General features: G+C 46.7%; 44 protein-coding genes (2 of these 44 running past the window's edge). 20 read left to right on the forward strand and 24 right to left on the reverse strand.

The window, feature by feature from the left end:
- From RIH33_RS09615 to dnaK, 3 genes are all read right to left on the reverse strand, one after another.
- Nucleotides 1-936 carry the 5' end (the start) of a SusC/RagA family TonB-linked outer membrane protein gene (locus RIH33_RS09615; RefSeq protein ID WP_406650096.1) on the reverse strand. Its footprint begins 2,157 nt before the window's first position, so only the first 936 of its 3,093 coding nucleotides appear in the window; its start codon is at nt 934-936; its stop codon lies beyond the left edge, outside the window.
- A gap of 245 nt (nt 937-1,181) precedes the next feature.
- Nucleotides 1,182-2,750 carry a DUF6377 domain-containing protein gene (locus tag RIH33_RS09620; protein ID WP_406650097.1) on the reverse strand — a complete coding sequence of 523 codons (1,569 nt, stop codon included), beginning with the start codon at nt 2,748-2,750 and terminating at the stop codon, nt 1,182-1,184.
- A gap of 545 nt (nt 2,751-3,295) precedes the next feature.
- Nucleotides 3,296-5,224 (reverse strand): molecular chaperone DnaK, encoded by a 1,929-nt coding sequence (gene dnaK / locus RIH33_RS09625; RefSeq protein ID WP_406650099.1) that lies wholly within the window; start codon nt 5,222-5,224, stop codon nt 3,296-3,298.
- A gap of 265 nt (nt 5,225-5,489) precedes the next feature.
- Between dnaK and RIH33_RS09630 the strand changes: the two genes are divergently transcribed.
- Nucleotides 5,490-6,206, forward strand: a complete 717-nt coding sequence (locus RIH33_RS09630; RefSeq protein ID WP_406650101.1) for a hypothetical protein — start codon at nt 5,490-5,492, stop codon at nt 6,204-6,206.
- 63 nt (nt 6,207-6,269) lie between these two features.
- Here RIH33_RS09630 and RIH33_RS09635 read toward each other — a convergent pair whose 3' ends face one another.
- The 4 genes from RIH33_RS09635 to RIH33_RS09650 form a co-directional block, all read right to left on the reverse strand.
- Nucleotides 6,270-6,455, reverse strand: coding sequence for a hypothetical protein (locus tag RIH33_RS09635; RefSeq protein ID WP_406650102.1), 186 nt, complete (start codon nt 6,453-6,455; stop codon nt 6,270-6,272).
- A 43-nt stretch (nt 6,456-6,498) separates the two neighbouring features.
- Entirely contained in the window at nt 6,499-8,550 is a 2,052-nt protein-coding gene (locus tag RIH33_RS09640) for a beta-N-acetylhexosaminidase (RefSeq protein WP_406650104.1), read from the reverse strand.
- A 340-nt stretch (nt 8,551-8,890) separates the two neighbouring features.
- Nucleotides 8,891-10,444, reverse strand: a complete 1,554-nt coding sequence (locus RIH33_RS09645) for a SusD/RagB family nutrient-binding outer membrane lipoprotein (RefSeq protein WP_406650105.1) — start codon at nt 10,442-10,444, stop codon at nt 8,891-8,893.
- A gap of 18 nt (nt 10,445-10,462) precedes the next feature.
- Nucleotides 10,463-13,507, reverse strand: a complete 3,045-nt coding sequence (locus tag RIH33_RS09650; RefSeq protein ID WP_406650107.1) for a SusC/RagA family TonB-linked outer membrane protein — start codon at nt 13,505-13,507, stop codon at nt 10,463-10,465.
- A gap of 280 nt (nt 13,508-13,787) precedes the next feature.
- Here RIH33_RS09650 and RIH33_RS09655 point away from each other — a divergent pair, with 280 nt between their 5' ends.
- The 7 genes from RIH33_RS09655 to RIH33_RS09685 all read left to right on the forward strand — a co-directional run bounded on the left by RIH33_RS09655 (nt 13,788) and on the right by RIH33_RS09685 (nt 19,963).
- Nucleotides 13,788-14,846, forward strand: coding sequence for a sensor histidine kinase (locus RIH33_RS09655; protein ID WP_406650108.1), 1,059 nt, complete (start codon nt 13,788-13,790; stop codon nt 14,844-14,846).
- A 2-nt stretch (nt 14,847-14,848) separates the two neighbouring features.
- On the forward strand, nt 14,849-15,562 hold the full coding sequence (locus RIH33_RS09660; RefSeq protein ID WP_406650110.1) for a LytR/AlgR family response regulator transcription factor: 714 nt from the start codon (nt 14,849-14,851) through the stop codon (nt 15,560-15,562).
- Between the two features lie 74 nt (nt 15,563-15,636).
- A complete protein-coding gene (locus tag RIH33_RS09665) occupies nt 15,637-17,217 on the forward strand; it encodes a peptide chain release factor 3 (RefSeq protein ID WP_406650111.1) in 1,581 nt (526 codons plus the stop codon).
- An 87-nt stretch (nt 17,218-17,304) separates the two neighbouring features.
- Complete coding sequence (locus RIH33_RS09670; RefSeq protein WP_406650112.1) at nt 17,305-17,988, forward strand: RluA family pseudouridine synthase; 684 nt, start codon at nt 17,305-17,307, stop codon at nt 17,986-17,988.
- Nucleotides 17,975-18,280 carry a DUF6787 family protein gene (locus RIH33_RS09675; protein ID WP_406650114.1) on the forward strand — a complete coding sequence of 102 codons (306 nt, stop codon included), beginning with the start codon at nt 17,975-17,977 and terminating at the stop codon, nt 18,278-18,280. The genes RIH33_RS09670 and RIH33_RS09675 overlap by 14 nt, the downstream gene beginning before the upstream one ends.
- A complete protein-coding gene (locus RIH33_RS09680; RefSeq protein WP_406650115.1) occupies nt 18,273-19,235 on the forward strand; it encodes an aminodeoxychorismate synthase component I in 963 nt (320 codons plus the stop codon). The genes RIH33_RS09675 and RIH33_RS09680 overlap by 8 nt, the downstream gene beginning before the upstream one ends.
- 128 nt (nt 19,236-19,363) lie before the next feature.
- On the forward strand, nt 19,364-19,963 hold the full coding sequence (locus RIH33_RS09685; RefSeq protein WP_406650116.1) for an aminotransferase class IV: 600 nt from the start codon (nt 19,364-19,366) through the stop codon (nt 19,961-19,963).
- A 44-nt stretch (nt 19,964-20,007) separates the two neighbouring features.
- On the opposite strand, the gene RIH33_RS09690 is transcribed toward RIH33_RS09685, so the two are convergent.
- The 3 genes from RIH33_RS09690 to RIH33_RS09700 all read right to left on the reverse strand — a co-directional run bounded on the left by RIH33_RS09690 (nt 20,008) and on the right by RIH33_RS09700 (nt 22,025).
- Nucleotides 20,008-20,514 (reverse strand): SiaC family regulatory phosphoprotein, encoded by a 507-nt coding sequence (locus RIH33_RS09690; RefSeq protein WP_406650118.1) that lies wholly within the window; start codon nt 20,512-20,514, stop codon nt 20,008-20,010.
- 406 nt (nt 20,515-20,920) lie between these two features.
- Nucleotides 20,921-21,355, reverse strand: a complete 435-nt coding sequence (locus RIH33_RS09695; RefSeq protein WP_406650119.1) for a SiaC family regulatory phosphoprotein — start codon at nt 21,353-21,355, stop codon at nt 20,921-20,923.
- A gap of 241 nt (nt 21,356-21,596) precedes the next feature.
- Entirely contained in the window at nt 21,597-22,025 is a 429-nt protein-coding gene (locus tag RIH33_RS09700) for a SiaC family regulatory phosphoprotein (RefSeq protein WP_406650121.1), read from the reverse strand.
- 389 nt (nt 22,026-22,414) lie between these two features.
- Between RIH33_RS09700 and RIH33_RS09705 the strand changes: the two genes are divergently transcribed.
- Nucleotides 22,415-24,874, forward strand: coding sequence for an ABC transporter permease (locus RIH33_RS09705; RefSeq protein WP_406650123.1), 2,460 nt, complete (start codon nt 22,415-22,417; stop codon nt 24,872-24,874).
- 182 nt (nt 24,875-25,056) lie between these two features.
- Here the strand turns inward: RIH33_RS09705 and atpC are convergent, their stop codons facing one another.
- The 3 genes from atpC to RIH33_RS09720 form a co-directional block, all read right to left on the reverse strand.
- Entirely contained in the window at nt 25,057-25,317 is a 261-nt protein-coding gene (atpC, locus tag RIH33_RS09710) for an ATP synthase F1 subunit epsilon (RefSeq protein ID WP_406650124.1), read from the reverse strand.
- 4 nt (nt 25,318-25,321) lie between these two features.
- On the reverse strand, nt 25,322-26,830 hold the full coding sequence (atpD, locus tag RIH33_RS09715) for a F0F1 ATP synthase subunit beta (protein ID WP_406650126.1): 1,509 nt from the start codon (nt 26,828-26,830) through the stop codon (nt 25,322-25,324).
- A 91-nt stretch (nt 26,831-26,921) separates the two neighbouring features.
- On the reverse strand, nt 26,922-28,136 hold the full coding sequence (locus RIH33_RS09720; RefSeq protein WP_406650127.1) for a sensor histidine kinase: 1,215 nt from the start codon (nt 28,134-28,136) through the stop codon (nt 26,922-26,924).
- A gap of 196 nt (nt 28,137-28,332) precedes the next feature.
- Between RIH33_RS09720 and RIH33_RS09725 the strand changes: the two genes are divergently transcribed.
- The 6 genes from RIH33_RS09725 (at nt 28,333) to RIH33_RS09750 (ending at nt 33,184) form a co-directional block, all read left to right on the forward strand.
- The gene (locus RIH33_RS09725) at nt 28,333-29,736 is read left to right on the forward strand and encodes a hypothetical protein (protein ID WP_406650128.1); all 1,404 of its coding nucleotides are present in this window, start codon (nt 28,333-28,335) and stop codon (nt 29,734-29,736) included.
- Nucleotides 29,737-30,254: 518 nt separating this feature from the next.
- Nucleotides 30,255-30,680, forward strand: coding sequence for a hypothetical protein (locus RIH33_RS09730; protein ID WP_406650130.1), 426 nt, complete (start codon nt 30,255-30,257; stop codon nt 30,678-30,680).
- A 166-nt stretch (nt 30,681-30,846) separates the two neighbouring features.
- Nucleotides 30,847-31,323, forward strand: a complete 477-nt coding sequence (locus tag RIH33_RS09735) for a hypothetical protein (protein WP_406650132.1) — start codon at nt 30,847-30,849, stop codon at nt 31,321-31,323.
- Nucleotides 31,324-31,403: 80 nt separating this feature from the next.
- Nucleotides 31,404-31,727 carry a hypothetical protein gene (locus RIH33_RS09740; RefSeq protein ID WP_406650133.1) on the forward strand — a complete coding sequence of 108 codons (324 nt, stop codon included), beginning with the start codon at nt 31,404-31,406 and terminating at the stop codon, nt 31,725-31,727.
- 431 nt (nt 31,728-32,158) lie between these two features.
- Complete coding sequence (locus RIH33_RS09745; protein WP_406650135.1) at nt 32,159-32,659, forward strand: hypothetical protein; 501 nt, start codon at nt 32,159-32,161, stop codon at nt 32,657-32,659.
- Between the two features lie 63 nt (nt 32,660-32,722).
- Nucleotides 32,723-33,184, forward strand: coding sequence for a hypothetical protein (locus RIH33_RS09750; RefSeq protein WP_406650136.1), 462 nt, complete (start codon nt 32,723-32,725; stop codon nt 33,182-33,184).
- Nucleotides 33,185-33,741: 557 nt separating this feature from the next.
- On the opposite strand, the gene RIH33_RS09755 is transcribed toward RIH33_RS09750, so the two are convergent.
- Nucleotides 33,742-35,067 carry an ABC transporter permease gene (locus RIH33_RS09755; protein ID WP_406650138.1) on the reverse strand — a complete coding sequence of 442 codons (1,326 nt, stop codon included), beginning with the start codon at nt 35,065-35,067 and terminating at the stop codon, nt 33,742-33,744.
- The gene (locus RIH33_RS09760) at nt 35,060-35,971 is read right to left on the reverse strand and encodes an ABC transporter ATP-binding protein (protein ID WP_406650139.1); all 912 of its coding nucleotides are present in this window, start codon (nt 35,969-35,971) and stop codon (nt 35,060-35,062) included. Before RIH33_RS09760 ends, RIH33_RS09755 begins: the two co-directional genes overlap by 8 nt.
- Before the next feature lie 101 nt (nt 35,972-36,072).
- Between RIH33_RS09760 and RIH33_RS09765 the strand changes: the two genes are divergently transcribed.
- The 5 genes from RIH33_RS09765 to hutU are packed head-to-tail and all read left to right on the forward strand — an operon-like array spanning nt 36,073 to nt 43,279.
- Nucleotides 36,073-36,825 (forward strand): lysophospholipid acyltransferase family protein, encoded by a 753-nt coding sequence (locus RIH33_RS09765; protein ID WP_406650141.1) that lies wholly within the window; start codon nt 36,073-36,075, stop codon nt 36,823-36,825.
- A gap of 24 nt (nt 36,826-36,849) precedes the next feature.
- Nucleotides 36,850-37,137: an Asp-tRNA(Asn)/Glu-tRNA(Gln) amidotransferase subunit GatC gene (gatC, locus tag RIH33_RS09770; RefSeq protein WP_406650142.1), complete on the forward strand. Its 288-nt coding sequence runs from the start codon at nt 36,850-36,852 to the stop codon at nt 37,135-37,137.
- A 5-nt stretch (nt 37,138-37,142) separates the two neighbouring features.
- Entirely contained in the window at nt 37,143-40,010 is a 2,868-nt protein-coding gene (locus tag RIH33_RS09775; RefSeq protein ID WP_406650144.1) for a hypothetical protein, read from the forward strand.
- Nucleotides 40,011-40,053: 43 nt separating this feature from the next.
- Nucleotides 40,054-41,631, forward strand: coding sequence for a histidine ammonia-lyase (hutH, locus tag RIH33_RS09780; RefSeq protein ID WP_406650145.1), 1,578 nt, complete (start codon nt 40,054-40,056; stop codon nt 41,629-41,631).
- Nucleotides 41,609-43,279, forward strand: a complete 1,671-nt coding sequence (gene hutU / locus RIH33_RS09785; RefSeq protein WP_406650147.1) for a urocanate hydratase — start codon at nt 41,609-41,611, stop codon at nt 43,277-43,279. The genes hutH and hutU overlap by 23 nt, the downstream gene beginning before the upstream one ends.
- Here hutU and RIH33_RS09790 read toward each other — a convergent pair.
- The 9 genes from RIH33_RS09790 to RIH33_RS09830 all read right to left on the reverse strand — a co-directional run.
- Nucleotides 43,272-43,991: a class I SAM-dependent DNA methyltransferase gene (locus tag RIH33_RS09790; protein WP_406650149.1), complete on the reverse strand. Its 720-nt coding sequence runs from the start codon at nt 43,989-43,991 to the stop codon at nt 43,272-43,274. The two genes, hutU and RIH33_RS09790, sit on opposite strands and share 8 nt — an antisense overlap.
- Nucleotides 43,984-45,168 carry a metallophosphoesterase family protein gene (locus RIH33_RS09795; protein ID WP_406650150.1) on the reverse strand — a complete coding sequence of 395 codons (1,185 nt, stop codon included), beginning with the start codon at nt 45,166-45,168 and terminating at the stop codon, nt 43,984-43,986. The genes RIH33_RS09790 and RIH33_RS09795 overlap by 8 nt, the downstream gene beginning before the upstream one ends.
- 72 nt (nt 45,169-45,240) lie before the next feature.
- On the reverse strand, nt 45,241-45,918 hold the full coding sequence (locus tag RIH33_RS09800) for an energy transducer TonB (protein WP_406650152.1): 678 nt from the start codon (nt 45,916-45,918) through the stop codon (nt 45,241-45,243).
- Nucleotides 45,919-45,961: 43 nt separating this feature from the next.
- Nucleotides 45,962-46,300 carry a VanZ family protein gene (locus RIH33_RS09805; protein ID WP_406650153.1) on the reverse strand — a complete coding sequence of 113 codons (339 nt, stop codon included), beginning with the start codon at nt 46,298-46,300 and terminating at the stop codon, nt 45,962-45,964.
- A 55-nt stretch (nt 46,301-46,355) separates the two neighbouring features.
- Entirely contained in the window at nt 46,356-46,730 is a 375-nt protein-coding gene (gene gcvH / locus RIH33_RS09810; protein WP_406650155.1) for a glycine cleavage system protein GcvH, read from the reverse strand.
- Nucleotides 46,731-46,778: 48 nt separating this feature from the next.
- Nucleotides 46,779-53,918 carry a cell surface protein SprA gene (gene sprA / locus RIH33_RS09815; protein ID WP_406650156.1) on the reverse strand — a complete coding sequence of 2,380 codons (7,140 nt, stop codon included), beginning with the start codon at nt 53,916-53,918 and terminating at the stop codon, nt 46,779-46,781.
- Between the two features lie 58 nt (nt 53,919-53,976).
- The gene (gene ruvA, locus RIH33_RS09820; protein ID WP_406650158.1) at nt 53,977-54,570 is read right to left on the reverse strand and encodes a Holliday junction branch migration protein RuvA; all 594 of its coding nucleotides are present in this window, start codon (nt 54,568-54,570) and stop codon (nt 53,977-53,979) included.
- Nucleotides 54,567-56,858 (reverse strand): NADP-dependent malic enzyme, encoded by a 2,292-nt coding sequence (locus RIH33_RS09825; protein ID WP_406650160.1) that lies wholly within the window; start codon nt 56,856-56,858, stop codon nt 54,567-54,569. The genes ruvA and RIH33_RS09825 overlap by 4 nt, the downstream gene beginning before the upstream one ends.
- Nucleotides 56,859-56,892: 34 nt before the next feature.
- Nucleotides 56,893-57,671: the 3' portion of a DUF4837 family protein gene (locus RIH33_RS09830; protein WP_406650161.1), read on the reverse strand. The gene runs 298 nt beyond the window's last position; the window shows 779 of its 1,077 coding nt (coding positions 299-1,077); the start codon falls outside the window, past its right edge — the gene reads right to left on this strand; it ends in the stop codon at nt 56,893-56,895.

Genomic DNA, 57,671 nt, shown 5'->3' on the forward strand with positions numbered 1-57,671 from the left:
TTCAGGGTCAGCAAAATCAGGATTGGGGTCCAAACCTCCATTGGTCAACATCTCATTGCTTAGCTGAGCAAACTCCTTTGCATTCAAAACATCAAGTGTATTGGTAGCTTCAGTGATTCCCGTATAGGCATCAAATGTGACTGATGCTTCCCCCCTCATTCCTCGTTTTGTAGTGATCAACACCACACCATTTGCTCCTCTAGCTCCATAAATGGCTGTTGCCGAAGCGTCTTTCAGCACTTGAACGGACTCTATATCACTCATGTTGATTTGGTTCAGTCCGCCATTTAAAGGCATTCCGTCAACTACAATGAAAGGATCATTGTTATTGATGGTTCCGGTACCTCTTATTCTAAATGTAGGATTATTTCCGGGTTGTCCAGATGTAGTAACGCTAACTCCGGCAGCTCTCCCCTGAATTGCATCACCAATATTGGAGACTGGTTGTTGCCCCAGGTCATCCGGATCAACTATGGATACTGCACCTGTTAGATCTTTGGTTTTGGTTTTTCCATAGCCAATTACAACAACTTCTTCGAGACTGGTGAGGTCTGTAGATAGGGAAGCGTTAATAACAGATTGCCCATTTAGTACAACTTCTTGAGACATATATCCGACAAAGGAGAATACTAGCACCGCATCCTTTGGAACTTCCAACGAGAAGTTTCCCTCAATATCTGTTATTGTACCTAAAGAGGTATTTTTGACTTTGACCGTGGCGCCAGGTAACCCTTCTCCATTTTCATCGGTGACCTTTCCGGTTACAACTATATCATCAATTTGCTGTTCATCGCTTAAAGATAACTCGTGTGAATTTGCTTGAACTGTCAGCATACCACATACTGCCCATATGAACAAGGCAAGTTTGGCTGTTTTCCTCCCAACCTTTTCAATCAGCATGGGGTCGAGAAAACTCATGTGTAAAATTGAACTCATACGCTCTTACGTTTGGTTTAGACTTAAATGAAAACATGATCCTTGTTATGACCACATCGATTAAGCAAACTTGTCGAGCTTAATATGAATTAGAAATTTTTCAGGCTTTTAGGTAAAATATTTTCAATAGTTAAGTCATGTAACTCACTGATATTGAAATATTTTCAAAATCCACCTCAACTATTTGAGGTAAATAAAAAGTAAATGGATTTGGTCAATTTTAGAGGCTAAAAGATTAAAGGCAGTTACTCAAACGTCTTAATTCTCATTAAATGAACATCAAACTCATCACTCGAAAGAACAGACAGTTTTTTCACTTTATTTTTGTAGTTGTAGATAGTGCGTACAGAGTAGCCAAGAATACTGGCAATTTGCTCGTGCTCAGTGATCCCGATTCGAATCAAAGCAAAAATCCGCAACTCAGTAGGTAACGGGTTTTCGTCATCCAGCTTGAACTGATCGTCCGCTTTAAAGAATGAATTGAAATCCGAGATGAAGTTTGGAAAAAGCTTTAGAAATATTTCATCAAATTTTTTATTCAACCTTGCTGTCTCGCTCTCAATATCAAACTGTTTTAGGGTGTATTTCAAATCTTCATATCTCTTTTCAATAAGCTTCTTGTTAATATCCATTTTGAATTTATCAAGCTTATGGAGATATTCAGAATCCTTAGCAAACGAAAAACCAACATACTCCTCCTTGATAGCATTAGACTCGATCAGTTTTTCGTTTAATTCCTTCAGGTTTTCGTAGGCGAGAGACAGGCTTCTCTTGGTTCTGTTTAGCTTTTGGTTTTGTCTGTATATAATGAAAGCGAAAAAAACAATTAGCAGTGAAAGAACGCTGACCAATACCAGATAACCCAAAAGTTTTTTACTCTTATCCCGAGCATTTAGTAGCATAGCACTCTCAATCAGCGGCAACAGGCTTGAAACTTGAATGACTCGTTGTTTAGCTCCGTAAAATTTAGCGTCTCTTGCTGCCTGGTCAATGTAGATTGATGCTGGCTCAATAGCACCTTGCTCGTACATATAGCCAGCGAGTTCCATAGTAGCTACTGTTTCTTTTGTGGCAGACTGAATATCAGCAATGGCTGCACGAATGATCATATCCAAGTACTCCTTTTCGTTGTTTAGCGCCCTGTTAATTTTGCCCAATGAATAAAATGCCATGGCTTTTTGATGTAGGCTAACGTCAAATTGCTCGATGATTTGATGGAAAAGATATAAGGCCTCCCGGTAATTACCACTTGCTTCTGCCTTCAATCCCCTTAAGCGATAGAATTGGAGTGTATTATCTTGAGTTAATGACAATGCTGAATCAAGGTACAAATTGCCGAGTTTACCATAGCGCTCCACAAAATAATCGACATTGTTAAAGGAACTGAGGTCGAAGTAGGTGCGCCCCATGGATTCATAGTATCTGACAGCCAGACTTACTGGCAAAGTGGATGAGTTAATACCTTCCAAAGTCTGATATGCCTCTTTGTACATGCCCGCCGAACGAAAAATAAAAGCAAGATTTAACTTGGCTTCCGCTTGTTTTGGGTAATCAGCCATTTTTTCCGCTAACTCCAACATTCTATTCCCATACTTAAAAGCAGAATCAAACTGAAAGGAACTGTAATCAAGCCAAAGTGAATCACAGACCTGAAAAAGTTCAAATTCTGACATTTCACTACTAAGCCTATTTTTATAATGCAGAATCCGTAGCTGTTTCTGCTCAACATATTGACTCTGATTTGTAATGGTTTGATTTAGTTCCTGCAACAGGCTGTCAGTGTTTGCCCAGCTGGTAAAGGCTAGAGTTATCAATGGGAGGCTAAGCAGAAAGCGCATAAACATGAGAAACCAATATTAAAACTAGTGGAAGGTCAAATCAAAATAAGACTCAAGAGCAACAAAACTAATTAGATAGGCTCTCAAATAGTTAGCTCAAGATAATTAAGTACTTGAGTCAAAGCAAGGCATTTAATAGATAGCCCCTGGATCGTGTAAGTCGGTTCATTGATTAGCTGCCTTAGAGTTCTCAGAATGTCCAGGCACCTTCTTCCTTGTTAACCGAATTGTTAACTGATCATATGAAAAATGATGAATTCCAAGGGACCTTTTTTGACCACAAAATTCGACTATTCTAACCTTCCCCACAGCTTTTCGGATGGATCAAAATGATCCGCAGGTTTAATAAGACTCTCCTCCCTTTCATTTTCACAGGTTAAACCAAAGAAACCCTGGCCTCTTAATAAGACCAGGGTTTTCAATCTATCTCTGTAGGGTGACTACAAGAACACTACTGACACTGCTGTCAGCACGGGCCCGGGTTTCCCCTAAATGGAAGGCCTGAAGTGCGTCCGTTAGGACTACTTCTTCTCTTCGTCTACCTCTTCAAACTCTACATCTGACACGTCAGAGTCGGCATTGCCGGCATCTGCTCCGCCAGTAGGATCAGCACCTTGCGCTGCCTCTGCTCCACCTGCAGCCTGCTGTGCAGCATAGATCTCCTGAGAAGCGGCCTGCCATGCGGCGTTGAGTGCTTCCATACCAGCATCTATCGCTGCTATGTCTCTGGATGCATGTGCTTCTTTCAACTTAGCCAGGGCTCCTTCAATCGCCGTTTTGTTGCCCTCAGAAAGTTTCTCACCATACTCCTTCAACTGACTCTCCGTTTGGAAAATCAACGAATCGGCCTGGTTTACTTTCTCCACTTTTTCCTTCTCAGCCTTATCAGACTCTGCATTGGCCTGAGCTTCCTGCTTCATTTTCTCGATTTCCTCGTCGGTCAAGCCGGAAGAAGCCTCAATTCTGATTTTCTGCTCTTTGTTCGTGCCTTTGTCTTTAGCAGACACTTGCAGGATACCATTGGCATCTATGTCAAATGTCACTTCGATCTGAGGCACTCCTCTTGGTGCTGGTGGGATACCATCCAGGTGGAATCTACCGATGGTTCTGTTGTCCTTCGCCATTGGTCGCTCGCCCTGGAGCACGTGGATTTCCACAGAAGGCTGATTGTCAGCTGCTGTAGAGAACGTCTCAGATTTCTTAGAAGGAATGGTCGTGTTGGACTCGATCAGTTTGGTCATCACACCACCCATGGTCTCAATACCCAAAGAAAGTGGTGTCACATCCAAAAGCAGGACGTCCTTCACCTCTCCGGTCAATACACCACCCTGAATCGCAGCACCTATGGCCACTACTTCGTCAGGGTTTACTCCTTTAGAAGGCTTTCTGCCAAAAAACTTCTCTACTTCTTCCTGAATTCTGGGGATACGTGTAGAACCTCCTACCAAAATCACCTCATCGATTTCCGATGCTGCAAGGCCAGAGTCTGCCAACGCTTTCTTGCAGGGCTCCATTGATCTTCTCACCAGGTCCTCACTCAACTGCTCAAACTTGCTTCTGGAAAGTGATCTTACCAGGTGCTTAGGCACACCGTCTACCGGCATGATATATGGTAGGTTGATCTCCGTAGAAGATGAACTCGACAACTCTATTTTCGCTTTTTCAGCTGCTTCTTTCAATCGCTGAAGAGCCATCGGATCTTTTCTAAGGTCCAGTCCTTCGTCTTTTTTGAATTCCTCCGCCAGCCAGTTGATGATTACACCGTCAAAGTCATCACCACCCAGGTGAACATCACCATTGGTAGATTTTACTTCAAACACACCATCACCCAACTCAAGGATTGAAATATCGAATGTACCACCACCAAGGTCATACACCGCGATTTTCATATCTGCATTTTTCTTATCCAGACCGTAGGCTAATGCCGCCGCTGTGGGCTCATTGATGATCCTTTTCACTTCCAGGCCTGCAATCTGTCCGGCTTCTTTCGTAGCCTGACGCTCCGCGTCGTTGAAATAAGCAGGCACGGTGATTACTGCCTCGGTGACTTCCTGCCCCAAAAAGTCCTCTGCGGTTGACTTCATTTTCTGAAGAATCATGGCAGAAAGCTCCTGAGGAGTATAATTTCTGTCGCCGATTTTCACCCGCACTGTATCATTGGTGCCAGCCTCCAGGCCGTAAGAAACATTCTTTCTTTCTTCTGTCACCTCTGAATACTTCTTGCCCATGAATCTCTTCACTGAGCTAATGGTGTTCTGAGGATTGGTGATGGCCTGACGTTTTGCAGGATCTCCAACTTTTCTCTCTCCGTTACCATTATCCAAAAACGCCACGATAGATGGTGTGGTCCTGCGCCCTTCACTGTTCTGAATCACTACAGGCTCGTTACCCTCCATTACCGCCACGCATGAGTTGGTAGTACCTAAGTCTATGCCGATAATTTTTCCCATTGTTAACTATTTATTTTAAAGTCTTGAAAATTCTTTTTCGTCGTTTATCCTTTTATCAATGGTTGTGCCAACAAGAAAATGACAGCCTATTTATGACAGATTGTCAGAACACTCCCCGCAAACTGACGGTCTAACCGGACAGATTTGTGCAGAGAATTGGCATTTAAACTTATTTATCACAAAATTCGCATGATTCCAGAGCGCTTTTTTTTAACTTAATGCACTAAATCAAAAAAACACTTCCTAGCGTCTTAACTAAACGATCATGAAAAATAAAATTCCTGAATGGCTGGCCAATTTTCCAATGATTGGTTTTGCTTTTTTTGCCATCGCGATATTGATCACCATCACGTATTTTTTCATGCTGGCCACTGCTGGCAAAAGGACCAAAAAATTTATTTTCGCTTCGGCTAAAGAAACGGTTTATTTCGACATTGCCACTCGCTTCGTTGCTTTTGGCCTGGTATTCTTTGCTTTCTATGCCATCATAAACTGGATAGGGAAAGCAGCCATCTACCACATCTTTGGAGCCGGATTTTTCTCCATTATTATCGGTGTGGCGTTCGGCTATGCCTTTTGGGCCATTGTGAAGTATTACTACCCATTCGTACTGGAGAAGCGCCTCGATAAGATTCGATTTAAGCCGATGAAGTCCAAAGCCGGGAATCCTATGAGACTACTCAATGAGGAAGAAGAAGATGAGTATATGACCCCTGCGATGATTGAAGAAGAAGACAATCACATTGCAGACTATGACATCTGGGTAGATGAAAAGACTGGCGAAAAGGTGGTGGAAAAATACGACATGCTCTTTCATGCACTGGTATGTGAGAAGTGTAATTACCGAACCATGAGAGACCTGAAGGAAGAAGTGGTGAAAGAAGCCAGTACCTCTGAAGAGGGGCTGATTGTAAAATATTACAAGTGTACCTACTGCGGACACTCCAAATCTCAGGAGCTGAAGGTGGCGCAGCTGAGCTAACACCTGCTAAAAGACATGAAAACCTGTTGAGTTTGACTCAACAGGTTTTTTTATGGTCAGGCATTAATCTTTCTCCTTTTTACTAATGACATAGCGCACCAGAAACAATAACACCACCACACCAATAATGAGTACCGGGGCCATTTTGTGTACCTCTTCCAGTGATTCGGGATTGTTCTCCCCATCCATAACAAAATAGATGAGCACGCCAATGCCAAAGTACAGCGCATATCTGTAGGGCTTTTTCATCGCGCTAAAATAAGGTCAATTTCTGAAAGGGTTGACCCTCAACTCAAAGTCCTTTCAACTCATCCACGAGCATGGCTATTCCACTAATCATCTGTAGCTCCGTGCGCCCGCCATTCTCCCTGGCCTCTTCCAGCACCTGTTGGCTCCGGCTCACCCATCCGGAGGATGGTTTCCCGCCCGACTCAATAAGCCCGATGGCCTCAAGGCCAATTGCAGCCGCTCTGGAAAGATTTTCCGAAAGTGATTCTATCTCTGAAAGTGCCGGAGATCGTTTGATAATGGGCAGTACTTTTTTGTGATTATTGCTCCACAAATCCAATTGTGTTCGCAGTTGGCTGGCCTCCAGTTTTCCTGATAAATATCGACCTACGTCCTCATTGAAGACCCGGGCCACGGTAGCATCTGCAGTAGCCGCATCCGCCCAGAGCATAAAGGGAGAAAATGTGGTGTACAGTGTGCCGTTGGTGTTTCTGGTGTATCCTTTCATGGGTTCTACCACCTCCACCAGTACCTTTAGGGGCTCTATCTCTCTGCTTTTGGCCAATTTTCTAAGAATGGCATTTCGGGAAGAGATATGCTTCAGTCCGAGCTGTTCCAGCTGGAGGCTTATGATCGACAGGCGCCTGTACATGTCCTGCACATCGCGGATCTCCTCCGGTGACCACAGTCGCTCAGCCACAGCAGCCGCTCTTGGCCAGAGACGGCTATCAATCGTCTCAGGGATAACGAGCTCACTCCACATGCACATCTCGCCGCCCAAAATACGGCTTCTCTCCGCTTCGGTAAGGTCCATCTCTGCTGGCGCCGGATCTACCAGGTAGTGCTGGCTGGCCGGCATCATCAAATCAAGATAATACCCATTGGACAACACGGTCTCATAGCCTGCTCTGGCTGCATCATATAGTGTCTGCTTGGCCACCATACCTTCCCAGTTGCCTCGCCACGAATGGATGATGGCACTCTTGGGCATTTCAGGAGTCATGATCTCATCCCAACCCATGGTGTGTTTGCCATACTTGTTAAGTATTTTTTGAATCCTGATGTTGAAATAGGTCTGTAAATCGTGATTGGTGGCCAGGTTATTGGCCTTCATAAAGGCCTGAATTTCCTCGTTTTCATTCCAATGTCTGCCCAGGTTTTCATCTCCACCAATGTGGAAATAGGGATCAGGAAACACCTCAGCGACCTCAGAAAATAGCTCATCTAAAAAATCATACACTGCATCGTTGGTGGGATCCAACGTGGGGTCAAATATGCCGGAAAAGCGTTCTAGTGTATAGGTAGTATCCTTGCTACCCAACTCGGGGAAGGCCACCAGAATGGCCGTAGCATGTCCTGGTACGTCTATCTCGGGGATCACCCTGATCCCTCGCTGATGTGCATAGGCAATAATTTCATCCAGATCCTCACGGGTATAATATTGACCATCAGTGGAAAGCTCCAGCAACTCCGGGAATGCTTTGGTTGGAAACCTGAAACCCTGATCGTCTACCAGGTGGAGGTGAAGTACATTTAGCTTCACCGCTGCCATGGCATCCAGGGTTCTATACAGGACATCCATGGGCATAAAGTGGCGAGCCACATCCAGCATCAGTCCCCGCCAATGAAAACGCGGCGAGTCATGGATGGTAAGCACAGGGAAAATGTTTTGGCCATTACTGACTCCTACCAACTGAAGAAGGGTCTCCAGCCCTCTGATAGCGCCGATATCGGTCTGCGCTTTTAACTCAATGGACTCCGCATCAATCCGCAACTGATAGCTCTCATCCTCATGTAGTCTGACCTCTCCCGGACGTTCCACACTGATGACGAGCTCAGCCCCGGGCAGTTCCCCACTTACCTTGTGCTGGGTGAAAAACAGGGCGGTTTTCTGATCCAGTCTCCGCAAAAACCTGGTAGCTTCATGAGCCAGTCTCTGGTGATAGTTACCAGTAAGAGAAATGGAAAAATCTTTATTAAGAACAAATTGTCCTTCCCCTATCTCTACCTGCTTTGGTACAGGCATAAGATCTAGCCCGGTCTCCTGAGCACTCAGGTAAGGCCCAAATAGTATACAAACGAAAACCAGCTGGAATTGAAAAGATTTTTTAATCATCCTCCCGCTTTGGGGTAGAAGACCTGATAATATGCCGGATACCTTTAATGTCATTATGACTATAAGTTACAGTTATTTTAAAACTTCCTGCGAGTACAGTCGGAATAAGCTCACTAACCGACCATCATCTGTACTCTAAATAAAGTGCCCAAAGCACCTGAAAAAAATTTATTCGCGGTTTGGATTGTTTTCATCGACAAACAACTCCGGCTTGCCCTTGAATGGTCTCCAAGCGCTTCAGCGCTGAATTCGCACCAGTTTTCTGACTACTCAAGGTGCTTAAAGAAGGAACAAAAAGCCTCCCGGAGGAGGCCTTTCATCTACTTATAAACACAATGTATTATCTGGCGTCCCACCACACTTTGGTCAGGAACGTGTTGGTACCCTGTCTGCTGATGGCTTCTGCATAATTCGCTGAATTGTTAGAAGCCTCATGAGAAGGATAAATCATTCGTCTTGGAATGACCCCTCCTGTAGCATTTCCGGGATAGTTCACCGGTGTCAGTTCCGGGTAACCCGTTCTTCTCCAGTTGGACCATACCTCATACCAGTCCAGGAATGACGCTACCCAGTACTGCGCGCCGATCATTTCCATACCATCGGCCGCCACAAATGGATTGGCTGCCAGGTAGGTAGTGATCTCATCTGCAGGCACCTCCGCTGTAGCGTTGTATTGAGTCAAAAACTCCATAGCGGCAGTCACCCCTGCCGTATAGTGCGACTGAGCGGTACCGCCCACACTATAATTTCTTAACGCCGCTTCAGCAAGTAGTAACTCCACCTGAGCATAGTTAATCACGAAAGTGGGGCCCGACAGGCTGAGGAATATGTCATCACGAATGGTTGAGTAATTGGTAATGTCCCCGGGAAAATCCGGATCCGTACTCACATCAAATGCACCTCCGTTCTGATCCAGTCCATTTGGAAGTCCAATCTGATTGGCAGGGTCTGTATCGCCTGTGGCTTGTACCCTGGCAAAAAGACCGAGTCTCGGATCATTCGTGTCTGAGAGGAAATCCACGAAGGTTTTGCTCAGGAACACTTCACCCGTATTCGTGGCATTCCATTCTCCAGCCAGAATGTTACTGTTTCTGTTCACAGTGGTACGGCCGCCTGCTGCATCATGCAGGATGAAAGCATTGTCTGCATTGGAGGTAAATACCCCTCCACTCACAGCCGTTTCAGCCCATTGTTTGGCCACTGTGGGTGCCACTTCTGTCAGTCGCATAGAGAGTCTGAGCATCATGGAGTACGCCAGTTTTTTCCACTGACCAATGGGGTCTGCTGCTGATCCGTAGATCAAATCTCCTGAGCCCGGCAAGTCGCCACTCGCATCCAAGGCTTCGGCAGCTTCTTTTAGTTCATTCAGCATGTCTGTATAAATAAACTCCTGAGTGTCGTACTTAGGGGCATAAATCCCTTCGTGATAAGCCAGGCCAGCTTCTGAATATGGAATCTCTCCATACAAATCTGTCAGTCTGTGGAAAATGATTACTTTCATGATTCGGGCAATCTGATGCAGGTTAGCATAGAGCGGATCCGTTTCCGTGATATTCAACAGGTCCACGATGTATTTCACCTGATCATTGTAAGCCACATCAAATGACGCATTGGCCCAACCATCATTTTGCATGTACTTATCTCCTGCATACCAGCTCGCATTGGCCAGCTGCTGAGTCATCATACTCGAGTAAATGATGTTGATTCTCCAGGTATCATAGCTGAAATCACTATTCCCGGTATACTCCAGCTGAGCCCTCGAAAGATGGTAAGAAGGCACGTAGCTTTCCTTTGCCACCTTGTTTTTGTCCGTGTTGATGTCTTCAAATTCGGATGTACATCCGGAAAAAGTCACCGCGACAGTCGTAAGAACGATATATAATAGATTCTTCATGTCTCTTTCTTTAGATGATTAAAACTTAATGCCAAGGTTGATTCCGTATGTCTTAGACGTGGGGAGTCCCAGGTACTCAATCCCCTGAGCGTTGCCATTGGTATAATTAGACTCTGGATCAATGTTAGGTGTGCTCTTTTTGATGTAAAAGAGGTTTCTGCCCACCAGTGAAATACTCAGCCCCTTGATATTGCCCAGATTAGGGAAGTTATAGGTAAGACTCAATGAGCGGAATTTGATGAAATCAGCATCATACACCTGCAGCTTGGAAATACCCGCCAAGGCACCATAGTAGTTCTGATCGGTCACCGTAGATGACACAGTATTTCCATCAGCATCCACACCACTCACCGTGATTCCATCCCCACGGCCTTCCAGTGTTGCCTTGTGAAGACCATTGCCATAGGCTATGGCATTGGTACCAGAGTAGATCACTCCACCATATTTGAAGTCGATCAGGAAGGATAACGTAAGGTTCTTAAACCTTACATCATTGCTCCACCCGCCTGTAACCGGATGTACCCCTGTTCCCTGTGAGGTCAGCTCTGAAGCCGCCTGTGGGAGACCTGTTGCTCCTAATATCAGGTTGCCGGCATCATCCCGCATGTAATCATAGGCCATCACCTGCGCGAATGGTTTTCCCACCACATGCTCAATGAACGCTCGCCCGTTTCTCGACTCTCCTACGGTAAGTTTATCCTGACCTTCTGCCAGGCCTATCACCGTGTTTTTGTTATTGGAAATATTAAAAGTAGAAGTCCATGTAAGTGCCTGAGTTTTCACTGGTACACCTCCCAAAAGGAATTCTACACCCGTGTTTTCAATCTCTGCAATGTTCACCACAGCGGTCTGATAACCGGATCCTCTTGAAATACCCACATTCACAATGTCATTGAGGGTTTGCTTTTTATACCAGGCCAGGTCTACAAACAGTCGCTTCTGTAAGAATTCCATCTCCCCACCGATTTCCAACTCGGTCACCTGAAGGGGCTCGATTTGAGGATTTGGCACGTTGTTATCTACATTTCCAAGTGGCACACCATTGATGGCGTTGCCCAAAGTACCATAGTATAGGTTAGTAGCAAATACCGGAGCATCACCACCGACGCGTGCATAACCCGCTCTGATCTTACCCATATTCATCCATGGCATATTCAGCGATTCAGAGAATACATAGGAAAGGTTTACTGAAGGGTAATTGTAGGAGTTATTGCCACTGGGCAAGGTGCTCGACCAGTCGTTTCTATCCGTGATGTTCAAAAACAGCATGTCTCTGAATCCAAGCTCAACAGAACCATATAGTGAGTGTACCTCCTTTTGTGGCTCCGTCACGTTGGCACCTTTGGTGGTGGCAGTGCCCGGGTTATAAAGAAATGGGAAAGCAAAACCGCTGGCATTCACTTCTACAGTCTTCTGCTGCATTTTCAACAAATTACCTCCCAGGGTGACCCCAATAGAGAAGTCTCTGTTCACATCTTTATTGATCCCGACCAGGAAATCAGCGTTGGTTTCATTGTAGTTCACTGTACGCTGCAAGTCCAGACCGCCGGTAGGACGGTAAGCTGTACCTGTAGGTGTGATCTGGGTGGCATTGAAAGCATAGAAGTCATTGGCAATACGTGCCTGCACGTATAACCACTCCAAGGGTGCATAGCGCAGACTAGCCACACTTAACACCCGGTCTTTGGAAGTTTCAGTGATGAACCTGTTGGCTGCAAAGTATGGGTTGGTGGTAAAAGCATCACTACCAAACCGGATTTCGTTTTTCAACTCGTCATATCCGGGAGCGAGGTATTCTGCATCCACGTTGGGTGGCAAAAACATGATCGCATAGTTACCGTTACCAGGTGCGTCGTTCACTTTGGTTCGGCCCGCACCATCTTTGGTATAGTTCACATTCGCACTCCCTGTCAGCTGGGGAGACAGCTTGTACGAGGCATCCAAATTGATTGTTTGTCTCTTATAATCAGCTCCGGGGTAGACTGAGGTATTTCTCAAATCACCCAAAGACAATCTGACAGAGCCAGACTCGCCGCCACCGGAAATCGCCAATGAATTGGTATAAGTGGCACCGGTCTCATAAAAATCGTTCAGGTTGCCCCCGCTCACGGCTGAGTATGGATGTTGCCTGCCATCAAAAAGCGTGACCATGGAGCCATCAAGCGGCGCTCCCCAGGAGGTAAGCCCGGTATTGAGGGCAGAAGTCTGATCCGTAGGAGCAGCACCAAGTGTCCCTTGTCCATACTTTTCCTGAAAATCTCTGAAGTCATTGATCCTGGAGATGGCCACATTGCTGTTAAACTCTACCCCCAGTCCCTGACTGGACTTTCCAGATTTGGTGGTGATCAGGATCACACCATTACGGCCTCTCTGGCCATAAAGGGCAGCGGCTGCACCTCCTTTTAGTACGGTGATGTCTTCTATATCATCCGGGTTGATGCTGGAGATACCATCTCCGAAATCCGCACCATCCCATTTACCCACGCTACCCAGGTTGTCATTGTTCATCTGGATACCGTTGATAACATAAAGTGGCTGGTTGTTAAATGAGAGGGAGGAGTTACCGCGAATGGTCACTCGCGAAGATCCCCCTGGACCTGTGGAAGGCGCACTGCTGTTGAGGCCTGCTACTCTCCCTACCAGGTTGTCCGCCACACTGATCTCTCGCGCTTTGGTAAATTGCTCCCCTTTCACTCTGGACACGGAGTATCCGAGCGTCTTCGAGTCTCTTTCGATCCCCAAAGCCGTTACCACCACTTCACCAAGCTGAGTGATGTCGGCATCCATGGCCACAGTAATAATGGCCCGCGAGCCAACAACTTGCTCCACGGACGCAAAACCGATGGATGAAAAGACAAGTACGTCCGTTTCGTTTTCAATCTGGATTCTGAATTTTCCATCCAGATCCGTAGTAGTCCCTGAGTCCGTCCCTTTGATCAGGACAGTGGCACCAGGTATAGGCTCCCCCGATTGGGCATCACTTACAGTTCCCGAGACAGTTTGCTGTCCGAGTACAACGATGCCCATCAGCATTAACATGCAAAATGGTAGTATTCTCTTCATAGAATTAAACTTTTTGGTTTAGGACTTTTGTGACTGCCTTTTTTCAGTCACGGTACCCAATTAAGGAAGTCAGTATGATCTGAGGAAATTTATTCGCAGTACGACGAGCTTTTATCGCTAGATGACATTTGCGGTGCTATGAATAGCACCTATGCTGTTTATTGGCAAAACAGCGCTGTTGGTATAATTTAAGGTTTGCGCGTTCACTTATTTAGGAAATTTGGCTATCTAGTATATACAGTATCGCCTATATAAGGCCATCAAGAATAAATAACCGGCATTGAAGCAGCTTAGAAAACACCGAACAGTACTCTTCCATATCCTCTTCTGGGTAGGCTATTTCTCTTTCAACAGTGTAAGGTGGGGTCACTACTTTGGCGACTATATCTATTCGATCAAGTCTAATCTGGTAGAGTTCCCAATACATATCATTCTGGTATATCTCAATTTATACTGGCTGGTACCCCGGCTGCTTTCAAAAAAGAAATACCTGTTCTATGTTTTGTCCCTCTTCGGAGCCACGCTGGCCTTCTCGCTCGTCAAGATTCTGCTAACCTATGGCCTGGTGACGACCAACATCTGGCCGGAATCTGCCAAGCCCGAAACGGACCTGTTTGGGTTAAGCTATATCATCACAGTATTCATCGGTGAACTGTACATCATCGGGCTCACTGCCGCCATCAAGCTGACCATTGACCACATCCGGGAGCGCGATGCCCAACGGGAGCTGGAAAAAAACAGCCTCGAGACTGAACTTGCTTACCTGAAGAGTCAGATCCAGCCGCACTTCTTTTTCAATACCCTTAACAGCCTCTATGCCCTCACACTTGAAAAATCCGATTTGGCCCCCAACACCATCCTGAAGCTGTCCAACCTCATGAGTTTTGTCATTTACCGGGCCAAAGCCGATGAGGTGACCCTCATGGAAACGGTGACGCACATGAAGAACTATATTGAACTGGAGAAAATCCGGTTTGGCATCCGACTGCAGGTGCATTTTGAGATCACCGGCAAACTTGACGACAAGAAAATACCACCACTCATCCTGTCGCCTTTTGTAGAAAACAGCATGAAGCATGGTGGAGAGTCGCCTGAGGGCACCTTTGACATTTGGATCAAGCTGGATGTGGAGGGAGATAAACTCCGTTTCCAGGTGCACAACTGGCTGAAGGATTATCAGGATTCCAAAGAAGTACAGCGGCTCAATAAAAGTGAGGGCATAGGTCTTCAAAATACCATTCGAAGGCTTAAGTTGCTCTATCAGAACAAGTACCAGCTGGACATCAGTCAGGATGGTCAAAAACATATGGTTAATTTGGTACTCCCCTTAAATCAATAGATATGCAAGTGAAATGCCTGATCATAGATGACGAGCCTTTGGCCGTAAAAGTGGTGGAGAAATACATCGAAGAAGTAGATGACTTTGAATGCGTAGGGAGCTGCTCCAATGGGCTGGAAGCCATACGGTTTCTGAATGAGCAGGCTGTAGACCTCATTTTTCTGGACATCAATATGCCCAAACTTAGCGGCATGGAGTTTTTGGAAACCCTGAAAAACCCTCCACAGGTGGTGATCACCACGGCCTATCGCGACTATGCCGTAGAAAGCTATAACTATGATGTGGTGGACTACCTGGTGAAACCCATAGAATTTCCCCGTTTTTTCCGGATGGTGCAAAAAGTAATGAACCGACTGAGCATCAGGCCCACAGGCCCGGGGGGTACTGGCGGCGAGGCAGAGAAAATCGACCACCTCTTTCTCAAAGTGGACAAAAAAATGGTGAAGGTATTCCTGAAAGACCTCCTGTATGTGGAGAGCCTCAAGGACTATGTGATGGTGCGCACGACGGCCGAAGACCTCATTGTCCACCATAATCTCCACTCCTTCACCGACCTGCTGCCACAGGAAGATTTTATGCGAATACACCGCAGCTACACCGTTTCTTTAGAGAAAATCAAAGCCATCAATGGCAATCAGGTGGAGATTGGCGGCAAACATCTGCCCATCGGCCGCAACTACCAGTCAGAGGTAAAAAACAGAATATTGAAGGGCTAGACAAAAGCCAAAACGAGGGCTTATGTTCATCCGCCAAAGATCACTAACTTTGCGCCCTGAAATACTCGCAGGGAATGACCTTAGAACAAGAAATACAGAAGCGCCGCACCTTTGGAATTATCGCTCACCCGGATGCCGGAAAAACCACACTCACGGAGAAACTACTCCTGTTTGGTGGGGCCATACAAACGGCTGGTGCCGTAAAATCCAACAAAATAGACGTAGGCACCCGCTCTGACTGGATGGAGATAGAAAAGCAGCGGGGTATTTCGGTGGCCACTTCCGTAATGGGTTTTGACTACAAAGATTTAAAAATCAACATTCTGGACACCCCCGGTCACGAAGACTTTGCAGAAGACACTTACCGCACACTCACTGCCGTGGACAGTGTGATCATGGTGATAGACTGTGTGAAGGGTGTGGAGCGACAGACCGAAAAGCTGATGGAGGTATGCCGGATGCGTAAAACTCCGGTGCTTTGTTTCATCAATAAGCTGGACCGGGAAGGCCGCGATGCCTTTGAGCTGCTGGATGAAATAGAAGAAAAGCTGGGCATCAATGTGCGCCCCATGAGCTGGCCCATAGGCATGGGAAAATCACTGCGAGGCGTTTTCAATATTTTTGAAAATAACCTGAACCTATACGAGCCCAGCAAAACCAAGAAAGTCACCGATGTAGTGGAGATCAAAGGCATCGATGATCCCGAACTGGATAAGCGACTACCTGCATCTGCCGTGAAGACACTTAGAGAAGAAATAGAGCTGGTCAATGGGGTGTATGATCCCCTGGATGTCAGCAAATACCTCAATGGCGAAGTGGCTCCGGTCTTTTTTGGCAGTGCGGTCAATAACTTCGGGGTGCGTGAGCTGCTCGATTGCTTCATACAGATCGCTCCACCGCCTGTGGCCCGTGAAACTGAAGAACGCAAGATTGAACCGAATGAGCGAAAGTTCTCAGGCTTCATCTTTAAGATACATGCCAACATGGACCCCAAGCACCGAAACCGAATCGCTTTTGCGCGAATCTGCTCAGGCACTTTTCATCGGGGCACCAGCTACTACAATGTGCGCCACGACAAGCAATTTCGATTTTCCAATGCCACAGCCTTCATGGCGCAGCAGAAAGAAACCGTGGACGAAGCCTTCCCTGGGGACATTGTAGGACTATACGATACCGGCAACCTGAAGATTGGCGATACCCTCACCGAAGGTGAAAAAGGACTGTACAAAGGAATCCCTTCCTTCTCGCCAGAGCTATTCAGAGAAGTGATCAACCTGGACGCCATGAAGTCCAAGCAGTTGGAAAAAGGACTCAATCAGCTAATGGACGAAGGAGTGGCCCAGCTCTTTACTTTCGAGATGGGAGCCCGAAAAGTGGTGGGCACCGTAGGTGCACTGCAGTTTGAAGTATTGCAGTACCGCCTCCTCAATGAATACAATGCCAAGGCGCGATTTGACCATGTCAACATCTACAAGGCCTGCTGGATCAGCAGTAAAAACGAAGCTAAGCTGGATGCGTTTATCAAGGACAAATACCGTCACATTGCTAAAGACAAAGAAGGAAAACTCGTGTTCATGGCAGAGTCCAAGGCCTGGTTGCAGATGGTACAGGACAACTTCCCGGATGTGGAATTTCACTTTATCAGTGAGTTTTAAAGCCGAGATTTCATCTTGTTTGGGCGCTGTTGCTTCTGCTTTGATCACATTTGGATGAATGGCCCGTGGTAAAAAATATTAACAACCTTGAGTAAACCAATAGTATTATTTGAAGACAATCACCTGCTGATCCTCAGCAAACCAACCGGCTGGCTGGTGCAGGGAGATAAGACCGGTGACAGCACACTGACAGATTGGGGCCGGGACTACATCAAAGAAAAATATCAAAAACCCGGTGACGTTTTCCTACACCCCTGCCACCGGCTGGACAGACCCGTAGGGGGAATCACCGTTTTTGCGCGAACCTCCAAAGCACTGGAGCGCATGAATAAGCTTTTCCGAGAGGATAACATCCAAAAAACTTACCTCGCTGTGGTACAGGGAAAGCCCGAGCGTGAATCCGGAAAACTGATTCACTGGCTGGAGAAGGACGGGGCCAGAAACCTGGTGAAGGCCTACCCCAAAGCGAAGGGCGGAGCCAAAGAAGCGGAGCTGGATTATCAGCTCCTGGCCACGGAGAAAGCACATTCGCTGCTGAAAGTGCTGCCCAAAACCGGACGCCCACACCAGATCCGTGTCCAGCTCTCCAAAATGGGCTGCCCCATCAAAGGAGACTTAAAGTATGGCTACGCCGAGCCAAATGCCGACAAAAGCATTCACTTACACGCCTTTCAGATTAGTTTTGTGCACCCTGTCAAAAAGGAACCCATAACTTTCACTTCATTACCCCATTGGAATGAATTCAAATCCATCATCCATGAGTTGGCTTAACCGATTGCAAACCCGCTGGAACCTCAAAAGCGGCTTTCAGGTGGTCATGGTACTGATCGTCTTTGCCTGCACAGGCTTCACGGTGCTGTTTCTCAAACGGCCGGTTGTTGCTTTCTTCACCGGTGATGGCGAGCAAAACATCTGGTTTTCGGTGGTCTACTACCTCCTTATCCTGCCCATATACAATATCATTCTGCTGTTTTATGGCTTCCTATTTGGCCAGTTTCGCTTCTTCTGGGAGTTTGAAAAGCGCACGTTCAGACGGTTGACCGGCAAAAAAGACAATGCTTGACAGAGAAAAGGCCATAGAGCGGATGAATGAACTGGGTGCCCGGCGCATCCCTTTTTTCTTTTTCACAGACTTTATGGGTAGCCGCTGTCTCATTCAGCCGCTGGGCGAAATCAATCCTTCCGAACTGAGATTTGCCCTCAATCAATCTGGCCCAAAAAACCAGACGGCTCCTTCTTTCCATTTCAAAAAACACCCGCTGACAGAAGAGCAGTTTCACGGACCGTTTCGCTATGTGGTAGATCAGATCAACTATGGCAACTCCTACCTGGTGAACCTCACTTTTAGAACACCTATAGAAACGAACCTCTCCCTGGCCGATATTTACGAGCTCAGCCAGGCTCGCTACAAACTCCTCTACAAGGATCAGTTCGTGGTTTTTTCACCGGAGACTTTTGTGAAAATGGTAGACGGTCACATCTACAGCTACCCCATGAAGGGAACCATAGACGCCTCTGTAGCTGATGCCGAAACACAGATCCTCAACGACCCCAAAGAAACAGCCGAGCATGTAACCATCGTGGACCTGATCAGAAACGACCTCAGCCAGATTGCCAGCGAGGTGAGCGTGTCGCGGTTTAGATTTATCACTGAGGTGAAAACCCACGAAAAAAAGCTCCTACAGGTGAGCTCAGAGATCACCGGAAAGCTCCCTGCCAACTATCACCAATCTCTGGGCAGCATGCTCTTCCGGCTGCTCCCTGCCGGCAGCATCTCTGGTGCCCCGAAGAAAGAGACCATCCACATCATAAAGACTGCTGAGACTTATAACCGGGGATTCTACACGGGAGTCTGTGGGTTGTTTGATGGGCAGGACCTGGACACCGGGGTGATGATTCGGTTTATTGAAAAAGAAGGTGACCAGCTCTACTACAAAAGCGGCGGGGGCATCACCTCCTTCAGCGATGAAGCCCGGGAGTACCAGGAGATCATTGATAAGATCTATTTGCCTTTTTAGGGGTACGCATCAGCGAGCCCTGCTCGTGCAGGGATGAAGCAACAGGAGTTTATGGTGTCATCACATGAGTTTTCCTCCATCTTCCCCTAAATTCACCTCCTCAAACCAATCATGATTTCCTGCACGCAATGAGCCGATTCATTGAAACCATTTGTTTTGAAAAAGGAGCCTATTCCCTGCTGCCGGAGCATCAGCTGCGGGTGAACAGGGCTTTTGAGGCCCACTACCCGGAGGCAGCGCCACACCAACTCACCACGCTGCTGCCCGCACTGTCTTTCGACGAGCGGTATAAGGTGCGGGTGGTGTACGACGCAGAGCTGACGGAAGTAGAGTTTTCTCAATACACCCTGCGCCCCCTCAGGCGCATACAGCTGGTGCGTAATGACTCCATTAGTTACGGTTTTAAGTCTGAAAACCGGAAGGCTCTGACCAGGCTCTTTGCACAGCGTGGATCAGCTGATGAGATATTGATTGTAAAAAAGGGAGCTGTCACAGATGGCTACTACGCCAATGTCGCTTTTTGGGATGGGGCTGCCTGGTGGACACCCAAGACGTATTTGCTCAATGGTGTGCGGAGACAGCACCTGCTCAATACCGGGAAAATCAGGGAAAAGATGATCAGGGAAGACGACCTCAGGTCATTTGAAAAAGTGAGCCTGATCAATGCGATGGTGGATCTGGGAGAAAGTGAACTTCCGGTGAGCGAAATCCATGGGATAAACAGCTGAAGTGACCCCCTTTGGGCCACCCCGCTGTTATCTGTCTACGCTGGTTAAAAATCTGAATCCTTCAGAAACCGGAATTTCAATTCATAGATTTCCGCAAAATCTTTACCTGTTTCTATCATTTCATGGTTGGTCACTTCAGCTCCCCAAATTACCTCTACGTTCGTGCCTCCGGCAGCACGCATTCTCAGGTATTTAAACAAGTCAAAAAGGACTTTAGCGGTACTGGTATTGAGGTCGTAGAAGCACAGGTGAACTTTCAACTGGTTGCTGTTTTTCAATTCAGCTTTGAATCTCTGGAGTGGTGCATGGTAAAACTCATGCATGTCCGGTTTAACGGACTTTCCCTTGATCACGAGCAGGCTCTCAGCACTGCTGTACTTCAAAAAAGGCGTGGTGGCAGTAGGTTCAAGGGTTAGTGCTGCGGGCTTCTTGGGCAGCGCGTGAAAGTGGGCGGTGTTAATGGCGTAGTGAGCAATCATGTGGTCATTTCTTTTAAAATCAACGGAAGTCTGCTTTATCGGGCTTTTCATTTTGTTGATTTTAGTGATCATTCTTTTTTAGTTTTTTAATTACAATACAAAGATGGAAAAGAACCGCCCGTTATATCAGAGGGAAATTCGTATTTTGAAATTTGCGTGATTCGCGGAATGGAATGGGTGATTCCAGCACTCAGGTATATCGTTGCTTAGATTTTCGGAAACGGCCTTGTTTTCAATGACTTAAAGGTATGGGTCAGTTGCAGGCAAATAATGGGGAGTCCATCTGAAATTCAAATTGTATCATTCTGAGATTTCCCGATTGGTCTCCACCTTTTACAGGCGCAGGCTTCAGCACCCAAACCACCTAAACCCTCGTACCTAAAGAGATTTGGGGATAACTGCTAACCAGGTAGCAAAAAAAAGTGGCTCCTGTAGAGGAACCACCTTGCTTGATTGGACTTTTACTGGTTGTTATTCCTTAGGCCGCCATGTAGTGAAAATCCAGGTCATAGATCTCCGCAAAGTCTCTACCCGTCTCCATCATTTCATTATCAGTCTTAGCACTCCAAATCACCTGTATGCGCTTACCTGCAGCACGCATACATCTCAGGTACTTGAAAAAATCAAAGAGTACTTTGGCTGTACTTGTGTTGATGTTTTGAAAGCAAAAACTCACCGTCAGTTGATCAGCTTGTTCCAGGTTGACTTTCACAATTGTCAGTATTTCATGATAGAAATTCTGCATATCCAGATTCGTGGAATTTCCTTTAATCATCAACACTTGATTGTGCTCATCATAGCAAACAAATGGCGTTTTGGTAGTAGGCTCAATCACTGTGGTTCCGAAATGAGACACCATCAGTGAAAGATTGTTGAAGTTGGAAGCCTGGGGGAAATTCTGATTTGCTATCATGACTTTTAAAGTTTAGGAGTGCTTATCAAATAACTATAAAGCAAAGATGCCATACCTTCCATCCTCCTATAAGAGGGAATCAACCATTTGAAAAAATAGGTGTTTTGCGAATAATGACTCTGTGAATCACGCAACCTACGCCCTCGGGGGAGCCGTTCATCAGGATATTTGTCTGAAAGACAAAAAAAGGTGATCCATCCCGAATCACCTTTCACCTGTTGGCCGCCGATTTCCCAACCGCCTAGGCTGCCAAATATCTGAAATTCAAATTGTATAGTTCTGAGAGTTCTCGCCCGGTTTCCATCATTTCAAGGTCGTAAGCATCTGCACCCCAAACCACCTGAACCTTGGTGCCTTCTGCCACTCGTACCCGCAAATATTTGAACAGGTCAAACAAAACCTTTACCGTAGACGTGTTCATCGCCTTGAAGTAGAAGTACACCTTCAGGTTGTTGGAGTCCACCGCATCCCTTTTTACGGCTGAGAAGATAGGATCAAAAAACTCCTGCATATTCGGGTCACTGGCATTCCCTTTGACAATCAGGAACTTCGTTTCCTTATCATAGCTGACAAAAGGAGTAGTACCCGTAGGGTCCAACATGAGGTTTGAAGTCCACTTGGGAGTGAACTTGTGTAAGTAGGTGGTGTCTGTAGCGTAGTGAGTAATCATGTTCTTAATATTAAATTGTGAGTATTGAGACGACTTTACACTTTAACACTTCGGTGAGTCGAACCAAATCATAGCTGTAATTTGATTGTGGGAAGTGTTTCAGGCATTAGCCATCTGTTGGATTTAGGTTTTCATTTCATCAGTTAGTTTTATGACAATACAAAATTGCTCAATAACATCCCGTTATATTAGAGGGAAATCCGTATTTTCAAACTTTGCGTGAAACACGCAACGGTGCGATTCCAGAAATCTCAATGGCCCCATGATCGAACAGAGAGTGTCCGATTTCGATCATTGCAGGGGGATAAGTTCTGTTCAATACACTTGTTTTCAGTAACTTAGGATTTCTGGCAAGCATTTGGCACCAACAGCCGCAAACCGAACAACCTATGATCCGCAACCTCCTTACCATTGCCCTCAGACGTGTAAAAAGACAACGATCCCTCACCGTACTCCATATACTCGGGCTCTCCATCGGCCTGATGTCCTGCATCTTCGTTTGGTTGTATTCCAACGACGAGCTCAGCTTTGATCAGTTTCATGAGAAAGGGGATCGGATTTACAGAATCAATCAGACCTTTATCTGGGGCGACGATGACGCCCTCTTCGGGTCCACCGGCCCGGCGGTGATGGGTGCTCTCTGGCGGGAAGTGCCAGAGTTCGAAAGCCTCACCCGAGTGCACACACCGGGTAATTTTCTCATCTCCAGCAGCAATACCCTCGGTGATCGCCAGGTCTTCGAAGAGGAATATTTATTGGCAGTAGACTCCAATTTCCTCGAAATTTTCACCTTCCCGCTGCTACAGGGTAACCCAAAGACTGCATTGCTCAACCCCAACAGTATCGTGCTGACAGCCAGCATGGCCCAGAAGTATTTTGGCAACGAAAATGCCCTGGGCCGACAGCTGGAGCTGGGTGAGCAGCCCAACCAGCAGTCTTACCTCATCACCGGAGTGGCAGCAGATGTTCCTGACAATTCACACATTCAGTTTGACTTCCTCCTCTCCATGTCGTCTTTCCCCAGGGTAAAAAAATCTGCCGACTCCTGGATGTGGACCGCTTTTGTCACCTTTGGCCTGCTCCGAGCAGATGCGAACCCGGGTATAGTGGCAGAGAAAGTGGGGGCCGTACCGGGTAAATATATGGAGGCCTTCCTCCAAAAATACCGGGGCATCAGCTACGAAGAATTTTTGGCATCAGGCGAGGAATGGAACCTCTACATCCAACCATTTCTGGATACTCACCTGCGATCTACGCATGTGTACTCAAGGCTCAATGAAATCACAGACATCAAAACGTTGTACATACTTTGGTTGATCGCCGGGCTCATCCTCACCCTATCCATGATCAACTTCATTAACCTCTCCACCGCAAAGGCTACGACGAGAGCCAAAGAAGTCGGAATTAGAAAAGTAATTGGCTCAGCACGGAAACAGCTGATTGATCAGTTCATGGTGGAGTCGTTTATTTATGTCTTTGGGGCAGTGATCACCTCTTTATTCCTGGTGGAGTTCCTCCTGCCTGCCTTCAACAGCATCACTGAAAAGAGCATTTCCATCACAGAACTATTCACTCCGGGCTTTCTATTGGCGCTCCTCTTGCTCACCCTGGTGATCGGCCTGCTGAGTGGCCTTTACCCGGCTTTTTACCTGTCTTCTTTCAGACCTGCACTGGTGCTCAAAGGCAAAAATATGCAGGGGCTGGGCGGTACCCGCACAAGAAATGCGCTGGTGACTGCCCAATTTGCCATCTCCATCGCCATGATCACATGCACCCTGATCGTGCGGGATCAGGTCGAGTTCTGGAAAAATGCCGATCTGGGTTTCGATCGGGAAAATAAGATCATCATTGAGCATGCCGAGCGGCTGGGCACCTCAGTGGAAGCGTACGAAAACAAGCTTTTGCAACATCCACTGGTGGAGCGCGTCACACGCTCATCCGATACTCCGCCCATGATTTTTGATTTTGACAATTTTGTGCGGAACGGGGCAGAACAAAGAAATATTTCGGTGAACTACCTCACCACCGATGAGCACTTTCTGGATGTGTATGGACTCAACCTGACCATGGGTAGAAACTTCTCACGTGAGTTCAATGAAACACATCACATTATCGTGAATGAATACCTTACCAGAGCCTTTGGGTTTGACACCCCTGCGGATGCACTGCACCAGCCCATCACATACAATGAGGTGGACTATAAAATCATCGGCATTGTCAAAGACTTCAACAGCAACCTCTCTGATCAGATCTACCCCACGGCCATCTTCGATGTGAAGGCTCCCATCTTCCGGGATCCCTCTAGTGAGCTTACAGTGAGCCTGCTGAGAGACCTCACCGCCGATGAAACCATGGACTTATTATCGGCATTTGAAGCGGACTGGAATGGCATTCAGTCCACCGCACCTTTTGACTATACCTTTATGGATCAGGAGTTTCTTCAGTTTTTCCAGGAGACCATTCGATTCAGCGCCATTCTGAAAGCACTTGCTTCATTGGCCATATTCATTGCCTGCCTGGGCCTGGTAGGTCTGGTAGCGTTTGTGATCGAGAAGCGCAACAAAGAGATAGGAATTCGCAAAGTGCTGGGCGCCTCCGTCACTAACATTTGGCTGCTCCTTTCGGGAAATTTCGGGAAGCTGTTGCTCATTGGTTTTTTAATTGCCACGCCAGTCAGCTGGTACCTGATGTCGCAGTGGCTCGAAAGCTTTCCTATGCGCACCACCATTTCTGCGTTAACCATGCTGGCCTCCGGTGTGCTCATGCTCCTGATCGCGGTAGTCACCATGAGCTTTCAGACCCTCAAGGCTTCCAGGATCAATCCAGTGGATTATCTGAAGGAGGAGTGACACTGACAAGGCTGATCTAATTCCATTTTTTACCACCCAAAACTAACATAGCCAAGCAGGCTCCATGCTATGTCACCATTGGTGTATTGGGCCTCGGACCTGACTCAACAAAGATTGCCCCATAACAGAAAAAGGGAGCATGAGCTCCCTTTTTCTGTTTTCCTATATCTAATGTCTAAGGATTAGTCCTTGATGATCTTCTCAGCCAGTACCGTCACCTTATTGTTGAGTACTTCTACCACACCGCCGCTTACGGCAATGTGTGTTTCCTCATCCTTCTTGTTGACTTCTCTGATGAATTTGATGTCTCCATCACCCAAGGTGGAAATCATAGCAGCATGATCACTCAATACCTGAAATGACCCGTCGCTTCCCGGAAAAGTAGCACTCTCTACTTCCCCTTCAAATACCTTTTCGTCTGGAGTTACTATTTCTAAAAACATGCGCTTATGCGTTAGCTTCTGCTAATAATTTTTCTCCTTTGGCCACAGCATCTTCTATGGTACCTACCAGGTTGAATGCTGCCTCAGGCAGATGATCGTAAGTACCATCCATGATGGCATTGAAACCATTGATGGTGTCTTTGATGTCTACCAGTACTCCTTTGAGACCTGTAAACTGCTCTGCTACGTGGAAAGGCTGAGAAAGGAATCTCTGTACCCTTCTGGCTCTGTGTACCACTTCTTTGTCCTCATCAGAAAGCTCATCCATACCCAGGATGGCAATGATGTCCTGAAGTTCTTTGTATCGCTGCAGAAGCTCTTTCACTCGCTGTGCACAGTCGTAGTGCTCAGCACCGAGAATCTCTGTGCTCAGGATTCGTGAAGTACTATCCAAAGGATCCACGGCAGGGTAGATACCCAGCTCAGCAATCTTACGGGAAAGTACAGTAGTCGCATCCAGGTGAGAGAAAGTAGTCGCCGGAGCAGGGTCAGTCAAGTCATCGGCAGGTACGTATACGGCCTGTACCGAAGTAATAGAGCCATTCTTGGTAGAAGTGATTCGCTCCTGCATGGCACCCATCTCAGTAGCCAGGGTAGGCTGGTAACCCACCGCCGATGGCATACGTCCCAAAAGGGCAGATACCTCAGAACCCGCCTGAGTGAATCGGAAGATGTTATCCACGAAGAAAAGGATATCACGTCCCTGACCAGTGCCATCTCCGTCACGGAAATATTCTGCGATCGTCAGACCAGAAAGCGCTACACGAGCACGTGCCCCCGGAGGCTCATTCATCTGTCCGAAAACGAAAGTTGCTTTAGACTCTTTAAGATCTTCAGGAGTTACTTTAGACAAGTCCCATCCGCCTTCTTCCATAGACTTCTTGAAGTTTTCACCGTAGTTTACGATGCCCGCCTCAATCATCTCTCTCAAAAGGTCGTTACCCTCACGAGTACGCTCACCCACTCCCGCAAATACTGAAAGACCAGAATACGCTTTGGCAATGTTGTTGATCAATTCCTGGATCAATACGGTTTTACCAACACCGGCACCACCGAACAATCCAATCTTACCCCCTTTGGCGTAAGGCTCGATCAGGTCAATTACTTTAATTCCTGTGAAAAGTACCTCCGTAGAGGTAGAAAGGTCTTCATATTTAGGTGCCAATCGGTGAATCGGCAACCCTTTATCGCCCTTAGGCTGTGGAATACCATCAATCGCTGCACCTACCACGTTGAAAAGACGACCTTTGATATCGTCTCCTATGGGCATCTGAATAGGGCTACCCAGGTCCTCTACTTCCATTCCCCTCATCATACCGTCTGTTGCGTCCATCGCGATGGTACGTACGGTATCTTCTCCCAGGTGCTGCTGTACTTCCAAAATTACGTCAGTACCGTCCAGTTTAGTGATTTTCAACGCATCCATGATGTTGGGGAGCTTTGAGCCTTCCGCATCAAAACTTACGTCCACAACTGGACCGATTACTTGGGTGATTTTGCCTTTATTAGCCATTATTCAATTTGATTTAAATAAGCGTATCTCGAATCGAGTGCGAAATTAATCTAAAATTGGTTAAGAGAAAAAGCAGGTAGTCGAAAACTGCTCACGATTTCAGTAATATTCTAAAGGTAGTCCCTTTATTTAACTCAGAGTCCTTCACAAAGATCCTTCCACCATGATAATTCTCTACGATTCGCTTGGTTAATGCCAGACCCAAGCCCCAGCCTCTTTTCTTGGTAGTGTACCCGGGCTTGAACACCTGTGTGAGCCGGTTCTTGGCAATCCCCTTTCCGGTATCGGAAATATCAACGGCCACGCGTCCGTCGCTCACCTTCATGATTTTGATCGTAATGGCACCTTTGCCCACCATGGCGTCCACGGCATTTTTCACAATATTCTCCACCACCCACGCAAAAAGCGGCCGGTTGATACTGCAGGTAATCTCTTCATTGGGAAAGGCCTGTACCGTCATGCTTACCTTAGTAGAGATTCTTTTCTCCAGGTATTTCACCACCTCAGACACCAGGTCAAAAACCCGCTCCGGGCGCAGCTGTGGCACACTGCCGATATTGGAAAAACGCTCGGTGATCATTTCCAGGCGGTCCACATCCTTTTGCAGCTCCAGAAACACGTCTTTCTGATCAGGGAAGGTCTCCTTGAAATACTCCACCCAGGCGATCAGTGAAGACAAAGGAGTACCCAACTGATGAGCGGTTTCTTTGGCCAGCCCCACCCACACCCGATTTTGCTCTGCGGTGCGGGAGTAGTTAAACACCGCGAAGATGATGAGTCCGAAGATCGCAATGATCGACAGCTGTACATACGGGTAGTACTTTAGCTGGGTGAGCAGGAAGGAGTTGCGGTAGTAGATGTTCTTATACCCATAGATCTGGTTGTTGTCATCGGTGAGGGTGACCATGATGGGCTCCCGTTCGGTCATCATGTCCTTGATTTCATTGAGGAGAAATCGCTTCCGAACCCGATCATTTTCTATTTTGTCTGCTGCCGGGATGTTGCGGTAGTGCTCCGGCTTGCCAAATTCATCGGTGAGGATCACCGGGATGGTGTTATTGGCCTGGATGATTTCCTCCATCACAAAGATGAGGTTGGGGGCATCATTTTCATTGGCCAAATACTCCAGTGTACTGGCATAGAGGTCGATCTGCTTTCGCTCCCGGTCGCGGATTTGCTTCACCAGTTCATTGGTGTAGACGATGGATCCGGCACTGATGATCAGCGCCACACCCAGCACCACCCACTTGAAGCTGGAGCGGTTGGAGTAAAGACTGATGGTAGGTTCTTCCCGGTATGCACTCACTGAGGAAACGAGGTTTGTTCCATTCGGTAATTTAGCAGAAAATCAAATTCAGTGAGAAAAGAAAGTGGTTTTTGAAAAGAAGTGTGTGAAATACACACAAAAGCGTTAGGTTAAAAAATAGGGCAAAGCTTTGGTTTTACCCCCTCCATTTTTAAGTTGCCACTTTTTTTCACCGACCTAACTAATTTTTCAAGCCATGAAAAGATTAATAACGCTTTCCCTAATTACCTTTTTGGGTATAATGATCGCCTGTGATACCGAAGAACCAGTCAGCCCGGATCATCAATCAGGATTACAAGTGGAAACAATAAATCCGTATACTGACCCTCAACTAATGAACATTCTCAATGCATTTGGATCAGGTAAGGGCAGGATCGCATCCGCATTTGGAGAAATCAATATGGACAGCGTGATCAAACTTGCCAATTATGACTTGGGAATTACGAACTATACGTTTGGAATCACAGACGCTGAAGCCAGGGAGGTGTATTTTGACAATTTGATTGTAAAATCTAGTGAAACTGAAAATCAGGCATTTGTTATTAGAATAAAGCCAGAAATAAATGTGGCAAACACGGGGAACATTCTCGATGAGAGATACACCGGAAAGATGGAAATACTTGACCTAACCGGAAACAGTATTGGACAAGTCTCATTTGAAAATGGTGAAAAAATCAACTCAGAGAACACCAGCGGACGAATTAAAGAATATATGAGTGACTGCTATATCAAGATAGTCTACATTGGTGGTAACCTTCACAGTATCGGACTGGCTGGGGAAAATTGTGACCTTGGTGGAGGCGGTGGCATCTACGATGACTGGGATGGAAGCGACTATACTGGTGGAAATGAAGGAGATTCTGGTGGAGGTGGCTCTGGTTACAGTGGTGGCGGTGGTGGTGGTAGCATCTCCGATGGCTCTTCTGGAACGACAGATTCCGGAACCACAGGCGTTGATCAGATAGCCATTAAACCTATCTCAGTAGATGATTATATAGCCAAGCAGGCATCTCTTTGGCAAATGATGAGCATTACCCTTTCGAATGCGTTCAAGAATGATCCGTGCGCTATGTCAGTATTTGACGCACTTAATGAAAATCAGTCTGCATGGAGAATGTTGGCTGGTTTTTTGGGTGAAAGACCTACCGGGTCTTTGTCGTTCAGGTTAAATTCAAGTTTTCCGAATCCAGCTCGAACGATAAAAAATTCCAATGAGGTTTATATTGAAATGAATCCTCTATACTTCAATGCAGAATCATCCCTATCGATAATGCAAGCTATGCTTCATGAGTATTTGCATGCTGAGCTATTTAGTCGGCAAATTAGTAATGATCCAAACATAGATTTAATGTTGGAACAGTTTGCTGATTCTAAGGATTCTCCATACCACAACATAATGATTGATTATGTTGAATTAATGGGAATAATTCTCTACAGCCTTGACGGAGGAACTTTTGATCTGGAATACTACGAAGCTTTGGCTTATAGAGGACTTGAACAAACTGATTATTATAACACTGAAATCAGGGGAAGTGCTGAGGAGACAATCATCAAGTCTTTTCAGCAACAATTACTTAGCGGTCGAGATAGTTGTAAATAGTTTCTGTATGAAAAAATTTCAAGCTTTATTTCTTTTTTCCCTAATCGTACATTCAATTCAGGCTCAGATAAAACCTGACTCTGTTTTCATTCATTTTAACCCTGAAAGCCGCCTTAATCAAGTACAGAACCCTGATTCGTATACTATTGATGGTCAAGAGGTCCAAGTCTACTATTTCATTATTAAAATGGGGATGGGAATAGACCTGTGTTTCGGGAACAGCATATCCGAAGGCAATTCATATCGAAAATTGATTCCATTGGAGGAGTTGACATCCTTAGATATTAAGAATTATAAATGGATCCATAACAATTACTATTTATACGATAACCCAGGTAGTGACTCAGAATACATGAAACTATATGAAAACTTGTTAAATGTAGATTCTACAGAGTTCTTTCTGGTTATTCCGGACAGTGTCAGCAGAACAGCAGAAATCCTACATGTTTTTAATTGCAACTACATAGAGTATTGACAAATAAATGATTTCATCCCTATTGCTTTAACCGACGTGCCTAATGCCAGTAAAACTTTTAATTCTATTGGCCATTTATAGCGCCAGCGCTTGTCAGAGCAATGATTTGTACATCATCGTTGACACCAGCAACCAAATTAAGCAGTCCTACCCCAAAGTATATCAGGGAAACTATAAGGATCAATACACAACGTGGGCCTGCTTTTTATCAGATGAAGTGGAATTATTTAGCCCATATTGCTTCACTTCACATGATGAGAAAGCTGAAAAAATTGGAAATCTGTCTGGCCTGAAGGGTGAAGCTTGGAATCAAAATGAGTTTGATCAATTTTTGGCCCGTTCATTTTTATCTGGTGGCAAAGATACTCAGTTGGTCAATCCGGCTAATGAAACCTTAGCTTCTTGCACAGGCCTACTGGATGGCTACAACAAAGTGTTCATGTTAATAAAAAAAAGAGAACCATTATGAACAATATGAAGTAGCCGGTTGCACTTGTTTTGAGGAATAATGAGTTCTTTGCGGGTGCATCAGATTGAGACTACTAACAATTATGAATAGGACGTCATTGTGTTTAAGAAATACATCTATTCTATTAATGACTTTATTATGCTCTTGTAATCCAAACTCCAATAGATTGGATAAGTCAGCACTCAATGGCTCATGGTCATTTTGTGCCGAAAACGGATATGCAGAATGGCACGCATCCAATGCGGAGGCCTATGTTTCATTTCCAAACCGCGGCATACTGACTCATTTTTATTTTGAAGTGTATGGTGACACACTCTATACCACGCTGGAAAATCCCAAAAACAGGGAAAACCAGGTTTTCCATCTCACCAGGGTATCGGCAGACCACATCCAACTCAAGTATCAAAGCGAGCCCGATCGGGCGGATCGCTTGACATTTGATTTAAAAAGAATTGAAGCAGCAATTAATCCAATTGATCAAAAGTGGAACAACTCCCTGGGGAAATTCTATCAGATAATATCCAGGAAAAGACAGAGAGAAAGCGATTGCCCAGACACACCCATTGATTCAACGAATTTATTAGATATCCAGTGGGAAGAATTCTCCCTACTTCTGGATTCATTGGAAAGCGGTCAAAAATGATGGGTTTTGCGGTCATCACAAAGGGAAATGTAACTAGACCTCTTTTTGTATTCTTAGTTACAATATACTTCGCACCTGCTATGAGCCAAGATCTCAATCAGGGATTCTTTAAATATGGCAACTGCCAATCCGCAAGGGATTCTGCCTACATGGACATCCAAAACCGCTCAATGAAGTTCTATGTGCAAGATGAAGGAACTATGAATAAGTTAGAAAAACAGGTCATGGACTCACTTGCTCAAATCTACGGCATAGAGTTAATTACCATGCAGGGGTGGTCTACAGACTGCTACAATACAGCAATTAGAAATCACCTGACTAAGGTTGATGCTCTTCAGCAAGATTTCTGGGTGCACTTTTGCTTTCAGCTAGATTCACTCAAAAAGGCCAAAGGGATTGATTAGGTATGAAAAATTACATACTCGTATTCATTCTTATTCTATCAATGTGCCTAGTGTCAGAATCTGTAAACGGGCAACGCAAAGGGTATGCTTATGGGAACTGTAGTGATGCCTTAGATTCTGCAATGATACACTTCGCTAATGGTCAACCTCGGTATCATATCCATTCCGGAGGAAGCTGGAGTCCAGGAAAAAAGTCATTGCTGGATTCCCTGGCTTCAAGCATATATGGGGTCAACATCATTACCTTATATGACCCCACCACAGACTGCTACAATCATAAAATAAGGTCTCTGTGGATTTCTGAAAATGGTGTCGATTTCTGGCCCGAATTATATTCAACCTTCCAGAACGAATGCATTAAGAGAGAGCTCGATTAACCGATGACCTTGAACAGAATTTATGGCTTACTTTGTATGCTTTAACTAACGAGGATGCAACTAATATTTTTGTTACTAATAGCCTTGTGGCAAGACTGTATTCATGAAGAAATCATTAACACCCGCCTTCAGAATTTGAGTGAACAGCAACTGGTATATCTTCATACTATTCCAACCGATTCCATTGATCCGCACTATCAAGAAATTCTCTTAAAAGACTCCCTCGTGAGCAGGTGGGTTAGCTTGCCGGGCTTTTCCAGCGATTGGATTCATCGTTTTTCACAAGACCAAATATTCTCCAATGAGCGCACAAAAACAATGGCTCTGGATGGGTTTATTCCTGAAGAGCAGATTGTAAAATCGCGATGTTCATCATACTCCAACCAAATGATCCTGGAACTGGGCACTCCAATTATTTCACTTTCCCGGGAATTTGCCGTGCTATATGAACAGTCATATTCATGCGATGGGCGCAGTGGCAGTTCTCAAATCAACGTGTACTACAAAACGAATCAATGGGAGTTGGTGGCCATCGTCCCTCTTTCGGTGCATTAGCAATCCAACTTGCCCAAAACAAGTGCTTACCACAAGAATGAATACTCTGTAACCAACGCACATATGCCAGTAAAACTTTTAATTCTATTAGCCATGTATAGCGCCAGCGCTTGTCAGAGCAATGATCTGTACCTCATCGCTGATGAAAATACTCTTGAAGATTCGTCTTACCCTAAACAAACGAGTGTTGAGTATGAGGAGCGAAACATTACCTATATATGTTTCACTTCAAGAAAGGTGAACTTATTCGGCCCATATTGCTTCACCTCGCATGATGAAAGAGCTGAAAAAATTGGAGATTTGTCTGGACTGGAGGGGGAAATTTGGGATCAGCATAACCTCGATGAGTTCTTGTTTGAGTATCTACTGGATAATGGCCAGGAAAATAAGCTGGTCGACCCCACTGTGAATTCTTCAACATGTGCAGGTTTACTGAATCAATACCAAAATGTCTTCCTATTGGTAAAAGCCGAAGAGTATTATTATAAATATCAAGTGGTCAGTTGCACATCTGTTCAGGAATAATGATCTTAAAACATTACGATTCACTCAAAAAGGCCAGGGGATTGATTAGTAAAAACCCAATCCAACGAGGAATTCAAATGCAAGTGCAATGAACAGAGTCATTTTAATATTATTTGTTCTGGTATCTTTTGAATCAATATGTCAAACACCCGCGCACATTAAGTACCCTACATGCGCTATAGCACGGGAATTGGCGAAAGAAGAATTAAAAGGAGATACAATAAATTATTTCCATTTTGGTGATTTTCGCAATAACAGTCAGTTTCACATTAAGATTGACTCACTGGCCCGGAGCATGGGCATAAGGTTAGCACACGCAAGCCATCAAAGTTCGTTGGATTGTTACAATGAAGTCGTAAAAACCCACTTCAGTGACAAAAAAGGCATTGATAACATCTGGGTTTATCTTAATACAAAGACAGATTCGCTGCTCAATTTGGATCGGTGAGGGCGTGGATTAGCAAAACACAAGACGATTCACTCAAAAAGGCCAAAGGATTGATTAGCTAAAAAACACCCGCCATGACAAGTCACAGCGGGTGGGCTTTCTATTTCAATCAATTCTTCATCATGATCCACTTGGCCAGCACCTTGTAATTCACCTTGGTGCCATGCATCAGAATCCCAATGCGATAAATCCTGCTGGCAAACCAGATGGTGAACACAAACCCGCCAATCATCAGCACCATGGAAAGCGCCAGCTCCCATACCGGTACCCCAAAAGGCACGCGCATCATCATCACCACCGGTGAAGTGAACGGAATCATGGACATCCAAAACGCCAGGGACCCATTGGGGTCGTTCAGCACGGCACTGAGCATGACGATGGCCAGAATCAGTGGCATGGTGACAGGAAACATAAACTGCTGGGCATCTGCATCGCTATCTACAGCCGAACCGATGGCCGCAAAAAGGGCTCCATATAATAGGTAGCCCGTCAGGAAGAAAAACAAGAAAGCCACGATGACCATGGGCATGTTGATAGACTCTACGGCCGAGCTAATGCTGCCGAGCAGGCTTTCCTCCATCTGCTGTGCTGCTTCATCCTGTGGTAAGTTCATAGCCTCCATCTGCTCAGTCTGTTGCCTTTTCGCATCCATGGCCTGACTGGCGAAGATCCCCCCTACAGCCGTGCTGATGGTGGTAGTGAGCACGATCCACAGGATAAACTGTGACAAGCCCACACCTGCAATACCAATCACTTTGCCCATCATCAACTCAAAAGGCTTCACGGAGGCGATAATCACCTCCACAATCCGGCTGGTTTTTTCCTCCACCACACCACGCATACACTGAGTGCCGTAGACAAAGATGAAAATGTAAATCAGGAATGACGCCACGTAACCCACTACGGTCGCTCCTATGGAGCTGCTTTCCTTTTCTCCCCCCGAGCCTGAGAGGTTGATCGTGCTGATGTCTACATTGGCCTTAAGACTTTCGAGTACTTCTTTTTGAATCCCCGACTGACGCAGTTTGATGTTTTCGATCTCTCCCTCCAACTTCCTGCTCAGGTCGTGCACCATGGAGACACTCGGGTTACTGGGTGAGTAAAACACCACACCGGCAGGTGCTGCCACATCCATTTCCGGAATATACAGCAACCCGTCAAAGTCCCCTTTCAGCACATCTTCTTTGGCTTCATCCAATGGCTTGTCGGAATAGCTGAAAACCATTTGGCTGTCATCGATGAATATTTCACTGAACATCCCGCTCTTATCCACCACCTGGATGGTCTTGGTGTCCACATCCTTGGTGGCTGTCCAGGCAATGAAGAAAAAGAAACCACCGAAAAGCAGAGGTGCCAGTAGCGTCATCACAATGAACGACTTCTTCTTAACTCGGGACAAATACTCTCTGGCTATGATCAATCCTATATTATGCATGGCTGTCTCCTTTCACTTTACTGATGAATATTTCATTGATAGAAGGAATCTTTTCGATAAATGAATGAATCTCCACAGCCCCAATCAACACCTTCAGCAGGTTATTGGGGCCACCTTCTGTTTTATCTTTAAGAATCGACTCGGTAAGGCCGCCCTCAGTCACTCCCGTGCTTAGCAGATCAAAATGATCTGTAGATGTAAGCTGGCCTTCATGAGTGACTATGTATGTGCCATCCTTGTGGTCATTCTTAATGTCCAGTTTGAGTCCATCGAGGATTTTCTCCGACTTATTGATGAGAGCTATATGATCGCACAGCTCCTCCACAGACTCCATTCGGTGGGTGGAGAAAATCACTGTAGCGCCAGCTTCCCTCAGTCTGAAAATCTCGTCTTTGATCAGGTTGGCATTCACCGGGTCAAACCCTGAAAAAGGCTCATCCAGAATGATCAGTTCCGGCTCGTGCATCACCGTGGCGATAAACTGTACCTTTTGCGCCATGCCCTTAGACAGGTCCTCTATGGTCTTGCCACTCCATCCGGTCAGCTCCAGCCTTTTCAGCCAGTCCTTAATTTTGGCCGTTGCATCGGCTTTGGAGAGGCCTTTCAGTCGGGCCAGGTAGAGCAACTGCTCACCCACCTTCATTTTTTTATAAAGCCCTCGTTCCTCTGGCAAATAGCCAATTTTACGCACCAGCTCCGGGGTGATCTTCTCCCCACCGAGGTACGCCTCGCCGCTGTCCTGCTCTATGATTCTGGTGATAATCCTGATCAGTGTGGTTTTTCCTGCTCCATTGGGGCCCAGAAGTCCGAAAATACTTCCTTTGGGGATAGAAATGCTGACATTGCTTAGGGCCTGGTGACTGCTGTAGGATTTACTGATGTTTTCGACACGTAGTAGTTCCAATATACTTTACTTTTTAGTTTACGGTGATTTAGTCTTAATTAACCTGAATTTATTACACTTGATCAGAAGTTTCTGTCCCGGATTATAAATATTCTATTCTATTGAAGCAATCGCCTCTCCCTTATACGCTATACGCCCTTTTCATTTTTCTGATGACAAGCATGGTGTTTGTTCCGCTTATTGCCATGCTTTCGCCTTACAAAAAATACCATCGGCTAGCCCTGAAGCTCCATTGGTACTGGGCGTGGAGTTTTTGCCGAATGGCTTTCATCAGGGTGATCATAGAAGGCAAAGAACACCTCAAATCCGATGAACAATATATTTTTTGCTGTAATCATTTCTCCTTCTTTGACATTCCGGCCTTCTGCCTGCTCTATGCTGCCAAATTCATTGGTAAAAGTTCACTGGCCAAAATCCCTCTATTCGGGTTTTTCTTTCGAAAAATGCACATCCCCGTAAACCGATCCAGCATGAGGAGCCGTGCCGAGAGCCTGAAGATGTCTAAAGAGGCCATCGACGATGGCTTTAACCTTTGCTTCTTCCCGGAAGGAGGCGTATTTGTGAAAGAACAAAACCTCCCCTATATGATGCCCTTCAAAGATGGAGCTTTCAAGCTGTCCATCGAAAAAGGAATTCCCATCATCCCCGTCACTATGCCCTACAATTTCATCCTTTTGCCAGACAAAACGCCCGTCAGATTTCATCATCACCTATGCAAAATCATTGTGCACCCACCCATCTTGCCTCAGGCTAATGATGATGAGGAAGTGAAAAGAATGAAAGCAGAAACGTTTGACCTTATCCAGGCCGAACTTCTGGCGCATCACCCCGATAAAGTCCGAACGGTTGGCTAATATTGCTTTGAACAAAGTATTTCAATGAAAATAGATCATCAAACGCTTGAGAAAATCGCTCATCTGGCTCGCCTGGAGATCAAACCCGAAAAAGCAGATGGGTATATCAAAGACATGGAGGAGATCCTTACCTGGGTAGAAAAACTCAATGAACTGGACACCGAGGGAGTGGAGCCACTCACCAACATGTCCTTCGAAGAGAATGCGCTACGCGAAGACATCAAAGAGGCGCCACTCGATCATCAGCGCGCTTTGAAAAATGCCCCCAAAAAGGATGATGATTATTTCAGGGTTCCTAAAGTGCTTGATTGATTCCTATGGATCGCCTCAGTCAGTATTTCCCAAAAGTGCTCGTGGCACTCTTCATAGCCGTAGTGCTTGCTTTTATTTTCTTCTATTTTCAGGGCTACAGCTCCAGCATAGGGTGGAATGTGACCACCACTGCTGAATCAGAAGCATTCTATACCCTCCCATTCAAAAAGGGCCCATTCCAGTTTAGTTTTCAGGGAGAGAAATATACACTCGCTGAAAATTTCTCGGCCGGACCCATCGAGCGGCACTTCACTACCGATGCGGTGATTCTTAGTGTCATTCTGCTGGGCCTGTGCCTGATGCTCACCGTGACCACTTATCTGTCCAGAATGTGGTTCATAGGCATCATGGGCTTGTTCATTTTTTTTATCATGAACCTGCACCTGCCGGAAGTACGACTCTTTGGGTTTGGGGAGCGCTCCTCTGTAGCAGTGGTGATTATACTGGTTATCTACTTGCTTCCTGCTTATCTTTTCCATGCTTTTATTAAGGGCGTTGACTTTGGATGGCGTCTGCTGTCTTTTGTGCTACTCTCGGCTGGGGTGATCATTTTCTCAGGAGTAGAAACCATCGCACTACAGGAGCAATTTATTGCCGGTAGCTATTTTGGTATGATCGCGCTGGCATTGATCTTCCTTTTTCTGATAGCCGAGGAGAATGTCTTTGCCATTTTGTACCTCATCACACAGTCCAAAGGGGGACGGAGCAATCACGTCCATTTCTCTGTTTTTTCCTTTGTCTATTTGGGCATTCTCATTGCTCACTATGGTAAAAAAGCCGGCTTTTGGAACCTGGACATTGCCTTCTTTAGCCCATATCTTCTGCTCACGCTGAGCGCGCTGGTGGCCCTGTGGAGTCTGAAGTTTAAAAGATCTTTTTTCGAAGGGTTCATCTCAGTGGAGTATGCCCGGGTCCTCTATTGTAGCCTGGGTATGGTGGTGATAGGCTTCCTTACTCTGGCCTTCAGCCGGGGCAATGATCCCGTCTATGAAGGCTTACATTACTTCATCGTTTACGCGCACCTGGCCTTCGGTACCATGTTTTTCCTTTACCTGTTTTGGAACTTTGTCTCGCCGCTGGGTCAGGGGATGCAGGTCTATAAAATCGCCTATAAATCGCAAAGCTTTCCGTATGTGAGTGCCCGACTGGCAGGGCTTGCAGCCATTGCGGCCTTCTTTTTTCTGGCCAGGAAGGAGCCTTTCCTGCTCTTCAGAGCGGGGCACTATAACTACCTGGGAGCACAGGCCGAAGTGCAGGGTCAGGATAGACTGGCAGCCGAATATTATCGCGAAGGCATGATATATGGCTATGACAATCACTTTTCCAACTACAAAATAGGCTACCGCGAATTACAAAAAGGAGACATCTCAGAAGCCAACTACCGGTTTGGGCGAGCCGCTCTGCGCTACCCTTCACCACAAACTTTCGTTAATCAATCGGCCACTGCTGCGATAAATGGCGAAACTACACCTTCACTAATTAGCTTACAAAATGGACTGAGGGCATTTCCCGACAATAATCAACTGCTCAATAATCTGGGACTCACCTACGCAGATATGGGTAAGACAAACGAAGCTGTAGCTACCCTGCTGCAGGCTCAGCCCGAAACTCAATGGACCAACGCCGCGCAGGTCAACCTTTGGAAAGTCAGAGATATGGATTCGGCGCAAGCCGAACAGGACTATGAGGCTGGGAACCTGGCGGTGAAAGCGAATATACTCAGTGCGCTGATGGATGGGAATGTGCAGACTTCTCTATCCTTTGATTCAACCAGTCTTTTCCCTTCCTACCCACTGCACAGACTCACGTTTCTCATCAATGCCGCATGGTATTTTGAAGATGGCCAAGTAGCCAGATGGCTGGATCAGTCCCTTTCGGGTCAGCTGGATGAGCGGATGTACTGGGCCGCCAGAAATGCCATGGTCATGAGTCACTTCAAAGCCGGCCAGATCAACAGTGCCCTGCAGGCACTGGACTTCCTGAAAACCGAAGTGCCCGCCAAAGAATCTGGTAAATACCTTAACCAAATGGGGCTCATTGCCCTTTCTCAGCATGCCCCTGAAGTAGCCATCGATCACTTCGAAAAAGCGATTGATGCAGGATATGAAGACGCCCTGCTCAACAAGGCGGCCTGCTTGCTGGAGTTGGGTGAATTCTCAAAAGCCATGGAATGGGCTACCTATCTGGTCGCTCTGGATTCCGGATATTCCGCCCTCAAAAAGGATATACAAAACCTTAATTCCACCGAAAACCTGACCCCTGACCAGCAACTCTTCCGCCTGTACTACCTTTATAGCACCTACAGTCCGGGAGAAGTCAACGCCCTCTTATCACAAGCTGACGAGCAATACATCCGGTCGCTTTGGGCCAAAGTAGCCAATGAGCAACTGGAAGAACAAAACTACGAGCAGCTCAAGACCTACCGTGCTGTTTTCAACTCACTCCTGCCCGCTCAATATTTTGAAGAACCTGATGCCCTGCTGGCCCTGGCGGATGGCAGTGTCCCACAGAACGATCACACACTTTCAAAAATATTGGCATTCAAAGACCCTGGCGAACAAGTCAGCGCCCTGGTGAGTCTGGCCGGTATGAACTCGCTAAACGAGCCACTTGTTCTGGCCATCAGCAAGATTCTTCGAGCTACCAGCCTCTCCGAATCCTATGATGTACTTGTCAAAGCCATCAATTTCAACCCAAGAAGTGTAGCTTTGCATCAGCAGTACATTATGGCAGCTCTGGAAATGGGGCTTGAAAATTATGCCAATGATGCCCTGCAGAAGCTAACAACATTAACAACCCAAAATGACTATCAGCTTTTCTACCAGCAATACCTGGATAGAAAGAAAGTGCTGGATGCGTCCGGCTCCTGGTAGGTAATTTTTTAGATTTTGCAGGATTAAACTTGCAAGCGCTTTTATGGATATGAAACACCCCTTTCAATTCGGTAAGGATGTCCTCACCCCGGGCATCGCACTGAGAATAGCACGTGGCCAGCAAGCTGGCACGTTTGCTGAAGACACCCTTATCAAAATCAAAAAAAGTCATGCAGACGTGGCTGAAATAGCCAATGGCGACCGAGTGGTTTATGGCATTAATACTGGTTTTGGTCCCCTTTGTACCACCATTATTTCAAAAGAGCAGACCCGGAAGCTTCAGGAAAACATCCTGAGAAGCCACAGTGTAGGGGTGGGGGCCTATGTACCGTTGGAGATCGCCCAACTGATGCTGGTGACCAAACTACAGGCACTGAGCTTTGGCTATTCGGGGATCGCTCCGCAAACACTGGAAAGAATCAAATGGCACCTGGAAATGGGCATTACGCCTATGGTGCCCACCCAGGGTTCTGTGGGCGCATCAGGAGATCTGGCACCATTGGCCCATTTGTTCCTCCCGCTGATCGGCTTAGGCAAAGTCACCTATGAAGGTAAAATACAAGACTCGGCAGAGGTCCTCGCAAAACTGGGTAAAGCGCCCATTGCACTCGGACCGAAAGAAGGCCTGGCTCTCATCAATGGCACGCAGTTTATCCTGGCCTATGCCGTCAGAGGGCTTGTCAGACTTCATAACTGTCTGGAACTGGCGGACATCATTGGCGCCATGTCCCTCGAGGGGATTTTGGGATCCGCTTCTCCTTTTCAGGAAAAACTTCATGCGCTAAGACCGTTTCAGGGTTCGCTCCACGTTGCACATCGTCTGAGAACCCTCCTGAAAAATTCACAGATGGTAGAATCTCACGAAAACTGTGGCCGCGTCCAGGATCCGTATTCTATTCGCTGCATGCCACAGGTCCATGGGAGTAGCAGAAACGCCTGGCATCACCTGAAGGAGCTGGTGAACGTTGAGCTGAACAGTGTCACCGACAATCCTATCGTATTCAGCAGCACCGACACCATCAGTGGTGGAAATTTCCATGGTCAGCCGCTCGCCATGCCGCTCGACTATGCCACCCTGGCAGCCGCTGAGTTAGGAAACATTTCTGACCGAAGAACTTACCTGCTGCTGGAAGGTGATATTGAAGGGCTGCCCAAACTTCTCATGAAAAATACCGGTATCAATTCCGGGTTTATGATTCCGCAATACACCTCGGCGGCATTGGTGAGCGAAAATAAGTCGCTATGTTTTCCGGCAAGCGCAGACAGTATCCCTACATCTCTGGGTCAGGAAGATCATGTGAGCATGGGCTCCATCAGTGGCCGCAAACTCAATCAGGTGATCGACAACCTGGAAAACATCCTGGCAGTAGAGCTCATCTGTGCCGCACAGGCTTTCGACTATCGCAAACCCATGAAATCCAGTAAGATTCTGGATGCCTGTCATGAGGTGATCCGTGGCCGGATCGACCATGCTGAAGAAGATCGGATTTTTGCTGATGACATAGAGAAAGCCCACGACATGATTGTCAATGAATCAATCATTGATGCGGCCTACCAAACTGCCCAACAAAACAACATTAACCTAAAAGGAGATTTGTATGAATTATTCTCAATTTCTTGAAAAGTACGCCAAACACCCCCATTACAAAGCCCCAACCGGATCACAACTTCACGCTAAATCCTGGCAAACAGAGGCACCGCTGAGGATGCTCCTCAACAACCTGGATGACGAAGTGGCTGAAGATCCCACCGAACTGGTAGTATACGGCGGTACCGGTCAGGCCGCCCGAAACCGTGAGTCTCTGGAGAAAATCATCAGGATATTACTGGAACTGGAAAATGACCAGAGCCTGCTCGTGCAGTCCGGCAAACCAGTGGGTATCGTACGTACTCATGCCGAAGCACCACGTGTACTGATTGCCAACTCCAACCTGGTACCTGCCTGGGCCAATTGGGAACATTTCGAAGAGCTCAAGTCACGCGGCCTGATGATGTATGGTCAGATGACCGCCGGTAGCTGGATTTACATTGGTTCACAGGGCATCCTTCAGGGCACCTACGAAACATTTGCCGAGTGTGCCAAACAACACTTTGGAGGCACCCTCAAACACAAGCTGCTGGTCACAGGTGGACTTGGCGGCATGGGTGGCGCTCAGCCACTGGCAGCCACCATGGCCGGGGCCACTTTCCTGGGTGCAGACGTGGATCCCAAAAGGATCGAAAAGCGACTTCAAACTCGCTACATCGATAAGATGACCCACAGCTACGAAGAAGCCAGAGACTGGGCGCTGGAAGCGAAAGAAAAAGGTGAGAATATATCCATCGGCCTGGTCAGCGACATTGGCGACCTCCTCGCTAATCTGAAGCGCGATGGAATTGTTCCTGATGTGCTCACTGATCAGACCTCAGCCCACGACCCGGTATTTGGTTATGTGCCAAACGGGATGTCACTGGCAGAAGCAGAAACACTTCGGAAATCTGATGCGGTCACTTATAAGGATCTATCATTGAAAAGCATGGCCCGGCACGTGAGGCTTATGCTGGATTTACAAAAACAGGGAGCCATTACTTTTGACTATGGAAACAACCTCCGCGAATTTGCCCGGCAGGGAGGAGAGCCCAATGCTTTTGATTTCAAAGGCTTTGTGCCCGAGTATATTCGTCCGCTCTTTTGTGAAGGCAAAGGACCATTCAGATGGGCGGCACTCTCCGGAGATCCGGAGGACATCTATACCACAGACAAAGCTTTGATGGAAGCCTTCCCTGAGAATACGCACCTGATCAACTGGCTTACTCAGGCAAGAGAAAAAATCGCTTTCCAGGGTCTACCATGCAGAATCTGCTGGCTGGGTATGGGCGAGCGAGAAAAAGCTGGCCTCATTTTCAATGACCTTGTCAAAACAGGAAAAGTAAAAGCTCCGATAGTCATTGGCAGAGACCACCTGGACTGTGGCTCAGTGGCCTCTCCTAATCGTGAAACCGAAGGCATGAAGGATGGTAGCGATGCTGTGTCTGATTGGCCACTGCTCAACTTATTGTCGAATGCATCTGGTGGTGCCACGTGGGTATCCTTCCATCATGGCGGTGGGGTAGGCATGGGCTATTCTCAGCATGCAGGGATGGTGGTACTGGCAGATGGCTCGAGTAGGGCAGAAAAATGCCTGAAGCGTGTGCTTTATAACGATCCTGCCATGGGCGTATTCCGGCATCATGATGCTGGCTATGAAGAAGCCACCAAGGTGGGTGAAGATTTCGGGCTAATTATATAGACTTTCTAAGCTCCAATATCCTCTGCCCCCTGGGATGAGGATATTGGGCTGATAAATCCCTGAGACGAAAGCCGAATTGCCTGGCCAAATCTTCAAAGAAGGAATACGGGTATGCAAAGTCTACCTCCCGCTCTACTTTGAATTGGTCAGCGTCTTCATAAGTAAAGTAAAACTTACTGTCCTCATGCATGAGGTCACCACACTGAGCAAAGTGCTGCGCTATATAGTCTGGCCCCAAATGCGTGAAAACTGATTGCGCCCAAAGCACATCAAACTTCATATTTCTCAACTCAGGAGCTGCCAGCCCCTGCATGGTCCAAAACACCCTGGGTTTTTTAGGGGTTAGGTCTTCCTGATCAATTAACTCCTGAGCGTAAGTGACCGCCGCCTGTGAGATGTCATATCCCATGTAGTTTCCTGTATCCAAAAAGGCGATTATAAGTCTGCCCCCTCTTAATGTGCCACACCCTATGTCCAATACCGAATGGGAAGCCTGCAAACCCTGATCCTTAAGAAACTCAAGTTGTAATGGCCCCAGCTCTTCCCAATATCCGCCAATTGCCTCATGAGGATCCCTGGCCACTCGTTTATCCACAAAATCCGCATATGCATTCAGGTAATCAGCATGGTTTGACTCCCTAAACTTAGGCTCCGGAGGCCCCGAAATGAGTCGCTTAATGATTCGTTTGATGGTGAGCTTCACATTAGTCATCCAATGAAATCTTAGTCATTTCCGTAGATACGCCCTGCCGAAAAACGGCAGCCGCCCACTCATTGCTCTCTTCATACTTCCTCTTGAAATACCCCTTGGGTTCCAAAAGGGATCTACCCTCCGACTTATCAATGACCACCCTTCCCACCACTTCAAATCCCTCGGGGTTCACATCCAACTTCTTGAGCGGACGATTATCACCAACCTGCCACAGATGATCGCCTGACGGGTACATTTCCAGCTCTTTGAGGCTAAGGTACAACCTATCGCCAGATACGGTCACCACCAGATAACTAGTCCGGCGATTATACCCGATCAGCCCACCATGTACCATTTGCATCACACCATCACGGCTGGTGCAGGTCATGGCATGCATCTCCCCACATAGGTACAGGTCGACTCCATGCCTGCTCATGGTACTCCAGAAATCAGACTGACGGCCCTCAGCGATCTTCAAACCACTGCTGCTCCACCGGCGCACCTCGCCAAGAACAGGGGTGTGCCCCATAATGACCTTGTGGGTTGCATCTTTGTTTTCCAGAAGTACACGCTCCAACCACGCCAATTGCTCACCGGAAACCCCCGGCTTAATGCTTCCCTGATCACTTTCTCCTTCCTCAAAAACATCCACAGAAACAAACAATACATTTTGATGCCGCCACCAAAAGGCTGTCCCCTGCATATGAGCCGGGCCATTGGTGGGCATTTGGAGGTGGGTAGCAAAGGCTTGCTTATACACCGGAATCATTGCCACCTTCGCCGAATCTATCCAGGGGTTATCTCCGATTTCATGATCACCGATCGCCGCATAAAACTTTAGCTGATGTGCCTGCATTCTGGCTTTCCAGGCGGAATAATACTTTGCTGAGTATTTGACGATAGAGTCTTCGCTGTTCCACGATGGAGCATCCCAGTGGCCCATCACCAGATCGCCCGGCACCAGCACGAAATCTGGGTTTTCGTTCTTCACAGCATCCAAGATCACAGTGAGTGACTCCTCCCAGCCGGGCTGAGGATATTCGGTATCGACATTCAGAAAGTCCGGTATGCTCACAAAAGTCCAGGCATCCTCCCCAGGCACTGGGGCGGATGCCTCTTGCCTGCTCCCGGACTGACAACCCGACAAAAGAACCCCGCAAAATGTGATGATCGATAAAAGACGAAATCTAACCAGCATATCGGCTCAATGATACAAAAAAAGCCCTTCAAAAAATTTGAAGGGCTTTCACTTATAGAATAAGATTGTTAATTAATTGCTCAATTTAAAGATGATGGGAAGCACCATTCTTACTTTCACAGCTCGGCCTCTTTGCTTACCCGGCTTGAATTTTGGCGCTTGTCTTAGTACGCGTTCTGCTTCTTCATCACATCCTGCACCGATACCTTTTACAGCTTTTACTTCTGTAACCGTACCGTCTTTGTCAACTACGAACTGAACGTATACTCTTCCTTCGATACCCATTCTTCGGGCCTGGGAAGGGTAGTCCATGTTATCTCCAACATACTTGTAGAATGCTGCCATCCCTCCGGGAAACTCAGGCTGGTTTTCCACAATGGTGAAAACCTCTTCAATCTCCTCTTCCTCAGGTGCCTCTTCAAAAATAATGTCTTCAATAACAGTTTCTTCTGTCACTTCCACATCCAACTCCACTTCAATGTCCTCTTCGATTTCTTCCTCGTCGGGAACCTCAATGATCTGAGGAAGTTGAATTTTCGGTGGCGGTGGCGGTGGCTGCTCCGTAGGAGGTATCTCCATGATATCTTCAAAGTCATCCGTTACTTGACCCAGGTCTACAAGACCAGAATCATCGTATGTTCTCCACTCGAACGCCAGGATAACCAACAGCAAACTCACAGTAAATCCGATGTTCATGAACAAAGCGGACTTCCTCGTCAAGTCTACATTAGGGTTTTTCTTTGGTTCCATAAATTATGTTTTAATCCTTAAATCAAGAGTAATCTCAAATATATTACTTATCAAACTTTTTATCAGCAAGGTTTAGTTCCTTTTTCATAAAATAAGCCAGAAACAAGCCCACTGCCGCACCCACTGCGTCAAACACAAAATCCATCAGGTCTGAAGACCGGTAAGGAATATATCTCTGGATCCACTCCGTCATGAGTCCAAAAACCAAAGCCCCCAATAGTACCCAGACGAACGACTTGAAACGAAGATGAGCCCGCCCAAAACTCCACATGACGAGAAAGCTCCAGATCAGAAATATACCCAGATGAGCCACTTTGTCTTCCCCGACAAAAAACTTTGTGTCTGACAGGGGATTGCCAGGGGAGAAAAAAAGATACAGCATCACCCCCGACCATATCAGGCATATCGCCCTGATGAAAGTGGTTCCTGGTTTCAGATTAACCTCCGATTAGTTCCTGATAAGACTCGGCTGAGAGCAAACTATCTCCCTGATCGCTGATCTTCACTTTAATCATCCAACCCTCTCCATAGGGATCTGAATTGATCAGCTCGGGGTTAGCTTCCAATTTGGGGTTTACTTCAATGATCTCGCCTGAAAGGGGCATAAAAAGGTCTGAAACCGTTTTTACAGCCTCTACCGTACCGAAGACATCTGTCGAATTGAGTGACTCACCTTCTGTTTCTATTTCTACATAGACGATATCTCCCAATTCACCCTGGGCAAAATCGGTGATGCCAATGACGGCTTCATCACCTTCTATTCTCACCCACTCGTGATCTTCTGTATAGCGTAAATTCTCTGGAATGTTCATGTTGTTATTTTTTTGACGCCCAAAATTACTTAAAACTCAGACTTTGCACTATTGCGCAAGACTAAATCTTAGCTGTGTTCCAAAAGCTGTAGTAGCCGTCTTAAACGAACTGACTTTTGGTTCCGTTACACTCCGCTCAAAATACATGGTCAGGTCCAGCTGGTCATTGAGTTTATAGGTAAATGATGGTCGCAACTGAAAGTTGGTATTCCCTGTAGTCACCTTGTTTTCGCCTTCCAGCTTGCGCTGGATAGTCTCGGCATCTCTTATAGTCATACTTACACGCATGGTCACTGCATTGTCCAGCGTGATCGTGCGGCCCTGTATCCTAAATGGCAGCTTAAATTCTTCCTTGGTATATCCAAAATCCAGTGTCACATCATTGCTGGTGGTCTCAGTGATTTGGGCATTGGCCAGGCTCAATGAAAGGTTTCGGTCTTTCTTATATTCCAGGCGGGTGGAAATATTGCTCTTGGTCCTGAAGTTGATTCCAATCAATGGGGCAAACTGCTCTGAAATAGTCACCTGATTAAGGATGTACACTGGTGCGTATCGCCCGGTGCCCGTAGTGTCTGTGGCCTGAGGGTAGTCCAGCACGTTGTTGTTGAGTGTCACACTCAAGTCATCCCCGAGTCTGTCACCGTAGGTGTCATTGTCAAAGTTGTAGTCATTTACATTGTACAATGAACGGTAGCCATGGGTGAGCGTGATGGACGAAAAGAGTTCTGCCAGCACAGGGATTTTGGATAGTCCATTATAATCCACTCGCCATCCCGGCAACGGGATTTTAGGGAATGGAGAAAGACTTACATCGGAGGTACTCTGACCCGAATAGGCGCTGATAAATGCCGGCACCAGTACATCCTGAGACAAAGAATCATAAAAGCCTATTTCATTATTCAAGGCGGTTTGCCTGATTCGGATTTTCTCAATGTTTTCGGCAAAAGTCTCGAACGCTTCCGACGTGTTGCCAGGCCCCCTCTTATCAAATGCAGTGCTGATACTCATGAACGAAATATTGTAACTCCCCTTTCTGGAAGGCGTCAGAGACCTGAATCCGTTATTGTTTGTTCCTTCATCCGAATACCTAAAAAGCTCCTCGTAGGTAGCGTTGTTGGTGCGCTTGGCATCTAGCTGAATCTTCAAATCCTTCGCTGGCTCAATGGACGCCCTTAGACCAAGGTCAGTAGTGTATGCCTGCATAAATGGTGATGACAGGTCGGGATTTTTGTTGAGCCAGTCATTGTCAGCAGCCCGGAATCGAATGTCAGGATCCTGACTCCCCAATATGAACCCCCATCCGGGTGCATTGAAGCCACTGTCCATACCCATGAGGAAAGCGCGTGGCGAATAGCCGGACAGGGTTGTGCTTTCCCTCACACTGTAGGTCACGTTGATATTGCGCAATGACATGACAGTCCTCAAAAAACTTTTGCCTATGTTGAACCCGGGTGCCTCTTCTCCGGCTTTGGCTCGTGGTGGAGAATTGATTTCCTTCAAAAAGGTGACTTTATTGTACAGCTTAACCATGTCCACCTTTCCTGAAAGCCCCTGTTCCCTTCTGTTTTCAATCGTATTCCCAAAGAAGAGCGAATCATGATCCACCTGTGACCCTGCTGTCCAGGTATATCCTGTTGCATACTTGATGTCTGCACTCAGCCAGTCGGTCAGCGGGAGTTTATCGAGTGGCGTTTTATAGGTGGCGGACATGTCCTGAGCAAAATTTTTCATCCTGCCCAGGTCCTTAATCTCTTCCCAAACATACTCACGCTCCTCCTGGGTAGTGATGTCCCCTTCAATGATCCCATCCGGCTCATCAATCACGGCATTCACCCTGGCAGTATAGTCGAGGTTCAGGCTTTTGAAAATATTCCAGCGCAGGTTATAGTTTCTATTGAAGGTGAAAAGGCGCTCATAATAAGGGGCCAGGTCAGGAGAAACCTCCAGTTGGTCATTATAGAGCTGGGTCATCCTGAAGCTTCGGTCCAAATCGGCCCTGAATGCCAGACTGCTGGGGAGCAGTGATAAATTGATGTCCTTGATTAACTTCAGGTAAGGACTCTTCAGGGCTTCCAATTTGGCAAAGGGCTCCAGCGAGATGGTTCGGGGAGCATAGTTATAAGCCACCCCACCACTTACCTTTTTCTGCAAATAGGTTTCAGTGTTCACATTACTGGTCATCACGTCGCTGTAAGCATAAGAAAAGGACAGGTTCTCCACATCGAAGAAGTGACTGTTCGCTTCAGGGTTTACTTTTTCCTTATGCACATTGGTGAAGTTAATGCTTCGCCTTTCCGTTCGATCTTCCACTATCCGCCGGTATCGCTCCCGTTCTTCATCAGAATCCATGGTAGCCAAAGAAGCTTCTAATGGTACGTCAGGATCCAGCGGATCAAATTGCGGAGTAACCCTGGATTTTTCATAGCTCACAAACATGGGCACTTTAATGCCTGTTTTCTCAGGAAGGAGAAATTTATCCACGTTGACATTGGCCGAAATATCATACTGGATGGTCTCGTTTCGTGTGCGTTGCTGGATGGTTTGCTGGATATTACCAAAGCCGATGGAAGTATACCTGGTGGAAGCTGAAACCGTGGCCACGTCAGCCAGTTTGGTACTTACCCGGGCATTGGCTGCCCACCCTTTTTTGGTGTCAAAGTCAGTAACCCGAAGCTCATTGGCCCAAAGACAAACAGATTTCGGCGCCCGGTCGTCGGACTCCGGATTCCGAACTCCCAGCATAAGGACCTGAACGGAACTGATATCGGGCCGCCCTTTGATGGTCAGCTTATACTGCCCATTATTAGAGGGAGTGCTGTATGGAACACTTTCGTCAAAATCATTCCTATTACGTTCAGATTTTATCCCCAGCAATTCATCAATGGACAAATCAATCTCATTCTCCAGCGGCCATACAAGCCTGGCAATGGCATCACCACTATTTCCATCAAGCCCTGTTGGGGTTACTTTCATAGGTACCTCTATCTCATAGTAGTTCTCTGTGAAATCTGTACCGAACCTCATAAAGGCATTGATTTCGTCATCCAGAAGCATTTCGCCATTGTGGGCCTCGGCGTGCAAAAACATCTGTAGGCGCCCGTAATTGATCAGGTCAAAAGTGACATTTTTATATACCGCCCGGGCGTCCTTATCTTCGAGATCATCCACACATACCTGCAGGGACTGTTCATTGAGCTGACGATTGATAATGGTGGTATTATCTCTGTCACGGTTGATGCCGGGAGGCACCACGTATGGGGACTTATTCTCCCCGCCAACGCTATTTTCTTCTATGTTCACCACCGACACATTGAAATCAGAATAGGAGGTTTCCGGGATTTCATTTAACCCAGGCTCATTGAGTGCCTCCTGATACTTCCGCCACTGGCTGCCTACCAGCTGTAGTTTGGTCATCCTGAAAACCACCGGCTGCTGAAAATTGGTGGCATACATACGCAGGTACCTCACCGTTTTAAACCCACTGATGCCCCCATACACCCTGTCAGGGTTTCGAATAGGAATTCTAAATAAGTACCATGTAGCCTCCCCGCTATCATCCTGCACTGCATCCACGATGTGATTTTTGCCTACTTCCAGCTCACCGGGCTGAAGTGAAAGGCGGTATTCATAATACTCCTCCAGGTCGGAAATGGTATTGTCCTGATTCAGATCCTCGTTGTCCGGGGTGGTGGTTGAGGCCCGGGTAATGCTATTGCCACTGTTCACCGGAGAGTTTCCGTCCAGTCCATTGTAGTTTTTGTATCGTTCGAGAATCTTCAAATCCTGATTATCAAGCTCACTACCAAGGAAATATTGAAAGTTGTCGCCAGAAGGATCACTCTTTAATTGATCCAGCACATCTGTGGAAACAGACACACGATTGATAAAATCGGCAAAGTAGGTCAGCTCCTCCTCATCTTTCAATCCCTCAAGTCCAATATCCTGATTGGCTCTGGCCGATCCCGAATTCTCAAAATAGTTAGTAAGAAAGGGCTCTGAAGGCACCCGACCCCACTCATTGGCGATGGTCTGCGCCGGGTCACCATTGGCCGGAAGGCCACTTTCAAAAGCGTGGCGGCCATCGGGAATCACGTCCTCAGATACACTCCCCAGGTTGAAGACCAAATCACCACCTGTGGTGTTGTTGGTATTGAATTTTCCATCCAGCACCCGGCCTCTGGGGCCGTCAATAAAAGGGTCAAGCATCCAGAATTCCAGATACTCTATGTTGGTCTTGTCAAAGTCCACCTCATTGGTAATGGCCCGGGTAATCCCTCCGTAGTTGGTTTTTGGGTCCGGGAGTAGCCCGTCTCTCGTCAGGTTGGGATTATAGTTGTACTGCCCCCTTTCATTGGGGAAGTAGGCAATATCAAAAAGCGTTTCAGGGGTGACAATCAAATTTCTGGATTGCTGTCTAAAAATCTCCTGAGGCAGAACCGGCCGAACATAATGGTTTTGCAAATCTTCATCGGTAATGTTGGTTGGCTTATTGGGTCCGCCAGTTCTGTAAAAAACCGATTGGTCCACAGAGTACCATGCCATTTTCGCCCGCTTATAGTTCAATCCGAGAGAGGAGCCCGCTTCAGTGCTTTTGTCAAACTTTCTATCGGTGGTCTTTGGTGTGGCCGCCAAATCCCACCCGGCCCAACCCCCAAGGTTAATCGGCGTGACGGCACTTTCAAAATCATCGATGTATGAAGTTCCTTTCCCATCCACAAGGTTAGAAGTACCTGGAATCATCTGTGCAAACTCTGCATTCACCGTGATGGACGAAGGCGCCTTGGTACTTACCAGTGGCAGGAAATCCATAAACTTGGTCAGGAAGGGGACTTCATCCTGAAAGTTGAGATCAAATCCGTATTTTGTGTTTCGGGTGGGTTCATCCCCGATGGTGTACCTGGAAACACCCCCCGGTTGCTCATTCAGCTGCAGTATGGTGGCTCCGATATTGAAATTTTCGCTGAACCTATAATCTGCCCGGGCTCCATAGAGCCATCGCGACTGAAAATTGAAAAGATCCGCTTTCTCATAGGCAATGTTAATGGTCTTCCCTGAACTCAGAATTCCTTCATTGAGAATGCGAACGCGACCCAGGTTATAATCTACCGTATAGTCCAGGCCTTCTGTAAGGGGTGTGTTTCCCGCGGTAACAATCACCGAATTTTCCGCAATATTGATACCCGGGAGGGCTATTTCATTGGATGATCCGGCATTGAACTTACCCAGGATAAAAAATTTGTTTTTAGAGGCCACCTGCTCGGCATCTGCCTTGGTGGTGTGGTAGAGGGTATCGTATACATACTTCTCCTTGAGCGAAACTTCATCACTTCCAAACTTGCTCTCCAACGTGGCTCCGAAAGGCTCAAGTACAGGAAAGATGATATTGCCATTCCTTACATCTATGGTCACCCCATCGATAAAGTCAAAATTTCCATCACGCTGGCGGTCATTGTTTTGGTTAAGCTGGTCCAGTCCCAACAACTCGATCAGGGGTTGATCTTTGGTAAACCTCCCTTCATGCAATGAAGGATTGTCAATACCCGTGGCATCATCCCGGTAGTGCACCCTCAGTGTAAATCCCTCCCGTTCAATCTGACTTGCATTGAGGTTATATATGTTTTTCATCATCAGGTCCCATGTAGGCACCTTGGTGTTGATCTTATTGGGCCGAAGCATCTTTAGAAGAATCACCTGATCGTCGGCCAGACCGGAGTAATCTTCAGTGAGCTCACCTACCCGATACGTTTTTCCATTGTAGCTGTAGGTATAGGATACGCCAAGCATCTCATCATTCTGGAGCTTTCGGAGAAGGGTGATATACCCCAGTCGGGTATTGACCACAAACTCGTCTTGCTCCAGGCGGCGAGCAGTTCCCACTTTCACAAAATCCGTACTATTAACAAATCCAAAGTCATTTTCCAGGGTGGTGGTTACCTGGTCACTACTTCTGAAGTTAGGGGTGTTGGTGACAGACTGAAACAAATCATTTGCGCCGTTATCCGTTGGCACACTGCCATCACCGGGGCCTACCTTTGGGTTGCCCTTTTGGTAGATGCGCTGGCCCTCACCCAAGTCCATCAGTCCCAGGACTTCTCTTGTCGACTTGGTGTCATTGTTCCTGTTGATGACATAAACCTCTACTCGGTTCACGTTGACACCAGAAGTGATCTGCGGTAGAGTCTTCAGCCACTTTTCGTAGTTCTCACGAAAGAAATGACCCAGGAAGAAATGTCGGTTTTCATCATAATTTGAGGCTCGCACTTCAAACTCTTTTCCCTGAAAACCACTTTCCACCGTGATCACATCACTTTTGCCCTGCTGACGTGAAACCACCCCGGTCAAATACAGCTTACCAAACTGAAGTTGGGTTTTTAACCCAAACAATGACTGAGCTCCGGTCATGAGGCTGTTAGAAACAGGCATGCTCACGTTTCCGATCTCTATTTTCTTCACTATATCCTCCTCGTAGCCTGTATACTCTACCTTAAGGTTATTCTGAAAGTCGAATGTGTTATTGTTGTCAAAATTGGCTGTCACCGCCAGCTTCTCACCAATTTTACCTACCAAATTCAGAGAGATCTGCTGATCAAAATTGAACCCTCCATTGCGCTGCTGACGGATCGGAATCGCAGGATTGTCTACCCGCTGAAATCGACCTCCAAAGTCAAGATTGACAAATCCATTGGGTTGAATATCCACATAGCTTCCACCAAATAGCCGGTCAAATACCGGGCTGATATACAGCCTGGGAATCAGTGAACGACCGCTTACAGCACTCTCCCCGTCCAGTCCTGAAGAGCGCTCCTGAAAATACTCTTTGGTAATCTGCTGGTCATTATAGCGGTCGTACTCCTCAAAAGTCATCGTGGTGACCGGTCGGAAATTAACATCTCCAATCCGCTCAGAAACCGAGTAGTTCACCGTGGAGTCAAAATCAACCTGCAGGTCAATAGACGAAGGATCAGCCAGCAACAGGGGCGAAGGACTTATCCTATTTGAGAAAGGATCACCAAAACGATAGGCTGGTTGAAACGTTGGAGCCTTTGTTGGCGTATAAGGAGGAATAGTATCAGTACGGACGGTGTCTTGTCTGGAGGTATCCTGAAAAACAAGGACGCTCGAAGAAGCTGATAGAGACGTTGCTTCAGGTAGGGATACCCAAAGGCAAAGCGATATCGCACTTACCAAATGTTTTATGTAAGTTTTCCTCTTCAAATACGTTTTCCTCTTCAAACAAGAATAATACCTATGCTCTCTTCAGAGCCAGCTTAATCAACTCCTCAAGTTTAATTTGCTGTCCGTTTTGTTTCAAAATTAAATCTATACTTTTTTCTGCTGCTGGCTTGCCTATCCCCAATGTGGTCAAGGCGGATAACGCCTCACTCCTCAAACTATTGCTTGCAGAAGGCACAAAATCCAAACCTTTTTCCAGCAGGCCTTCTTTCTTCATCTTATCCTTCAGTTCCAGGATAATCCGCTGCGCGGTTTTCAACCCGATCCCTTTCACAGACTGGATGGTGCGTACGTCATCACTCAAAATAGCCTGTTGCAGTTCCTGGGGCGACAAAGAAGATAAGATCATCAGCCCTGTACTCGGACCCACACCTGAGATGGAGATGAGCTCCAAAAACCTGCGTTTCTCGGATTCCTCCGAAAATCCAAACAGGGTATGAGCATCTTCTTTGATATGCAGGTGCGTATAAAGTTTGGTTTCTTCCAGGTTCTTGATTGCTGCAAAGGTGATGAGGCTGATTTTTGCCTCGTAACCTATCCCATTGATATCCACCACCACGTAGGTCGGGTCTTTGACAGCCAGTTTGCCCTCCAGGTAATTGATCATTTTGCTTTTTCTCTTTTTTCGTTGAGCTGGGCATCCACCACCGCTATAGCCACCATGTTGAATATGTCGCGCACCGAGCTACCCACCTGCAGTACGTGCACTGATTTATTCATTCCCATAAGTACAGGACCAATGGCCTCAGCACCTCCCAGTTCCATCAACAATTTATAAGCGATGTTACCCGAGTCAAGATTAGGAAAAATAAGGGTGTTCGCAGGATTTTTGGCCAGCTCACTAAAGGGATAATTCTCCCTGAGCAAGTCTTTGTTAAGGGCAACATTGGCCTGAATGTCTCCGTCAATAACCAGCTGAGGCCATTTCTCCTTGGCCAGTTTCACAGCCTTAGCTGCTTTTTCAGGCACTTCACCTCTGGCCGACCCAAAGTTGGAATAAGATAACATGGCAATGCGGGGCTCAGTATCAAAAAACTTCACCACCCTGGCTGTAAGCCCGATGATGTCTACCAACTCCTCTGCCGTGGGATTAAGGTTGACAGTGGTGTCTGCAAAAAAGAAATTACCCTTGTTATTGCTGATGATGTACATACCCGCCACCCGATTGATGCCAGGCTCCACACCGATAATCTGTAGTGCAGGCAGGATGGTCTTTGGGTAGTCATTGGACAACCCGGAAATCAGCGCATCGCCCTCACCTAGCTGCACCATCATCGCTCCAAAGTGGTTTCGGCTCCTCATCATGGATTTCTGTGCCATCTTCAGGGTCATCCCCTTTCTCTGACGCATTTTATAAAAAACCTCCGCGTACTGATTTACCCGGGCTTCCTCCTTATAGGGATCAGTGATCTTACAATCGAGTAAGCCCTCCAGCTCATTTTCTTTAATCAGTGAAATAATCTTCTCTTCGTTGCCCAGCAGAATGGGGATGGCCACTCCTTCGTCCATAGACATTTGAGCAGCCTTTAGGATATTCACATCATCTGCCTCCGCAAAGACCACTCTTTTTGGATTTCGTCTTGCTCTTGTTACGATTCGTGAAATTAAGCGCTGATCGATGCCTATTCTTTCCTGAAGCTCCAGCTCATATTTCTCCCAGTCTTTAATCTCGATCCGTGCAACACCACTGGCTATAGCTGCCTTTGCCACAGCCGGCGAAATGGTCGTGATCAGCCGGGGATCCAGGGGCTTTGGGATCAGGTACTCTCTGCCAAACTTCAAATTGCTCTGACCATAGGCCTTTAGCACCATCTCTGGCACTGTTTGCTTAGCCAGATCCGCAATGGCCTTCACGGCGGCCAATTTCATTTCTTCATTGATGGCCGTGGCACGCACGTCCAGTGCCCCCCTGAAAATGTAAGGAAACCCCAGTACATTATTCACCTGATTGGGATGATCGGATCGGCCGGTGGCCATCAGAATATCCTTCCGGGTCTTTATGGCCAGATCGTAGGCTATTTCCGGGTCCGGATTCGCCAATGCAAAAACAATCGGATCTTTCGCCATCTTCTTCAGAGTGGCTGGTTTCAGAATGTTCCCAATAGAGAGTCCGAGAAAAACATCAGCTCCCACTAAGGCATCCTCAAGGGTATCCACATCCTCGCGATCGGTGGCGTAACGCGCCTTGCTTTCGTCCAGATTGCCTCGTGATTTTTTCACAACTCCCTTGCTGTCGGTCATGAGGATGTTTTCCTTTCTGGCACCCAGAGAGGTGTAAAGATCCGTGCATGCGATAGCGGCAGCTCCCGCTCCGCTCACCACGATGGTCACCTCTTCAATTTTCTTTCCACAGACCTCCAGGGCATTGATGAGGGCCGCAGAGGAAATGATCGCTGTCCCATGCTGATCGTCATGCATCACAGGGATGCTCATTTTTTCGCGAAGCTCTCTTTCTATTTTGAAGCTTTCAGGTGCCTTAATGTCTTCGAGGTTAATGCCTCCAAATGTCGGCTCCAGACTCTTGACGATTTGAATGAATTTATCCGGATCAGTTTCGTCTATTTCTATATCGAACACATCGATCCCAGCAAATTTCTTGAATAAAACGCCCTTTCCTTCCATCACAGGCTTTGAAGCCTCAGGGCCAATATTTCCCAGCCCAAGTACCGCTGTCCCATTGGAGATGACACCTACCAGATTCCCTTTGGCGGTATAACGATACACATCTTCTTTGTTGGCTGCAATTTCCAGACATGGCTCTGCCACTCCGGGGGAATAGGCCAACGCAAGATCATGCTGGCTACTCAGGGGTTTGGTGGGAGTTACTTCTATTTTCCCGGCAGGCTTCGACTCATGAAAGTCCAGCGCCTCCTGTCTTCTTATTTTGGCACACATAGGTCGGTTGTTGTTTTTATTTGGGGATAATTTTTCAGGTTGGATCTCCCACCTCGGAAGAAGTCCTAAAGGTAGACAAGATCGCATCTACTTCCCGTACCAAAGGTTTCTTTTTAGTACCGGGAGCATACACGTACCCTTCTATGTAGTATAGTTTTTGGGTTTTCTCGTCCACAAAAGTATAACTGACAAATGGCCCCCCGGCTGAGTTGTTGTTAATCTTCCACAAGCCACGGGCTTCCACAGCAAATTTGCCATTGAAAGTCACCCGCTCAGTGTACACCGGAATAATGTCCTGCCGCTGGATATAAAGGTCGGGCTTTTCTGAATCTCTGAGGTATGTCCCTGTAATCTCATCTCTGAGTTCATCTACGTGCTCAAAGACCTGTCGGTCTTTGTAGTCTCCCTCATAAATAAAGACATTAAGCTCCGAGTCTGCCTCCAGCCTTCTCAGCCATATAAAATCCCTGACATCTTTGGCCAGGTCCCATCCGAAAGGCACCTGAATCTGATAGCCATGATTTTCAGTGATGGCCGCCATCATTTCAGACTTGGTTTTCTTAAGTGTCTTCTCTCGGGTTCTCTCTCTTACTGCAGACTCAAAGAGCTCCACCAGGCTGGATTTATTGTCTTTAATCTGCTCCACCAGTTGCTCTTCATTTTGACCAAAGAGATAGAGTACAATCTGCCCTTTGGCAAATTCATCTTTGCGTACCGTATAAAAGAGAGAACTGTCCTGCTGGATCATCTTGAGAGAATTGTCTGTAAAATTCTCTCGGATGGTTTTACTCTCCAGGGTTCGCGAGTCCAGCG

Origin of the sequence: Marinoscillum sp., from assembly GCF_040222955.1 — a bacterium.
Taxonomy (GTDB): Bacteria; Bacteroidota; Bacteroidia; order Cytophagales; family Cyclobacteriaceae; genus Marinoscillum.

Coding starts and splice junctions, on each gene's coding strand:
- atpC (WP_406650124.1), bottom strand. CDS start 25,317: ATGTTTTTAGAAATAGTAACTCCAGACGAAAAGGTATTTGAAGGGGAA.
- RIH33_RS09750 (WP_406650136.1), top strand. CDS start 32,723: ATGCCAGTAAAACTTTTAATTCTATTAGCCATGTATAGCGCCAGCGCT.
- hutH (WP_406650145.1), top strand. CDS start 40,054: ATGGATATGAAACACCCCTTTCAATTCGGTAAGGATGTCCTCACCCCG.
- RIH33_RS09790 (WP_406650149.1), bottom strand. CDS start 43,991: ATGACTAATGTGAAGCTCACCATCAAACGAATCATTAAGCGACTCATT.
- RIH33_RS09675 (WP_406650114.1), top strand. CDS start 17,975: ATGAGTTGGCTTAACCGATTGCAAACCCGCTGGAACCTCAAAAGCGGC.
- RIH33_RS09800 (WP_406650152.1), bottom strand. CDS start 45,918: ATGGAACCAAAGAAAAACCCTAATGTAGACTTGACGAGGAAGTCCGCT.
- RIH33_RS09755 (WP_406650138.1), bottom strand. CDS start 35,067: ATGCATAATATAGGATTGATCATAGCCAGAGAGTATTTGTCCCGAGTT.
- RIH33_RS09725 (WP_406650128.1), top strand. CDS start 28,333: ATGAAAAGATTAATAACGCTTTCCCTAATTACCTTTTTGGGTATAATG.
- RIH33_RS09730 (WP_406650130.1), top strand. CDS start 30,255: ATGCCAGTAAAACTTTTAATTCTATTGGCCATTTATAGCGCCAGCGCT.
- RIH33_RS09705 (WP_406650123.1), top strand. CDS start 22,415: ATGATCCGCAACCTCCTTACCATTGCCCTCAGACGTGTAAAAAGACAA.
- RIH33_RS09825 (WP_406650160.1), bottom strand. CDS start 56,858: ATGTGTGCCAAAATAAGAAGACAGGAGGCGCTGGACTTTCATGAGTCG.
- RIH33_RS09635 (WP_406650102.1), bottom strand. CDS start 6,455: ATGAAAAAGCCCTACAGATATGCGCTGTACTTTGGCATTGGCGTGCTC.
- RIH33_RS09695 (WP_406650119.1), bottom strand. CDS start 21,355: ATGATAGCAAATCAGAATTTCCCCCAGGCTTCCAACTTCAACAATCTT.
- RIH33_RS09680 (WP_406650115.1), top strand. CDS start 18,273: ATGCTTGACAGAGAAAAGGCCATAGAGCGGATGAATGAACTGGGTGCC.
- RIH33_RS09645 (WP_406650105.1), bottom strand. CDS start 10,444: ATGAAGAATCTATTATATATCGTTCTTACGACTGTCGCGGTGACTTTT.
- RIH33_RS09775 (WP_406650144.1), top strand. CDS start 37,143: ATGGATCGCCTCAGTCAGTATTTCCCAAAAGTGCTCGTGGCACTCTTC.
- RIH33_RS09745 (WP_406650135.1), top strand. CDS start 32,159: ATGCAACTAATATTTTTGTTACTAATAGCCTTGTGGCAAGACTGTATT.
- RIH33_RS09740 (WP_406650133.1), top strand. CDS start 31,404: ATGAGCCAAGATCTCAATCAGGGATTCTTTAAATATGGCAACTGCCAA.
- RIH33_RS09640 (WP_406650104.1), bottom strand. CDS start 8,550: ATGATTAAAAAATCTTTTCAATTCCAGCTGGTTTTCGTTTGTATACTA.
- RIH33_RS09630 (WP_406650101.1), top strand. CDS start 5,490: ATGAAAAATAAAATTCCTGAATGGCTGGCCAATTTTCCAATGATTGGT.
- RIH33_RS09795 (WP_406650150.1), bottom strand. CDS start 45,168: ATGCTGGTTAGATTTCGTCTTTTATCGATCATCACATTTTGCGGGGTT.
- RIH33_RS09685 (WP_406650116.1), top strand. CDS start 19,364: ATGAGCCGATTCATTGAAACCATTTGTTTTGAAAAAGGAGCCTATTCC.
- RIH33_RS09690 (WP_406650118.1), bottom strand. CDS start 20,514: ATGATCACTAAAATCAACAAAATGAAAAGCCCGATAAAGCAGACTTCC.
- RIH33_RS09650 (WP_406650107.1), bottom strand. CDS start 13,507: ATGAAGAGAATACTACCATTTTGCATGTTAATGCTGATGGGCATCGTT.
- RIH33_RS09660 (WP_406650110.1), top strand. CDS start 14,849: ATGCAAGTGAAATGCCTGATCATAGATGACGAGCCTTTGGCCGTAAAA.
- gcvH (WP_406650155.1), bottom strand. CDS start 46,730: ATGAACATTCCAGAGAATTTACGCTATACAGAAGATCACGAGTGGGTG.
- dnaK (WP_406650099.1), bottom strand. CDS start 5,224: ATGGGAAAAATTATCGGCATAGACTTAGGTACTACCAACTCATGCGTG.
- RIH33_RS09665 (WP_406650111.1), top strand. CDS start 15,637: ATGACCTTAGAACAAGAAATACAGAAGCGCCGCACCTTTGGAATTATC.
- RIH33_RS09805 (WP_406650153.1), bottom strand. CDS start 46,300: ATGCTGTATCTTTTTTTCTCCCCTGGCAATCCCCTGTCAGACACAAAG.
- ruvA (WP_406650158.1), bottom strand. CDS start 54,570: ATGATCAATTACCTGGAGGGCAAACTGGCTGTCAAAGACCCGACCTAC.
- hutU (WP_406650147.1), top strand. CDS start 41,609: ATGAATTATTCTCAATTTCTTGAAAAGTACGCCAAACACCCCCATTAC.
- gatC (WP_406650142.1), top strand. CDS start 36,850: ATGAAAATAGATCATCAAACGCTTGAGAAAATCGCTCATCTGGCTCGC.
- RIH33_RS09700 (WP_406650121.1), bottom strand. CDS start 22,025: ATGATTACTCACTACGCTACAGACACCACCTACTTACACAAGTTCACT.
- atpD (WP_406650126.1), bottom strand. CDS start 26,830: ATGGCTAATAAAGGCAAAATCACCCAAGTAATCGGTCCAGTTGTGGAC.